General features: G+C 66.1%; 35 protein-coding genes and 1 pseudogene (1 of these 36 running past the window's edge). 17 read left to right on the plus strand and 19 right to left on the minus strand.

What is annotated here, in order from left to right; all coding sequences use genetic code 11:
* Window positions 1–235: 235 nt before the first annotated feature.
* Window positions 236–4,633, minus strand: a complete 4,398-nt coding sequence (locus AC3WUM_RS23140; RefSeq protein ID WP_492413412.1) for a DEAD/DEAH box helicase — start codon at window positions 4,631–4,633, stop codon at window positions 236–238.
* Window positions 4,634–4,854: 221 nt separating this feature from the next.
* Here AC3WUM_RS23140 and AC3WUM_RS23145 point away from each other — a divergent pair, with 221 nt between their 5' ends.
* Window positions 4,855–7,218, plus strand: coding sequence for a TonB-dependent receptor (locus AC3WUM_RS23145; RefSeq protein WP_492413414.1), 2,364 nt, complete (start codon window positions 4,855–4,857; stop codon window positions 7,216–7,218).
* Between the two features lie 89 nt (window positions 7,219–7,307).
* The gene (locus tag AC3WUM_RS23150; RefSeq protein WP_492413415.1) at window positions 7,308–7,799 is read left to right on the plus strand and encodes a methylated-DNA--[protein]-cysteine S-methyltransferase; all 492 of its coding nucleotides are present in this window, start codon (window positions 7,308–7,310) and stop codon (window positions 7,797–7,799) included.
* Window positions 7,800–7,817: 18 nt separating this feature from the next.
* On the opposite strand, the gene prpR is transcribed toward AC3WUM_RS23150, so the two are convergent.
* Window positions 7,818–9,437 (minus strand): propionate catabolism operon regulatory protein PrpR, encoded by a 1,620-nt coding sequence (prpR, locus tag AC3WUM_RS23155; RefSeq protein WP_492413416.1) that lies wholly within the window; start codon window positions 9,435–9,437, stop codon window positions 7,818–7,820.
* 243 nt (window positions 9,438–9,680) lie between these two features.
* On the opposite strand from prpR, the gene prpB reads away from it, so the two are divergent.
* The 4 genes from prpB to prpF all read left to right on the plus strand — a co-directional run bounded on the left by prpB (window position 9,681) and on the right by prpF (window position 15,857).
* Complete coding sequence (gene prpB / locus AC3WUM_RS23160) at window positions 9,681–10,565, plus strand: methylisocitrate lyase (protein WP_492413417.1); 885 nt, start codon at window positions 9,681–9,683, stop codon at window positions 10,563–10,565.
* A 60-nt stretch (window positions 10,566–10,625) separates the two neighbouring features.
* Window positions 10,626–11,792, plus strand: coding sequence for a bifunctional 2-methylcitrate synthase/citrate synthase (gene prpC / locus AC3WUM_RS23165; RefSeq protein WP_492413419.1), 1,167 nt, complete (start codon window positions 10,626–10,628; stop codon window positions 11,790–11,792).
* 149 nt (window positions 11,793–11,941) lie between these two features.
* A complete protein-coding gene (gene acnD / locus AC3WUM_RS23170) occupies window positions 11,942–14,554 on the plus strand; it encodes a Fe/S-dependent 2-methylisocitrate dehydratase AcnD (protein ID WP_492413420.1) in 2,613 nt (870 codons plus the stop codon).
* A 115-nt stretch (window positions 14,555–14,669) separates the two neighbouring features.
* The gene (gene prpF, locus AC3WUM_RS23175; protein WP_492413421.1) at window positions 14,670–15,857 is read left to right on the plus strand and encodes a 2-methylaconitate cis-trans isomerase PrpF; all 1,188 of its coding nucleotides are present in this window, start codon (window positions 14,670–14,672) and stop codon (window positions 15,855–15,857) included.
* Window positions 15,858–15,942: 85 nt separating this feature from the next.
* On the opposite strand, the gene AC3WUM_RS23180 is transcribed toward prpF, so the two are convergent.
* Window positions 15,943–19,245: a M36 family metallopeptidase gene (locus AC3WUM_RS23180; RefSeq protein ID WP_492413422.1), complete on the minus strand. Its 3,303-nt coding sequence runs from the start codon at window positions 19,243–19,245 to the stop codon at window positions 15,943–15,945.
* A gap of 298 nt (window positions 19,246–19,543) precedes the next feature.
* Between AC3WUM_RS23180 and AC3WUM_RS23185 the strand changes: the two genes are divergently transcribed.
* From AC3WUM_RS23185 to AC3WUM_RS23195, 3 genes are all read left to right on the plus strand, one after another.
* Window positions 19,544–19,705 carry a hypothetical protein gene (locus AC3WUM_RS23185; RefSeq protein ID WP_492413424.1) on the plus strand — a complete coding sequence of 54 codons (162 nt, stop codon included), beginning with the start codon at window positions 19,544–19,546 and terminating at the stop codon, window positions 19,703–19,705.
* 147 nt (window positions 19,706–19,852) lie between these two features.
* Window positions 19,853–20,623: a DUF6683 family protein gene (locus AC3WUM_RS23190; protein ID WP_492413426.1), complete on the plus strand. Its 771-nt coding sequence runs from the start codon at window positions 19,853–19,855 to the stop codon at window positions 20,621–20,623.
* A 165-nt stretch (window positions 20,624–20,788) separates the two neighbouring features.
* Entirely contained in the window at window positions 20,789–21,181 is a 393-nt protein-coding gene (locus tag AC3WUM_RS23195) for a YMGG-like glycine zipper-containing protein (RefSeq protein ID WP_492413428.1), read from the plus strand.
* Window positions 21,182–21,254: 73 nt separating this feature from the next.
* Here the strand turns inward: AC3WUM_RS23195 and AC3WUM_RS23200 are convergent, their stop codons facing one another.
* From AC3WUM_RS23200 to putA, 16 genes are all read right to left on the minus strand, one after another.
* Window positions 21,255–22,262 carry a pyridoxamine 5'-phosphate oxidase family protein gene (locus tag AC3WUM_RS23200; protein ID WP_492413429.1) on the minus strand — a complete coding sequence of 336 codons (1,008 nt, stop codon included), beginning with the start codon at window positions 22,260–22,262 and terminating at the stop codon, window positions 21,255–21,257.
* Window positions 22,259–22,450, minus strand: coding sequence for a hypothetical protein (locus tag AC3WUM_RS23205; protein ID WP_492413430.1), 192 nt, complete (start codon window positions 22,448–22,450; stop codon window positions 22,259–22,261). The genes AC3WUM_RS23200 and AC3WUM_RS23205 overlap by 4 nt, the downstream gene beginning before the upstream one ends.
* A complete protein-coding gene (locus AC3WUM_RS23210) occupies window positions 22,447–23,604 on the minus strand; it encodes a PepSY-associated TM helix domain-containing protein (RefSeq protein ID WP_492413431.1) in 1,158 nt (385 codons plus the stop codon). Before AC3WUM_RS23210 ends, AC3WUM_RS23205 begins: the two co-directional genes overlap by 4 nt.
* A gap of 13 nt (window positions 23,605–23,617) precedes the next feature.
* Complete coding sequence (locus AC3WUM_RS23215) at window positions 23,618–25,831, minus strand: TonB-dependent receptor (protein WP_492413525.1); 2,214 nt, start codon at window positions 25,829–25,831, stop codon at window positions 23,618–23,620.
* 155 nt (window positions 25,832–25,986) lie between these two features.
* Entirely contained in the window at window positions 25,987–26,724 is a 738-nt protein-coding gene (locus AC3WUM_RS23220) for a DUF2238 domain-containing protein (RefSeq protein WP_492413432.1), read from the minus strand.
* Between the two features lie 64 nt (window positions 26,725–26,788).
* A complete protein-coding gene (locus AC3WUM_RS23225) occupies window positions 26,789–27,616 on the minus strand; it encodes an alpha/beta fold hydrolase (RefSeq protein WP_492413433.1) in 828 nt (275 codons plus the stop codon).
* Between the two features lie 11 nt (window positions 27,617–27,627).
* Window positions 27,628–27,909: an acyl carrier protein gene (locus tag AC3WUM_RS23230; RefSeq protein WP_492413435.1), complete on the minus strand. Its 282-nt coding sequence runs from the start codon at window positions 27,907–27,909 to the stop codon at window positions 27,628–27,630.
* A gap of 6 nt (window positions 27,910–27,915) precedes the next feature.
* Window positions 27,916–28,656, minus strand: coding sequence for a CatB-related O-acetyltransferase (locus tag AC3WUM_RS23235; protein WP_492413436.1), 741 nt, complete (start codon window positions 28,654–28,656; stop codon window positions 27,916–27,918).
* Between the two features lie 77 nt (window positions 28,657–28,733).
* Entirely contained in the window at window positions 28,734–30,347 is a 1,614-nt protein-coding gene (locus AC3WUM_RS23240) for an alkaline phosphatase family protein (protein ID WP_492413437.1), read from the minus strand.
* 80 nt (window positions 30,348–30,427) lie between these two features.
* Window positions 30,428–35,347, minus strand: a complete 4,920-nt coding sequence (locus AC3WUM_RS23245; RefSeq protein WP_492413439.1) for a beta-ketoacyl synthase N-terminal-like domain-containing protein — start codon at window positions 35,345–35,347, stop codon at window positions 30,428–30,430.
* Entirely contained in the window at window positions 35,347–44,343 is an 8,997-nt protein-coding gene (locus tag AC3WUM_RS23250) for an SDR family NAD(P)-dependent oxidoreductase (RefSeq protein ID WP_492413440.1), read from the minus strand. The genes AC3WUM_RS23245 and AC3WUM_RS23250 overlap by 1 nt, the downstream gene beginning before the upstream one ends.
* 138 nt (window positions 44,344–44,481) lie before the next feature.
* Entirely contained in the window at window positions 44,482–45,300 is an 819-nt protein-coding gene (locus AC3WUM_RS23255; RefSeq protein ID WP_492413442.1) for a sulfatase-like hydrolase/transferase, read from the minus strand.
* 189 nt (window positions 45,301–45,489) lie between these two features.
* Complete coding sequence (locus tag AC3WUM_RS23260) at window positions 45,490–45,714, minus strand: DUF2970 domain-containing protein (protein WP_492413444.1); 225 nt, start codon at window positions 45,712–45,714, stop codon at window positions 45,490–45,492.
* A gap of 147 nt (window positions 45,715–45,861) precedes the next feature.
* Window positions 45,862–46,497: a peroxiredoxin gene (locus AC3WUM_RS23265; protein ID WP_007183172.1), complete on the minus strand. Its 636-nt coding sequence runs from the start codon at window positions 46,495–46,497 to the stop codon at window positions 45,862–45,864.
* A 96-nt stretch (window positions 46,498–46,593) separates the two neighbouring features.
* Complete coding sequence (locus AC3WUM_RS23270) at window positions 46,594–47,973, minus strand: MATE family efflux transporter (RefSeq protein ID WP_492413446.1); 1,380 nt, start codon at window positions 47,971–47,973, stop codon at window positions 46,594–46,596.
* A gap of 511 nt (window positions 47,974–48,484) precedes the next feature.
* Complete coding sequence (gene putA / locus AC3WUM_RS23275) at window positions 48,485–51,694, minus strand: bifunctional proline dehydrogenase/L-glutamate gamma-semialdehyde dehydrogenase PutA (RefSeq protein WP_492413448.1); 3,210 nt, start codon at window positions 51,692–51,694, stop codon at window positions 48,485–48,487.
* Window positions 51,695–51,983: 289 nt separating this feature from the next.
* On the opposite strand from putA, the gene AC3WUM_RS23280 reads away from it, so the two are divergent.
* The 8 genes and pseudogenes from AC3WUM_RS23280 to prmA form a co-directional block, all read left to right on the plus strand.
* Window positions 51,984–53,057: a hypothetical protein gene (locus AC3WUM_RS23280; RefSeq protein WP_492413450.1), complete on the plus strand. Its 1,074-nt coding sequence runs from the start codon at window positions 51,984–51,986 to the stop codon at window positions 53,055–53,057.
* An 89-nt stretch (window positions 53,058–53,146) separates the two neighbouring features.
* Window positions 53,147–53,476, plus strand: a complete 330-nt coding sequence (gene cutA, locus AC3WUM_RS23285; protein ID WP_492413452.1) for a divalent-cation tolerance protein CutA — start codon at window positions 53,147–53,149, stop codon at window positions 53,474–53,476.
* The gene (locus tag AC3WUM_RS23290; protein ID WP_492413454.1) at window positions 53,452–53,907 is read left to right on the plus strand and encodes a protein-disulfide reductase DsbD N-terminal domain-containing protein; all 456 of its coding nucleotides are present in this window, start codon (window positions 53,452–53,454) and stop codon (window positions 53,905–53,907) included. Before cutA ends, AC3WUM_RS23290 begins: the two co-directional genes overlap by 25 nt.
* On the plus strand, window positions 53,907–54,449 hold the full coding sequence (locus AC3WUM_RS23295; RefSeq protein WP_492413455.1) for a TlpA family protein disulfide reductase: 543 nt from the start codon (window positions 53,907–53,909) through the stop codon (window positions 54,447–54,449). Before AC3WUM_RS23290 ends, AC3WUM_RS23295 begins: the two co-directional genes overlap by 1 nt.
* Before the next feature lie 141 nt (window positions 54,450–54,590).
* The gene (gene aroQ / locus AC3WUM_RS23300) at window positions 54,591–55,040 is read left to right on the plus strand and encodes a type II 3-dehydroquinate dehydratase (RefSeq protein ID WP_492413457.1); all 450 of its coding nucleotides are present in this window, start codon (window positions 54,591–54,593) and stop codon (window positions 55,038–55,040) included.
* Between the two features lie 35 nt (window positions 55,041–55,075).
* A complete protein-coding gene (gene accB, locus AC3WUM_RS23305) occupies window positions 55,076–55,534 on the plus strand; it encodes an acetyl-CoA carboxylase biotin carboxyl carrier protein (RefSeq protein WP_492413459.1) in 459 nt (152 codons plus the stop codon).
* A 53-nt stretch (window positions 55,535–55,587) separates the two neighbouring features.
* Window positions 55,588–56,946, plus strand: coding sequence for an acetyl-CoA carboxylase biotin carboxylase subunit (gene accC, locus AC3WUM_RS23310; RefSeq protein ID WP_492413460.1), 1,359 nt, complete (start codon window positions 55,588–55,590; stop codon window positions 56,944–56,946).
* Window positions 56,947–57,009: 63 nt separating this feature from the next.
* Window positions 57,010–57,671, plus strand: a pseudogene (gene prmA, locus AC3WUM_RS23315) (50S ribosomal protein L11 methyltransferase); its annotated part runs 205 nt beyond the window's last position; the annotation flags it as partial.

The following is a 57,671-nucleotide window of genomic DNA, read 5'->3' on the forward strand; positions in this document are numbered from 1 at the left end:
TTGCTTATTCTGTTAAAGATCAGGGCTTTAGCTTCGCTTCAAACCGCGTCGCCGTCACCAGGGAGGCGCATTCTACGGAAGTGACGGAACCCGTCAACAGAAGATTTCGCCGAATATTGCAATTACATGAATATGAAGGTTTTTTAGTTTCGAGCTGACACGGGGAAAGCCATTCGGGAAGCTATCGAGGGCTGTTATCCGACTAGCTTGGTCATTTTCCGCTCATCTTCGTCGTTTACTGCGGCAAGCGGGGCTGAGCCAGATAGCTGATCGGTTTACGCTGCCGGATCATCAGGTTGCGGATCTCCCACTGATCATGGAGATCGACCGACTTCAGATACTGCGTGTCGCCGCCCGACTGGACCGCGACAGGCACTCCGTCCTCGAACAGGATGCGGTTGCCGGCCACTCTCGGCACTCGCTCACCGGGGACGATGACGCCAACCAGATTCAGGGGATCGCTCGCTCCGACGCAGACGCGCTCGATCGCCCCCTGCCCGGCTTGAGCCTGTTGTCCATAACGGCGCAGGGCCCCGGCCGCTTCGCTCAAGGCGAACTGCTCGCCCGCGAACCCGCTGACGAAACGACCACCAAGCACCTCACCGCGTGCTTCGAGTCGCCGATAGACGTAATGCAGCTCCCGCCATGGCGGCAAGCCGGTTTCCCGCTCGAGCAAGGCGCGAAACACCACGCCGTAGCGGCGCAGCAGCACGCGCGCGACATGCTCGACACGCGGATCGGCCAGCGCATTGAGCTGCGCGGCGGGCTTGCGCCGATGGCGCGTCAACGCCCAACGACCCGCATCGTCGAATGCGACGTCTCCGCGACCGAAATGCCGGCGCAGGCGATCGCGCTTGTCGCTGCTCATCGTCAGCGCCCGCAAGCCAGCGAAGCTGTCACAGCTCACGAGGCCCTGGCTGACGAGTTCGCCGAGCGCTTCTTCGAGCTCCGCGCCCAGCAAGCCACTATCCGCGAGCAAGTCGGCAAAGAAGCTCGCGCCGCTTTGCTGCAAGGTTTCGAGCAGGCGCTCGGCTTTCGACGAAAGCCTGCGCTCACCCGATGGAGTTTCTTCCGCGAGCTGCCACATGGGCAGGAACTCGCGCTCACAGAACAGGATCGGCGTGCTGCGAACCGGGCCGCTGCGTTTCTTGCCCGTGTCGAGTTCGTTCGCCGGCCGCTGCCAGATGATGCGGCCGCTCGCGCAGAGCCGATCGAGCATCATCGGGTTGTACTCTTCGATTCGTGCGGGCAACAGATCGTCTTCCCAGGAAGAAGTCGCGCCGGCGTAGCCTTCGAGTTGCTGTAGCGAGGCAAGCAAGCCGTTGTCGCCTTGATACCGGAGCTCGGCCGCACTGCCCGCGAGCCGGTGCCAGGCGAACAAGAAACGCATGAAGCCCGCCGGTGGCACCGGTGCAATCTCGGCGCGGCGCTTGTCGCGTGTCTGGCGATGGATGCGTGCCATCAAGCGCCGATCGCACCACTCCTCGATTCCCGCTCCGGTGAAGTATCCACGCACGATTGCGCCCTCGGCCTCGAGCGCATACAGACTGGCTTCGACCATTGACGCATCGATGCCAAGCGGACGTGCGAGCTGCTGCAGGCCGATCACGCCGACGAGTTCGAGCCGGCTGCGCAGGAGCTCCTGCAAAGCCGATGCTGCATCGGGCTCCGCCATCGTGACGGCGCGAATCGGCACTGAAGGTTTAACGTGCGGCCAGACCACACGCGCTTCATGCCAGCGCTCGGCTGCAATCCAGAGTGGCTCACCGCCTGCGGGGTGCAGTCGCGTCACCCGCTTCTGAGTGATGAGCGTGTCGAGCCACGCGCGTCCGACCCAGTTCGTTTCGTCGAGCCGGCCGACTCCACCGGCGCGGCCGCGGATCATTTCGCCTTCGAGCAACACGCCGTGCACGACGAGCGCATCGTGCAACTCGTCCGCATTGCGAATGAGCGGCCAGACTTCGCCATGCACGCGCTCGATCGCTTCGACATCGAGCTTGGCCAAGCGCTCGGCGGTCGGCAGATCCATCAGCGGCTGCATCGCGAGTGCGCGCGTGCGGCGCTCTTCTGCCGCGCCATCATCGAGGAAGGCCGAGGGCTTGGCGTTCAGGATCGCCTGCGACAACGGCGACGGCGCTGCGAGGTCGCAACAGATCACGCGAATCTCGCCGGACTCCATGCGCGCGAGCACGCGCTCGAAACCTTCGACGTCCATGGTTTCGTGCAGGCAATCGTCGATGGTCTGCTGCACGAGCGGATGGTTCGGAATCTGCCGCTCACCGACCAGATTTTCCGCACAGGCAACCTGATCCGGAAACACCAGCGTGAGCAGGTCCTCCGAATCCGAGCGCTGGAATTGCGGGGGCACGCGCTTGCCGCCATTCATGCGCCGGATGCCGAGCGCGACGGTGGCGTTCCAGCGCCAGCGCGTGCCGAACATCGGCGCGTCGAGCAGCGCTTGAATGAGCACTTCGCGTGCGGTGGCGGACTTCAGGTAGTGCTGGATGGTGTCGAGCGGAAAACTGTGCGTGGGCCCCAGCGACAGCACGATGCTGTCTTCGAGCGCGCTCGCCTGCAATTCGAAGTTGAAGGTGCGGCAGAAGCGCTTGCGCAGCGCCAGGCCCCAGGCGCGATTCACGCGCGAACCGAACGGCGAATGGATCACCAGATGCGTGTCGCCAACTTCATCGAAGAAGCGCTCGAAGATCACGCAGTTTTTCGATGGCAGAGCACCGAGCATGGCGTATGACGTCGCCCAGTATTCGGCGAGCTGTTGCGCCGCGGCTTCGGCCAGGCCAAATTCCTGCACGAGCCAGCGCGCACAGGCGTCGACGCCTTGCGCGAGCATGACCTCCGCCTGCGTGCTGAGCTTCGAAACCGCAAGGCTCAGCTCGTCGGTCCTGCCCGGCGCCTCGCCGAACCAGAACGGAATGCTCGGCGGCAGGCCTTGCGCATCTTCGACGAGCACGCGCGTGGTTTCGATCTTGAGGATGCGATACGAGGTATTGCCGAGCTGGAAGATATCGCCGGCCATGCTCTCGAACGCGAAGTCTTCGTTGAGCGAGCCGACACGATGGCCCTCGGGCTGCAGCACGACGTCGTAGTCGAATTGATCGGGAATCGTGCCGGCGTTCATGACGGCCGCGAGCTTGGCGCCGGGACGTGCGCGCAAGCGGCGATTCACCGCGTCGAGATGCAGGTACGCGCCACGCCGGCCACGCCGCGTCACGTAGCCCTCGGCGAGCATTTGAATCACCTGCTCGAAGTCCTCCTTGAGCAGGCCGCGATACGGATCGGCGCGGCGCATGAGTGCATAAAGCTCGTCGATGCCCCATTCGCCGCATCCAATCTCGGCGACGATCTGCTGCGCGAGCACGTCGAGCGGACGCTGCGGCAGGCGGATGCGATCGAGTTCGCCCGCGCCGACGGCGGCCAGCAAGGCCGTGCATTCGAGCAGATCATCCTGCGTGAGCGGAAACAGGCGGCCTTTCGGAATCGCGCCGATGGCGTGACCGGCGCGGCCGACGCGCTGCAGGAAAGCGTTGATCGCACGCGGCGATCCGAGCTGGCAGACCAGATCGACGTCGCCGATGTCGATGCCGAGTTCGAGCGAACTCGTCGCCACGAGCGCCTTGAGCTCGCCGGCCTTGAGCTGCTGTTCGGCGCGCAGCCGATGCTCGCGCGACAGGCTGCCGTGATGCGAGGTGACGAACTCGGCACCGATGCGCTCGGCCAGGTGACGCGCCGTGCGTTCGGCGATGCGGCGCTGATTGACGAAGATCAGCGTGGTCTTGTGCGCGGCGACGAGTTCGGCGAGGCGATCGTAGGTTTCGCCCCAGACTTCGCCCGACATGACCGGCGTCAGCGGCGACTTCGGAAGCTCCATCGCGATGTCGCGCTGGCGCACGTGGCCGGTGTCGACGATCGTCACCGCCTCGTCGCGTTCGCCGATCAGGTAACGCGCCATCGCTTCGAGCGGCTTGACCGTCGCCGACAGGCCGATGCGCGTGAACGGGCGATCGCACAGCGCCGCGAGCCGTTCGAGCGTGAGCATCAGGTGCGCCCCGCGTTTGCCACCGGCGACCGCGTGCAGTTCGTCGATGATCACCGAGCGCACGCAGCGCAGCATCTCGCGGCCGGCCTGAGAGGTCAGCAGGATGAACAGCGACTCCGGCGTGGTCACCAGAATGTGCGGCGGCGTCTTGCGCATGCGCTCGCGCTCGAACATCGGCGTATCGCCGGTACGCACCGCGTCGCGAATACCGACGTCCGGCAGGCCCATGGCCGCGAGTTCGGCGCGGATGCCGCTCAGCGGCTCCTGCAGGTTCTTCTGGATGTCGTTCGACAGCGCCTTGAGCGGGGACACATATAAGACGTAGACGCGATCCCGCAGCGGTTGCTCGAGCCCCTCTTCGACGAGTTCATTGATCGCGGCGAGGAACGCGGCGAGCGTCTTGCCCGAGCCGGTCGGAGCCGCGATCAGCGCGTGCCGCTGCTGCGAGGTGACCGCCCAGGCGCGCTGCTGCACCTCGGTAGGCTGGCCGAAGCGGGAATGGAGCCATCGGGTGACGGCGGGATGGAACGGGCCATCCCGGCCTTGCCGCTGGGCGGCGAGATCGAGCCGGTATTGCATGGTTCCGATTATGCGCCCGCCATCCTCGCAGCCAAGACGTGCGGCCCTTCGCTTTTCGCCAGTGGCTCTTTAGATAGCTCGATAAGTTATTTCTCGAAAAGTTCTTAGATACCTAGAGTGCGCGCCCAGTAGGAAGATCATTTTTATTGGGGAATGGCACTTTGAAATACCAAAAAGTTATTACTAAAGAATTCGCGAACCGGGCTCCGTCGCTCGTCTCGATGGCCTCGGTCGCCGTGCTGTCCCTCTGGGCTACGCCGGGTTTCGCCCAGGAAAGCGCTGCGGGCGATCTCGAAGTCGCCGTCGCCCCGCAGGCGGCGCAGGCTTCTTCGCAGGTCGAAGAGATCCTGGTGACGGCACGCCGTCGCGAGGAAAGCGTGCAGGAAGTGCCGATTCCGATCTCGGTCGTCGACGACGCCCTGCTGACGCAGACCGGCGCCTTCAACGTGAACCGACTGAAGGAGCTGATTCCGACGGTGCAGTTCTACTCCACCAACCCACGCAATTCGGCGATCAACATTCGCGGCCTCGGTGCGCCATACGGCCTGACCAACGACGGCCTGGAACCGGGCGTCGGCCTCTACGTCGACGGCGTGTTCAACGCGCGACCGGCGGCCGCGACGCTGGACTTCATCGACGTGCAGCAGATCGAAGTGCTGCGGGGCCCGCAGGGCACGCTGTACGGCAAGAACACCACGGCCGGCGCGATCAATGTCACGACCAAGAAACCGAGCTTCACGCCCGAAACCCAGATCGAGCAGTCGTTCGGCAACTACGGCTTCATCCAGTCCAAGGCCTCGATCACCGGCCCGCTGAGCGACAAGCTCGCGGCGCGCCTGTCGGTCGCGGGCACCCAGCGCGACGGCTTTCTGCACAACGTCGCCACCGATGACGATCTCAACGATCTGAACAACCTCGGCTTCCGCGGCCAGTTGCTCTACAACGCGAGCGACGACCTGCAGTTCATCCTGGCCGGCGACCTCACGCGCCAGCGTCCCGAAGGCTATGCCCAGGTCTACGCCGGCGTCGCGCCGACACTGCGCGCGCCCAACCGCCAGTACGCCGCGATCACCGCCGACCTCGGCTACACGGTGCCGAGCACCAACCCGTTCGATCGCCTGACCGACACCGACACCGCCTGGCGCTCGCGCCAGGACATGGGCGGCATCTCGCTGACGGCCGACTACAAAACCGCCATCGGCCAGCTGACCTCGATCACCGCCTGGCGCTTCTGGAACTGGGATCCGTCGAACGACCGCGACTACCTGGGCCTGCCGATCACCACGATCTCGGCCGCTCCGTCGACCCAGAAGCAGTGGACCCAGGAAATTCGCCTGGCCGGCGACATCACGCCGAGCCTGAACTACGTCGTCGGCGTGTTCGGCTTCTATCAGAACATCAAGTCCGACCCGGTCCACGTGCAGGAACAGGGCGCCGCCGCTGCGCGCTTCCTGTTGAACCCGAGCGCCGCGGGCTATCGCCCCGACCTGCTCGACGGCTACGGCCAGAACACCAGTATCGACTTCGATACCGAGAGCGCGGCGCTGTTCGGCCAGCTCGACTGGACCATCACCGAGAAGCTGCACCTGCTGCCGGGCCTGCGCCTCAATTACGACAAGAAGAAGATGGATTTCGCGGCCACCACCTACGGCGGCCCGGCGAACCCGACGCCCGCGGAAATCGCGCTGCTGCGCAGCGTGCTGTCGCCGCAGGCCTACCAGGCCGACGTCGATGACACCAACGTCTCCGGCCAGCTGACGCTCGCCTACTCGATCACCGACACCATCAATACCTACGCGACCTACGCCAAGAGCTACAAGTCGGTGGGCATGAACAGCGCGGCGCTACCGACCGACGCCGCCGGCAATCCGGCACTCGACGCGGCGACCGTGAAGCCCGAAGACGTCAACCACTACGAGGCCGGCATCAAGACGCAGCCGTTGCCTGGCGTGACCGCGAATCTGTCGATCTTCAATACCGACATCGAAGACTTCCAGGCGCAGGTTCAGAACAATGCGGTCGGCGCCCTGCGCGGCTATCTCGCCAATGCCAAGAAGGTGCGCGTGCGCGGCGTCGAGTTCGACAGCAGCGCGCGCGTCGGTGCCTTCAACCTGTTCGCGAATGCGGCCTACACCGACGGCGAATACCGCTCGTTCAAGGATGCGCCGGCTCCGCTCGAGCGCAGCGGCGGCAGCGATCCGCTGACCCAGGTCGTCGACGCTTCCGGCACGCGTCTGCCCGGCATCTCGAAGTGGGCCGGCTCGCTCGGCGGCGAATACGTCATCGCCGGCCACCTGCTCGGCCGTGGGGGTGATTTCTTCGTCGGCGGTGACGCCAGCTCGCGCTCGGACTTCTCGTCGGCCGCGACCGAATCGGCCTACCTGAACGTCGGCGGTTACACGCTGTACAACGCCCGCGCCGGCTTCCGCGCCAACGACGGCTGGGAAATCACCTTGTGGGGCCGCAACCTGACCGACAAGGACTACTTCGAACTGCTGGCCGCCGCCTCGGGCAGCACCGGTCTCTACGTCGGCCAGCCGGGCGATCCGCAGACCTACGGCGTGACCCTTCGCGCCAAGTTCTAAGCCGGTTTCGAGGTTTCCAGAGCTTTACCCGCCGGGGCCGGGATGCCGCTATGGCATCCTGCGCCCCGGTTTTTTCGTTGGACCCGGAAATGAGCAGCGCCCTGTTCGCATCGACACTCGACAGCCCGGTCGGCGAGCTGCTGCTGCTCGCCGACGAGGTAGGGCTGCGCGCGCTGTACATGGAATATCGGCGCTATCCGCCCGAGGAGGCCGACTGGCGACGCGACGAGGCCCGCTTTGCCCGAGCCAAGCAGCAGTTGCGCGCCTACTTCGCCGGCGAGCTGCGCGACTTCGATCTGCCACTGTCGATCATTGGCAGCGCGTTCCAGAAACGCGTCTGGGAGGAGCTGCTCAGGATCCCGTACGGCCAGACCGTGAGCTACGGCTCGCTCGCGAAAATACTCGGCGACGCCAAGGCCTCACGCGCGGTGGGGCTGGCGAACGGGCGCAATCCGATCAGCATCATCGTGCCTTGCCATCGCGTGGTCGGCAGCACCGGCTCGCTGACCGGCTACGGCGGCGGAATCGAGCGCAAGCGCTGGCTGCTCGCGCACGAAAGCGGTGAAGCCCAGCTGTTCTGATCGCGCCTTGCAATCGGCTCATCCGAGCGAGCGCTCGCGCAGCCAGCGCCAGAGTGTGGTGCGTGAAACGCCCAGTTGGTCGGCGAGCTTCTCCCGACTGCCGCCGACGGCGGCGAGCGCGCGCTGCAAGCTGGCGCTGTCGGGCTTCACGACGCGTGATGACAGCGCCTGGGCTTGCAGGCGCGCCGTATCACTGGGCGTCGAAGCCGCCGGCTCCGCAGTCGTCGGCGTGCCCGCGAACAGCTCCGGGGCGCAGCGCAGCAGCAGCGGGCGCGTGATCGCGGACAGCGGCGATTCGGCATGCGCGAGCACGGCGAGGCGCTCGGCGAGATTGCGCAGCTCGCGCAGGTTTCCTGGCCAGCTGTGACGCTGCAGCAGCGCGTGTGCGGGACCGTCGAGCACCATCGCCCCCGCCCCGGCCGCGCGCAAAAAGTTCATCAGCAGCAGCGGAATGTCGTCGACGCGTTCGCGCAGCGGCGCGAGCGCGATACGCAGCACGTTGAGCCGGTAATAGAGATCGCGACGAAAGCGTCCATCGGCGACGCGCGCATCGAGCTCGACATGCGTGGCCGCGATCACGCGCACGTCGACCGCCGTGGGCCGAACGCTGCCGACGCGCAGCACTTCGCGCTCTTCGAGCACGCGCAGCAGGCGAGTCTGCAGAGGCAGCGGCATTTCGCCGATTTCGTCTAGAAACAGGCTGCCGCCGTTGGCCGCTTCGATCAGGCCGACGCGCCCGCCGCGACGAGAACCCGTGAACGCGCCCTCTTCATAACCGAACAGCTCGGATTCGAGCAGCGATTCGGCGATCGCGCCGCAATTCACCGCCACGAACGGCGAGGAACGACGCGCGCTCGCACCGTGTAAAGCCTGCGCGACGAGTTCCTTGCCGGTGCCGGTTTCGCCCGTCACGAGCACGGTGCGATCGCTCGCTCCGTACAGGCGGATCTGGTCGCGCAGCACCGTGGTCGATTCGCTGTTGCCGATCAGACGGCGCAGGCTGAATTTCGCATCGGCGGGCGGCGCCGCTGCGCGGCGCGGCCCGCTGCGCGCGGCCGAGAGCATGCGCGCGAGATCGATCGCCTGTTGAAAGCTCTTGCGGATCGAATCGGCCGAATACATCAGGATGCCGACCACGCCGAGCCGTTCGGCGAGCTCGGATATGAAGCCGGTGCCGACGATCGCGCCGCAGCCCAGTGCGATCAGTTCGGGAACGAGATCGCGCGCCTCTTCGGTGTTCGTGTACGAGCGCAACTCGATCTGCAGGCCGAACTGCTGCTTGAACGCGGTGAACGCCGGCAGATCGGTGCCGTAGACGACCACGCCGATGCGATTCGAATGGCGTCGCGCACGCGCGAGCGCTTGCATCAGGTCGAAGCCGTCGGGCTGCACGAGCACCAGCGGCTTGTCGATGCGATTGCGCAGGTACTCGCCGTTGGCACCGGCGGACAACAGCACGTCGCAGTCCTCGGTGCGCAGGCGCTCGCGAATCAGCGTGACGGCCTCCTCGAAGCCCAGGTTGATCGTGTCGATCTGAGCGCGCCCATCGAACTCCGGCGTCACGTCGCGCATGAGGCTCGAGAGGCGCGTCACGCTGACGGTCCAGATGATCGGGAGGTTGCTGTCAGTGGTTTGCATGTCGCAGATTATGTCGCAATTGACGTTTCATTGTTTCATTGAACCAATATTGAAACATCAGCTGAAAGTCCGATGGATCCGTCCGACGGCAAAGTCATTTCAGATTCAGCCAGTTAGACCGAAGGGACCGGGGGCGACCGCAGTGGCACGAGGCTTGAAACCCGACGGCACCCGGCGAACCTGCGATCAGCCATCCGCACGGTCCGGCCGGCCGCCTTGCTTTCCCAACCATCGGAGCCGCTCATGACGACTTCCGCCGGCGCAGCCTTCCGCGCCGCCCTCGCCGCCGAAAAGCCCTTGCAGGTCATCGGTGCGATCAACGCCAATCACGCCCTGCTCGCCAAGCGCGCCGGCTTCAAGGCCATCTATCTGTCGGGCGGCGGCGTCGCCGCGGGCTCGCTGGGCCTGCCGGACCTCGGCATCAACAACCTCGACGACGTGCTGACCGACGTGCGCCGCATCACCGACGTCTGCGACCTGCCGCTGCTCGTCGACATCGACACCGGCTTCGGCGCGAGCGCGTTCAACATCGAGCGCACGATCAAGACGCTGATCAAGGCCGGCGCGGCCGCCTGCCACATCGAAGACCAGGTCGGCGCCAAGCGCTGCGGCCATCGTCCGGGCAAGGAAATCGTGTCGAAGGACGAAATGGTCGATCGCGTGAAGGCCGCCGCCGACGCCAAGACCGATCCGGACTTCTTCATCATCGCGCGCACCGACGCGATCCAGGCCGAAGGCGTGGATGCCGCGATCGAGCGCAGCATCGCCTGCGTCGAAGCCGGCGCCGACGCGATCTTCGCCGAGGCCGCCTACGATCTGCCGACGTACAAGAAGTTCGTCGACGCGGTGAAGGTCCCGGTGCTCGCGAACATCACCGAATTCGGCGCCACGCCGCTGTTCACGCGCGACGAACTCGCCAGCGTCGGCGTCGCGATCCAGCTGTATCCGCTGAGCGCCTTCCGCGCCGCGAACAAGGCGGCCGAGGCGGTCTACACCTCGATCCGCACCAACGGCCACCAGAAGGACGTGCTCGACCTCATGCAGACGCGCGCCGAACTCTACGACCGCATCGGCTATCACGCCTTCGAGAACAAGCTCGACGCCCTGTTCGCTGCAAAGAAGAAGTAAGGACTCTGCAGCACCGCTTTGCGCTTTCACCGTAAAGACCAACATCCAACGGAGATCAAGATGAGCGAAACCACCGCACCCGCCGCTGGCGGCTTCAAGCCCAAGAAGTCCGTCGCCCTGAGCGGCACCGCCGCCGGCAATACCGCGCTGTGCACCGTCGGCCGCAGCGGCAACGACCTGCACTATCGCGGCTACGACATCCTCGACGTCGCCGCCCAGTGCGAATTCGAAGAAATCGCCCACCTGCTCGTGCACGGGAAGCTGCCGACCGTCGCCGAACTGGCCGCCTACAAGACCAAGCTCAAGTCGCTGCGCGGCCTGCCCGCCGCGGTCAAGACCGCGCTCGAACAGCTGCCGCCGTCCTCGCATCCGATGGACGTGATGCGCACGGGCGTGTCGGTGCTCGGCTGCGTCAAGCCCGAGAAGGACGACCACAATCACGCCGGCGCCCGCGACATCGCCGACAAGCTCATGGCCTGCCTCGGCTCGATGCTGCTGTACTGGTATCACTACGCCTACAACGGCAAGGTCATCGAAGTCGACGAATCCGACGAAGATTCGATCGGCGGCCACTTCCTGCACCTGCTGCACGGCGAGAAGCCGAAGGCCTCGTGGGTCAAGGCCATGCACACCTCGCTCGTGCTGTACGCCGAGCACGAGTTCAACGCCTCCACGTTCACGAGCCGCGTGATCGCGGGCACCGGCAGCGACATGTATTCGTGCATCGCCGGTGCCATCGGCGCCCTGCGCGGTCCTAAGCATGGCGGCGCCAACGAAGTCGCCTTCGAAATCCAGAAGCGCTACGACAATCCCGATGAAGCCGAAGCCGACATCAAGGCTCGCGTCGAGAAGAAGGAAGTCGTCATCGGCTTCGGCCACCCGGTCTACACGATCAGCGATCCGCGCAACAAGGTCATCAAGCAGGTCGCGCTCGATCTGTCGAAGGAAGCCGGCAGCACCAAGATGTTCGACATCGCCGAGCGCCTCGAAACGGTGATGTGGGACATCAAGAAGATGTTCCCGAATCTCGACTGGTTCTCGGCCGTCAGCTACCACGTCATGGGCGTGCCGACCGACATGTTCACCCCGCTGTTCGTGATCGCGCGCACCTCCGGCTGGAGCGCGCACATCATCGAGCAGCGCATCGACGGCAAGATCATCCGTCCGTCCGCGAACTACGTGGGCCCGGAAGATCTGAAGTTCGTGCCGATCAAGGATCGTAAGTAGCGCAGCGAGCAGCGTGGAGGGCCCCAGCGTGCAAATGCTGGGATCCTAGCGTCGCGAGTCTGCGCCGCTGGTGCCTCGCGCAGTGAGGCACCAGCGCTGCGACTCCCCCATGCGTCATTCATTGTTGTTGCCAGCTCATAGTGCAAGCCATGACCAACACCGCCTTCCGCAAGAACCTCCCCGGCACCACGCTCGATTACTTCGATGCGCGCGCCGCCGTCGACACCATCAAGCCCGGCGCTTACGACAAGCTCCCCTACACCTCGCGCGTCAAAGCCGAAAACCTCGTCCGCAAGGCCGATCCGGCGCAGCTAAATGCCTATCTGGGCCAGCTGATCGAGCGCAAGCGCGATCTCGATTTCCCGTGGTTCCCGGTGCGCGTGGTCTGCCACGACATCCTCGGCCAGACCGCGCTCGTCGATCTCGCCGGCCTGCGCGACGCGATCGCCGACATGGGCGGCGATCCTGCGAAGGTGAATCCGGTGGTGCCCGTGCAGCTGATCGTCGATCACTCGCTCGCGGTGGAGCACGGCGGTTTCGAGAAGGATGCGTTCGCCAAGAATCGCGCGGTGGAAGACCGTCGCAACGACGATCGCTTCCACTTCATCAACTGGACCAAGGGCGCGTTCAAGAACGTCGACGTGATCCCTCCCGGCAACGGCATCATGCATCAGATCAATCTGGAGCGGATGTCGCCGGTCATCTACACCAAGGACGGCCTCGCCTTCCCGGATACCTGCGTCGGCACCGACAGCCACACACCGCACGTCGATGCGCTCGGTGTCATCGCGATCGGCGTCGGCGGACTCGAAGCCGAGAACGTCATGCTCGGCCGCGCCTCGTGGATGCGCCTGCCCGACATCACCGGCGTCGAACTGACCGGCAAGCCGCAGCCCGGCATCACCGCCACCGACGTGGTGCTCGCGCTGACCGAGTTCCTGCGCAAGGAAAAAGTCGTCGGCCACTACCTGGAGTTCTACGGCCCCGGCGCTGCGGCGCTCACGCTCGGCGACCGCGCCACCATCTCCAACATGGCGCCCGAATACGGCGCCACCGCGGCGATGTTCTTCATCGACCAGAACACGCTCGACTACCTCACGCTCACCGGCCGCGACGCCGAGCAGGTGAAGCTCGTGAAGACCTACGCGCAGCACACCGGCCTGTGGGCCGATGCGCTGAAGACGGCCGAATACGAGCGCGTGCTCAAGTTCGATCTGTCGACCGTCGTGCGCAACATGGCCGGCCCGTCCAACCCGCACAAGCGCCTGCCGACGTCGGCGCTCGCCGAACGCGGCATCGCAGCTCCGTGGGAACTGCCGGCCGACGGCAAGATGCCCGACGGCGCGGTGATCATCGCGGCGATCACGAGCTGCACCAACACGAGCAACCCGCGCAACGTCGTCGCCGCCGGAATCCTCGCGCGCAACGCCGTGGCCAAGGGCCTCGCGCGCAAGCCCTGGGTCAAGACCTCGCTGGCGCCCGGCTCCAAGGCCGTGCAGCTGTATCTGGAAGAAGCCGGTCTGATGCCGGATCTGCAGAAGCTAGGCTTCGACATCGTCGCCTTCGCCTGCACGACGTGTAACGGCATGAGCGGCGCGCTCGATCCGAAAATCCAGCAGGAAATCATCGACCGCGATCTGTACGCGACGGCCGTGCTGTCCGGCAACCGCAACTTCGACGGCCGCATCCATCCGTACGCGAAGCAGGCCTTCCTCGCCTCGCCACCGCTGGTCGTCGCGTATGCGATCGCCGGCACCGTGCGCTTCGACATCGAGAAGGACGTGCTGGGCCTCGACCAGAACGGTGAGCCGGTCACGCTCAAGGACATCTGGCCGACCGACGAGGAGATCGACGCGACCATCGCCAAGAGCGTGAAGCCCGAGTTCTTCCGTCAGGTCTACGACCCGATGTTCACGTTCAAGGTGATCGAAGACAAGGTCAGCCCACTGTACGACTGGCGCCCGATGAGCACCTACATCCGCCGTCCGCCGTATTGGGACAAGGAAGGCCAGGGCGCCCTCGCCGCGCGTCCGCGCACGCTCAAGGGCATGCGCCCGCTGGCCGTGCTGCCCGACAACATCACCACCGACCATCTGTCGCCGTCGAACGCGATCATGATGGACAGCGCCGCCGGTGCTTACCTGCACAAGATGGGCGTGCCGGAAGAGGACTTCAACAGCTACGCCACGCATCGCGGCGATCACCTAACCGCGCAGCGCGCGACCTTCGCCAACCCGCAGCTGATCAACGAAATGGCCGTCGTCGACGGCAAGGTGAAGAAGGGCTCGCTCGCCCGCGTGGAGCCGGAAGGCACCGTCATGCGCATGTGGGAAGCGATCGAAACCTACATGGATCGCGGCCAGCCGCTGATCATCATCGCCGGCGCCGACTACGGCCAGGGCAGCTCGCGTGACTGGGCGGCCAAGGGCGTGCGCCTCGCGGGCGTGGAAGCGATCGTCGCCGAAGGCTTCGAGCGCATTCACCGCACCAACCTGATCGGCATGGGCGTGCTGCCGCTGGAGTTCAAGCCGGGCCAGAACCGCCATACCTTCGGCATCGACGGCACCGAAACCTACGACGTGATCGGCAAGCTCACGCCGCGCGCGACGCTGACGGTGGTGTTCACGCGCAAGAACGGCGAGAAGGTCGAGATTCCGGTGACCTGCCGTTTGGATTCGGACGAAGAAGTGTCGGTCTACGAGGCCGGTGGGGTCCTGCAGCGGTTTGCAGTGGACTTCCTGGCGTCGAACAAGGCGGCGTAAGTCGCGACAGAAATCGAGAGCCGGAACGGAGCATCGTAGTAGCCCAGCGACTTCGTTCCCGCTCTCGTGCCTGTAGCGATTCCCGCCTCCCCATTCTCAATTCCCGGACATTCCCATGCCCCACGTCCCCCAGATCAAAATCCCCGCCACCTACATGCGCGGCGGCACCAGCAAGGGCGTTTTCTTCAAGCTCACCGACTTGCCCGAAGCGGCCCAAGTCCCCGGCGAAGCGCGCGACAAGCTGCTGCTGCGCGTGATCGGTTCGCCCGATCCGTATGGCGCGCAGATCGATGGTATGGGCGGCGCGACGTCTTCGACCTCCAAGACCGTGATCCTGTCCAAGAGCGAAAAGGCCGATCACGACGTCGACTATCGCTTCGGCCAGGTGTCGATCGACAAGGCCTTCGTCGACTGGTCCGGCAACTGCGGCAATCTCACGGCGGCGGTCGGATCGTTCGCGATCAGCAATGGTCTGGTCGATGCGGCGCGCATTCCGCAGAACGGCGTCTGCATCGTTCGCATCTGGCAAACGCAGATCAACAAGACCATCATCGCGCACGTGCCGATCACCAACGGCCAGGTGCAGGAAACCGGTGATTTCGAACTCGACGGCGTGACCTTTCCGGCCGCCGAAGTGCAGATCGAATTCCTCGATCCGGCCGAAGAAGGCGACGAGGGCGGCTCGATGTTCCCGACCGGCAACCTCGTCGACGATCTCGAAGTGCCCGGCGTCGGCACGCTCAAGGCGACGATGATCAACGCGGGCATTCCGACCGTGTTCATCAACGCGGACGAGATCGGCTACACCGGCACCGAGCTGCGCGACGGCATCAACAACGATCCGAAGGCGCTCTCCAGGTTCGAGACGATCCGGGCTTACGGCGCGCTGCGCATGGGCCTGATCAAGGACGTGTCCGAAGCCGCCAAGCGCCAGCACACGCCGAAGGTCGCGTTCGTCGCCAAGCCGACCGACTACGTGTCGTCGAGCGGCAAGAAAGTGCTGGCGAGCGATGTCGATCTCAACGTGCGCGCGCTGTCGATGGGCAAGCTGCATCACGCGATGATGGGCACGGCCGCAGTCGCCATCGGCACCGCCGCCGCCATTCCGGGCACGCTCGTGAATCTCGCGGCCGGTGGCGGCGAGCGCGAAGCGGTGCGCTTCGGCCATCCGTCGGGCTCGCTGCGCGTCGGCGCCGCGGCGGTCAAGGAGAACGGCCAGTGGGTCGTCAAGAAGGCCATCATGAGCCGCTCCGCGCGCGTGCTGATGGAAGGCTGGGTGCGCGTGCCGGGCGATTCGTTCTAAACCCGCACGCCGCACCGCGACACCCAAAAAGAAACCCTGCTCATCGCAGGGTTTCTTTTTTCACGCCCGCATCAGACGACAAGCCTCACGCCGGGCGAACCCGGCGGCGCCAGAAGGCCAGCAGCACGAACGGCAGCAGCAGTTCCAGATCGAGCGAGCCGCCGCGCTTGGAATTGCCGTCGACCGAAGGGCCGCCCGGATTCGTCGGATTGCCCGGTTCACTCGGCTCACCCGGCTCGCTCGTCTCGCAAACGAACGGCGTGTAGTCCTCGGTGACGCCGGTCAGGTCGGTGCTGTCGCGCGCCGGGGCGATCGCGTTGAGGCCGCTGCCGCGCTTGGCGAAGCCGGCCGAGCAGACCTTGTAGTCCTCGTAGTCGGTCGCGTAGACCACCGACAGCACCGCGTCGCGCGCTTCGGTGAAGGTGGCATCGGCCGGCGTCATCTTGAGGCCGCCGATGATGTAGTCCTTCATGCGATTGCGCGCATCGGCGTACTTCACGCCCGGGCGATTCAGAATGCCCGCGTAGCACTCCCACATCTGGTTGGCCCACAGCTCTCCAGCGTTGTGCACCTCGGAGTTGCTGGTGCCCGGACCGCCGTCCGGCGTCGGCTCGCCATCGGAGATGTGCTTGAGCGTGAACGCGTTCTTCGCGAAGTCGGTCGAGTACGGAGCGCGGCGGATACCGTTGTAGAAGTTGAAGATCACGTAGCCCGCGAGGCCATAAGCGCCCTGGTACTTGTCGTTGCCGCGAATGCGCTTGTCGCTCTCGCGCACCGACAGCATCAACGCATCGATGTCTCCCCAGCCTTCGCTCATCGCGCCGGACTGCTGGTTGCTCGAATCGGTCAGGCGGTGATGCACGTAGTGGAAGAACTCGTGCGAGACGATCTGGTTGTCGACGGTGCCGTCAGCATCGATCGAGGCTTCGCGCTTCACGCGCATCGTCACCGCCGAGCCGGCCGCGAGCTGCGCCTTGATCGCGTCGCCAGCGTCCTTGCGGATCATCACCGACGGAATCTGGTAGATCGCATCGGTGGGGCTCGCGCCGACGCTGATCGGAATGTCGGCGTTGCCCATCGTGATCGGATCGGTGTCCGCGTTGTTGATCACCACGAGCGCCGAAGCACCCGAAGCCAGCGCGAACTGCGCCTTGGTCGAGAAGTTGCAGTTGCCGCGATCGACCAGCGCGATCCTGCCGGCCAGCGAAGCCTGCGGAAGCGCCGGCGGAGACGGAATCAAACCGGTGCCGGTCGGATCGGGAATCGCCACGCCGCAGCCGTCGGTCGGCGAATCGCCGAAGCCATCGGCCGCGAGCACCGCGGCGGCCTCGACGTTGAAGGTGCCTGGGCCGAAGCTCGCGCCCGTGAACTTGAGCGAGCCGCTGTCGATCGGCGTGAGCTGGCGCACGTCGCCGGTCACCGGGCCATCGAACAGATACTGCTGCATGGTCGGCGACGAGCCGTCGGCCGGCGTCGACATGTTGGCGTTGTTGCGGCCCGAACCATCCTGGCCCTGTGCCTTGATCGGATCGCCTTCTTCACCGCCGCGATCGTAGTTGCTGGTCTGCGCGTTGCCAGAGGCTTCGTCGAAGCCGTGGTCGTACCACCAGTCGTGCAGCCAGTTGTTGATGAAGAACAGGTTGACGATCGCGCCAGACTGGTTCGACGCCGTGCTCGGATCGGTGTCGGCGACGACCGCGTAGTCGAAGCTATGGTCCGAACTCGTCGTCGCGCGCATGTCGCCGAGTTCCGGCGTGCAGGTGTTCAGCGGGTTCGAAATGATGCCGGACAGCGGCGTATCGAAGCTGTCGAGGCAGGCGTCGACGTTGTTGCCGAGCGTTTCGGTGGCGTCGTCGGCCAGCCACGGATCGGCCGTGCTGATCGGACCGGCGACGAGCGTGACCACGTTGTCGGAAGCCGGCGTGCGCACGATCGCCGCGTTCGGCGACTGCTCGGGGAACGGCGTGTAGCCGTTGCCGAGCGGAGAATCGAAGGGCTCGAACGGGGCGGCCGCATCGGCGTGCGCACGATAGGTGAAGGCGGTCGCGTCGGACTGCAGGTTCTCGCGATGCAGCACCACGCCGTCGGTGGCCGAGACGATCAGCGCGTAGGCCGACAGGGCCCCGTTGGCGCGGGCGCGCGAGAACAGTTCGACGTAATAGGCCGGAACCAGCTTGCCGGACGATTCGTAATACATGCGACGGATGCGCGGTTCGCGCTCGAACACGTGGCTGCCGGTCAGCGGGCTCAGCAGCGAGAACAGCTGGTATTCGCCCTTGGTCTTCGCCAGTTTCAGCGACAGCGGATTGAGCGTGCCGCCGAGATTGGCCCAGGCCTTGGCGATCGCCTGCGCGCCGCTCTGCGCGAAGCTCGTCGACGGCGTCTCGTAATCGCTCGCGAAGTAGCCCGAAACCGCGACCGGGCGTCCCTGCTGGTCGATCAGCACGTTGAGATAGCGGTGAAACACTTCCAGTCCGTTGACGGTCTGGCGGAAGCGCACCACGGCCGGACCGCCGCCGTTGTACTGGGCGTTGACGACCTTGGCCTGCGAGATCATCGCCTCGGTCAGGCCGAGCTTCTTGGCTTCGACGCGCAGCTGGGCGCGCGCACGGGCGATCAGGATGTCGCGCTCGCTCGACAGCGCGCCGACCGCGATCGCCTTGGCGCCCTGCTGGGCCCACAGGAAGGTGGAGGTTCCGAGCGGACGATCGAAGATGGTCGACTGGATGCGGCTTTCGGCCACCGTCGGCGTCGCCTTCCGGGTCCGGTTCCAGGTCTGGTTCTGCAGCGAATCGAAATTGCGCAGGCCCTTGAGCTCGGCGAGCAGCGTGCCGTTCGGGGCGGCCAGCGACATCGCGTTGGACTTGGCGGTCGACGGGCCGCTGACGCAGGAGGCCGTTGCCTTCACCTCGAAGGTGGCCTTGGCCGTGTAGGCCGTCGGGCCGCTCGCGAAGAACGGGCAGACCGCGGCCGTCAGCGTGCCGGCGACCGGATTGGTCAGGCGGACGTTCTCTTCGGCCGCCGCGCCGTCGCTCGAGGTCACGCTGCCTTCGGCGTCGGTGACGCTGAGGACCAGGTCCGGATCGGTGGTCAGCACCACCGGCGTGCCAGGCGCCCATTCGATGTGAAAGTCGGCGATTACGGTCGCCGAGTCGTAGAGCCCGCTCGGCACGGTCAGCGCGATGGCGTGCGTATCGTCGGCCGGCAGCACACAGCTGCCGCCTGCTCCGCTGACCCCAGGCAGCGCCGTGCCGGTCCATTCGACGGTGACCGATTCGCCGGCCTTGGTCGGTAGCGTGACCTCGTGCGAGGCCGGGTCCGACGCCATCGCGGCGAACGGCACAACAGCGGAGAGCGCAAGCAGCAGGCAGGCAAATCGATTCTTCACGGCGGATTCCCTGAGTCAGATGTACCGCCGCGGTCGGCCGAGGCGGCGCAGCCTCAAAACCTGAACGATGAGTCTGCTTTTCTGAGCCTATCCGTAGGAAAATGCCTACAAAAGAGGGATTACCCTCAGGATCGCCGCAAGAGTTACCTCTGGGGCTTGCGCTGGTTTCACCCTGATCGGCCCAGGCTTCAGAGATGCTCAGCTTGAATTCACAGCGGGAGCGCTACAGCATCTGTACAGCATCATCCGACGCCGCCCCGCGCGGCCGGGATTTCGAAGCCGAAGGGAGCGAACGGCCATGATCGGTCTGACCACCGTCCAAATCGTCAGCGGCATGCAGGGCACCGTCCCCGTAACGGTTCCGGTGCGACGCAAGGCCTTGAACCAGCGCCGATTCCCCCGGACCGTCGTCTTCGCCGCGCTGATCTGCGGCCTGATGTCGAGCTTCGCCGCGGCCTGATCGGCAGCCCGGCGGCTCCCGCGCTTAAAATCCGCGCTCCCGGATCACCCTCGAGCACCGAGCCGTCACGAGCCGGCAAACGGCTTGCATTAGAACTTCGAGGATCGTCAATGGCGATGGTCCGAAAAGCGCTGCCGCTGAAGAACCATGAAAATTTCCTATGTGCTGGCCCTTGCCGCGGCCCTGGCCGTCGGCTCCGCGAGGCCCGCATCGTCACCGCTGAATCCCTCCGAGCTGACCGATCAGGCGGCGCTCTATCTGTCGGCCTCCTGCCAGAAGGGCCTGATGGAAAAGGTCGGACGGCAGATGCTCACCGCCGGACAGCGCGGCGTGCTCGGCACCAGCGCCCCGCCCTCGGCCTCGACGATTCAGGCCGTGGGAATGGCGCCGGTGGCTTCGGCGCAGCTGTTCTACATGGCCAACGACAGCATCAGCCGCACGCTGCACCAGCAGATCGCCGGCCACATGATGCGCTACGACCCCAAGCAGGCGCCGCGCATCCAGTCGCTGATGCTCAGCGGCGTGATCTGGCGTGATTACGATGCATTGTTGAATCGGCTCGGCTACTCGGGCCGAAACGTCGCCGACGTGCTGACCTCGTACTACATCGGCTCGTGGGAGATCGTGAATCAATCGGTGGTCACGCCCGATCGCTGGCGTGCCGTGCGCAACCAGATTGCGCGCTCGCTCTCGCGCAGCCCCGAGATCATGCTGATGTCCGACATCGAAAAGCAGCGATCGTCGGAAACGCTCGGCATCGTCACCGCGGTGACCAACGCGAATCGCCAGGCGCTGACGATACAGGGCGACCAGATCGGCCTGCTGGCCTTGCAGAGCTCGGTCTACGAATCGCTGATGGCCCAGGGCATCGATCTCAAGCGTCTGTTCGTCACCGCGCGGGGATTCGCGCTGCGCTGAGTGAAGCGTTCGCATTCGAAGGTCGAGACGCGATCGCTTTCAAGCTGAATTGCAGCTGTCCGCACGCTGCAGTTCGATTCCACATTCGCTGCACATTGTCTGCGCAGTCCGGGCCTAGTCTGTACTCAACCTCAAGAGAGGTTCATTGCAGAAAGGAGCAAGACCATGAACAAGATCTTCAAGCCCGCGATTGTCCTGACCGCCGTTCTGATGGCCGGCGTGTCGGCCCCCAGCTTCGCCAGCGACAAGGCCACCGGTGGCGTGATCGGCGCGGTCTTGGGTGGTGTCGTCGGCCACAGCGTCGGCGGCAACCAGGGTGCGGCGATCGGTGCGGTGGCCGGTGCCGGCCTCGGCGTGGCGGTGGGCGACCACTACGACGACAAGAAGAAGGATCGTCGCAACGAGGCCCGCTACTACGATCAGCGCCACCGCGACTATCGCTACTCGCGTTACGACGGCCATCGTCATGACCATCGTCACGATCACCGTCATGATCATCGCGACCACAAGCATGATCACAAGCGTGACCGCTACGAGTACGTGGGCTATCACCGCTAAAGCTTGACCGGCAGATACAGACGCCGCCCGCAAGGGCGGCGTTTTTGTTGGCGCCGCCGGTCGGTGTTGCGCCTCAGTACAGATTGCGCTTGTAGTCGATCTCCAGGCCCTTCTCCATGAAGCCCGGGACCGACAGCGCAGCGCGCACGAGACTGGCCTGCAGGCCTTTGCCCTTGCTGTGCTTGACGTGCGCGACCATCAGCGCAGCCGGGTCGATGCCTTGCGCGATCTCTCCGAGCGGCCACAGGCGCGCACGCGCCAGAGCCTTGCTTTCACGCAGTTCGATGCGCGGATGTTCGACGCGCGTCACCACGATGGGCGTCTTGCCTTCGACGGCGAACAGCTCGCGCATGCGCGTATCCGTGCTGATGCGCGCGGTGCCGCTCACGAGCACGACCTGCGTCGAGCCCGGGATCAGCGCCATTGCCGCGATGCGCGGCTGCGTGAGGATGTTGCGAAAGCCATCCGCACGACGATTGCCTGGCCGGTCCGCATACCAGACCGCGCCTTCGTGCAGACGCAGCATGGCGCCTTGCGGATCGCCCTTCGGACTCACGTCGGCGCGGCCTTGCGCATCCATCGTCGCGAGCGCCATGAAACGGCTCGCGAACAGAAACGCCTCGTCGTCGTTCGGCGCTGCGGGCTGCGCCGACCAGAAGCCCGAACGGATCAGCGCCTTGGCGCAATGGACGAAGCATTCGTCGATCGCGATCTCGATGCGCTCGCCCTCGATGCCGGCGACGCGGCCGTTGACGCGCAAGGTTTCACCGATGCCGGGCGTCAGGAACAAGGCGCCGAAGCCTTGCCCCAGCTGCGCGACGCTCGCATCGTCCATCGCGGCCCGCGACAAGGCCAGCGTCGAGCGATCGATCGCATGCGCAAATCCAGGCTCGCCACCGCATGCGGTGATGCGTAGATCGCTCCCGCTGCGTTCACCGAAGGCGGCGAAGCAGAACGTCGAGTTCGCCGCCCAACGCTGCGCGCCCGCGTCGAGATGATCGATGACCTTGAGATGCATCGGTCCTGGTGTCTTGCCGATGCAGGCTTCGAGGCCGGCGACATCGGTGATGTCCGTGCTCACGAGGTCGAATCCTTGGCCCGTGCCCTGCGCTGCGTCCAGGCGCGTTCCGCGCCGATGATCAAGGGTGCAGCCGCGAGTAGCAGAAGCACGGTGTCCCAGGCGCCGTCGACGAGCAGCATGCCGACGATGGCGCCCGCGCTCAGCAGGCCGAGCGCGAGCAGCGGCAACAAGCGAGTCCGTACGCTCATGCCGACCCTCCTGCCGCCTTCGGTGAGCGCCGCCGACGCCGATCCCACCAGAGCCAGGCGCCGTTCGCGGTGATGAACAGGCTCAGCCAGGTGCACAGCGTCCACAGCAGCTTGAGCGGCAAGCCGCCGTAGTCGCCGAAGTGCAGCGGCTGCGACAGCACGATGGCTTTCAGATACGCGGGCGGCTGCACGGCGGCGGCGACTTCGCCGGTTGCCGCATCGATCGCCGCGACGCGGAACAAGCGCTGCTGAATGCCTTCGTCGCCGACGAGCAGTGCGGTGTAGTGGCGCGGCGTCGAGAACGTGGTGCCCGGAAAGATCACCGTCTCGACGTGCCAGCCCGCTTCGGCGGTGGAGCGCGCCGCCGCGAACACACGATCGAGGTCGACCGGCGGATTCAGCACGTCGACCGGCTCGGCCGCATCGGCCATGCGCTGCAACTCGTGCAGCTCGGTCGCCTGCCAGACACCGATCGCGATCGTCGAGAAACCGAGCAGAAAACCGGTGATCGTCACCACGAGCGCCCAGCCGAGCACCACCATGCCGATGAAGTTGTGCAGGTCCAGCTGCAACAGCCGCGCATCCTTGCCACGACGCAGGACGCCGAAGGCGATGCGCTTGACGTAAGGCGCGTAGACGACGAGCCCGGACAGCAGGGACAGCAGCACGAACAGCGCGATCAGCGCGCCGAGCAGCTCGCCCGCGGGCCCGAGAAACCACTGCGCGTGCAGCTCGAGCAGAAAGCCCGTCAGCGTCTTCTGCGGATCGGCTTCACCGATCAGCTGCGCGGTCGCCAGATCGACGAAGCGCAGCTGCGCGCCAGTGAAATCCTTATTCGCCTTCGGCCCGGTGACGACGAGCTGCACGCCCGGATGATCGTCCGGGTCGATACCCGTGCTAAGCACGCGCTCGTCCGGATACGCGGCCTGCACGCTGGCGATCGCGCGCGCCATCGATTGCGCGTCGCCGCCCGTGCTCTGCGCGGTCGGCACCACGCCGAGCGCATGGTCGATCTCCTCGTGGAAGATCAGCACGGTGCCGCTGATGCACAGCACGAGGAACGGCAGCGTGGCGACGAGACTGGCCCAGCGATGCAGCCAGAGGTTGGCGCGAAACCAGCGCGAGGCGCCGCTTTTTTGCGTGGGCTTGCTCATGCTCGGGACGCGCTCAGAACTGGAACTCGAAGCCGCCGACCATGCGCCGGCGCTCGCCGAGGCTCACGACGTCGATCTGCGAGGTGTTGTAGCGGTTGGCGTCCCGGCGATAGGTCTCGTCGGTCAGGTTGGTGCCCGAGAAGAACAGCCCGACCGGGCCGATCTGCCAGCGCACCGCCAGGTTGACCAGATGGAAGGCGGGCAGCTCGTGCGCCGGCTCGTTGTCGGCATTGGCCGCAGCGCTTCCCACGAAGGTGACATCGGGGCGGATCAGCAGGCTGCGCCAGGGGTTGATCTCGAGCGCGACGGTGCCGGTGTATTCGGGCGCTTTCGGCAGGCGATTGCCCGAGTAGTCGGCGCCGTTGGCCACCGGCTCCATGTCGCTCGCGAAGCGGGCCCAGGTGACGCCGTAACCGCCGATGAGTTGCAGCATGCGATGCGCCCGCCACTGGAACTCGAACTCGCCACCGCGCACGTAGGCCGGCCCGGTGTTGCCCATGTAGTTGTCGACGCCTTCGCCGAGCTGGATCTGCATGTCGCTCCAGCGCGTGTAGAACAGGTTCAGCGCGCTCTGCATGCGCCACGGCCGGTAGCTGCCCTTGAGCGACAGCTCGGTGTTCTGCGTGCGTTCGGAGTCGAAGCTGAACTGGCGTCCGGACACCGCGTTGTAGCCGTCGCCGCCCGGACGATAGCCCTCGGAATAGGTGGCACCGAGGAACCAGCCGTCGAACAGCTCGTAGCGCAGGCCGAGCTTGGGCATCACTTCGGAGAACTCGCGCGACACCGGCACCGAGCCATCCGCCGGCAGCACCGAGCCTTGCAGCGAGGCGACCAGCAGCCTGGAGGCCAGCGAATCGCCGTCGTAGCTCGAGGTGGTGACGCGGCTGTTCTTCTCGCGATCGACGCGCAGCCCGCCGGTCAGCGTGAGCCGCTCGGTGAGCAGCCAGTCGAGCTCGCCGAACAGCGCCATGTCCTTCACCTTGGACGGCGAGCCCGAGTCGTACACCACGTTGCCGATCTGCGGCGCCGGCAGGCCGATCAGGAAGTTGATGTTGATGAAGCCGCTCGAATCGTCGCGGTTCTTCTCGTAGTAGTAGTACGCGCCGACAGTGCCGTGCAGGCGCTCGCCGAGATAGCTCAGCCGCAGCTCCTGCGAAAAGCCGTCGGAATCTTCCCACTGCGTGGCCGCGCCACCGGACTCGGCGCTGTAGTCGATATCGAAATGACTCAGGGTCTCGGATCGGAACCAGGCGCTGACGGCGCGCAGCTCCCAAGCATCGCCGAAGCGCAGCGACTGGTTCAGCGCGTACAGCTGCGCCTGGTTGTCGTAATCCTGCGGCGCGTCGCTCAGCGAGACGCGGCTGCGCTCGTTGGCGAGCGGAACATAGGTGCTGCCCTGGAAGCGCCGCAGGTCCATCACGCTCAGCAACGCCTTGTAGGCGCCGTCCGCACCGCCTGGCGTAAACGCCAGCCTCGCGCGCAGGCTGCGGCTGTCGCGCCGCGCCGCGTGCTCGTCGCCGCGTGTGGCGTTGGTGATGTCGCCGTCGTCGCGGCGATCGTCGTAGACCAGGCGCATCGCCAGCGCGTCCGGCCACAGCGTGGCTTCGGCGGCACCGGCGTACTGGCGTGCTCCGTATTCGCCGGCGGCGAAGCGCCCGCGCAGCTGCGGCGAGAAGCTCGACAGCGCTTGCGGTGCGACGCTGTTGAGAATCACCGCACCGGCCATCGCATTGCGGCCCTGGCTGGTCGACTGCGGGCCGCGGAAGATTTCCACCGTATCGAGATCGAAGGCGGACAGGTCGGCATACGCGAGCGCCGAGCGCGGCAGGCCGACGCCGTCGAGCACGACGACGGAGGTGGTGCCGTAGGACGCATACGCGCCGGAGCCGCTGGCCCCGTAGCTGCCGATGCCGCGCAAGCTCATGCCGCCGACGCCGTAGTCGCTGTCTTCGAGGCTCGCGTTGGGCGTGGCACGAATGACGTCGTAGACATCGCGCGCGGTGCTGCGCTCGATCTCGGCCCCGCTTTTGACCGCGACGCTACTGGTGGTCTGGGCGATCTCGCGACGCAGCAGCTCACCCGTCACGATCACCGTCTCGACCGAGTCGCCCGCCTTGTCGTCCGAGCGCGCGAGCGGCTCGGAGGCGGCGGATTCGAGCGCGATGGCGGGTACCGGTGCGGACTCATCCGCGTTCTGCGCCTGCGCGGCCGCGCAGGCGATGCACATCAGCACGGGCCAGGTCCGGGCCCTCCTCCACGTCGTACCCATCTCCCCAGACGCCCCGACAATTGAGAATTCTTCTCAACTATACCAAGCGCGGTGAAGCCGCGGTCGGCTAGGTGGGCATTTACCATTGCCCGGCCCAAGCGACGCCGGAGCCTTCAGTCGATGCGGGTCCGCCTGTCCTCGAGCAGGCGCGCGATCTCGTTCTCGCCGAGCGGCCGGTCGCTCTTGATGCGCAGGCTCTCGCTCCATTCGCGCGCGAAATCCCGCTGCAGCCAGAAGTTGAGCGCAGCGGTGATCAGCATGGCGATCAGCGCACCGGTTCCCGCGCAGCCCATGTCCTTCTGCGCGTCCCAGACGTCGCCCTGGGTGCCGAGATAGGCCACGCCGAGGTCGCCGCCGAAGAACTCGGCCGCGGCCCACTCGATGAGCTCGTAGAGCGCGGAGGTCGACAGCGTGAAATCGAGCGGCAGGAAGTAGCCCCAGAAGCCGCGCGCATCGGCCACGCGCAGAAAGATTTCACGCAGCGGATAGGCCAGCAGCAGGCCGTACGAAAAGTGCACGAGCCGATCGAAGTTGTTGCGCTCCCAGCCGAGCATGGCGTTGAAGCTGTGCCCCGTGAGCGCCCGCCAGGCCTGCTCGTACGGCACCTCGGCGTAGGTGTAATGGCTGCCGACCGCGTGCAGGCACATGAAGACGAAGATCAGCGTGTATGAAACGCGCGAGAACACGAACTGCTTGTGCAGGGCGAACATGCCGACGCCGAACAGCAGCACGAGCACGTTCTCGATCAGCCAGTCGGCGCGATCGAACGGGGCGATCGCGAGCGCGGCCCAGAGCACGGCGTAGAGGCCGATCAGCACCGGGACGTAAGCGCGGTAGTTCGGAACGTTCATGTCTTCTGCGATCAGGCGGATGCAAGGCCCACAGCATAAGCGAGCCCGCAAACGCTCCGCGCGCTCAGATCGCGAGGAAGCGCTCGAGGCGTTCCCGCACGCTCGCCGCATGCGAAAGCGGAAAGAAATGCCCGCCGCCCGGCACGATCTCGACCTCGGCCTTCGGCAGCAAGCCTTGCAGGCTCCGGCACGAGGGCAGACAGCGCGACAGCTCGCCGTAGATCAGCAGCAGCGGCATCCCGGCGAGCCGCGCTGCGATCGTCTGCGCATCGGCGCCGGGCACCAGCAGTTCCTCGCGCACGCCGGGCTTGTCGATCAGCTCGATCCAGGCCTTGGCCGTGCGCAGGGCACCGCGGCCCTCGCCGAACGGCGTCACCGAATCGCGCGTCGGAATCTCCTCGCCCGAGGTCTTGAGCCGTGCGACGGCCTCGAGGAAGCGCAGGCCGATCTGCTCCTCGGCCTCCCAGTCGATGCCCGAGCGCCGGGCGACTTCGATTTCGAAGGCCGACAGATGCGGCATGTCGGCGAGCATCTGCCGGGGCTGCAGGGCGTTGACCTTGGTATCCATGATGCAGAGCGAGCTCACGCGCTGCGGATGGCGCACCGCGAATTCGAGCGCCACGCCGCCGCCATAGCTGTGCCCGACGAGCCGGCAGCGCTCGATGCCGGCCTCGTCGAGCACCGCGGCCAGGTCATCGGCCTGAGCGCTCGCCGAATAGCCCGAATCCGCCGCCTCGCTGTAGCCGTGACCGCGCAGGTCGTAGAGCGTGCAGCGATAGCGCTGCGCCAGCGGCAGCGCGTACTGCGCGAACCAGAACGCGCGGCTCGCGGCGAGCCCATGCACGAAGACCAGATCGGGCCCTTCGCCGATCTGCTGCCAGGCGAGCTTCAAGTGGCCGCGACTCAGAGCTTGGTGGCGAGGAAGCTGGCGATCTGGCCGATCGACAGGTCGTCGACGTAGCGACCGTCCTTCATGAGCAGCTCGTTGAACGGCAGCTTGCGCTTGCCGACCATCTCCTCGATGGCGACGACGAGCTGGATGATGTCGATCGACTCGAAGCCCAGGTCGGCGAGCAGCCGCGTCTGCGGCGTCATCTCGCCTTCGAATTCGTTGTCCCAGTCCTGAGTGAAATCCTGCAGCAGTTCGGCCAGCTTGCCGACCAGTTCCTCGCTCGTGGCGCTCATAGAGTTCTAATCGTTGTAGTAAAGAGGTGTCGCCAGTTTATCGATCCGCATGCCCTCTGCGCTCCTGCTGATGCAGTAGCTCGGCGGCCGCAGCGCTTCGAGTTCGCCGTCCGCGAGCTTCTGCTCGAAGAAGGCCAGTGTCGCTTCCATCTTCGAAAAATCCACCTGCTTCTTGAACGGAGCCAGGTCGTAACGCCACCACTCCAGCTTGAGCAGGCGTTCGACGATGGATTCGGCGAAGCGCAGCCTGATCACACGCGCCGGAGAGCCGACCGCGATCGCATAAGCCGGAATGTCGCGCGTGACCACCGAGCGGGCGCCGATCGTCGCGCCCGGACCGATCGTCACTCCGCGCTTCACGAAGCAGCCGGCCCCGATATAGGCCTCGTGGCCGATGTAGGTCTCGGACGGCACGGTATCGACGTACGAAGGCCCGCCCTCGGCCTCCGGCGCGAGCCGCGTGAACTCCTCGAACTCGTACATGCCCGGCGTGAACCGCGGCCGCGTGAACGCGAACGGGTGCGAGCTGAACCAGTCCTGCGGGTGCTCGGGCGGACCGAGGATCGACGATTCGCCGATCTGCGCGTAGCGCCCGAAATGCACGCGAAACGCGCTCGTCATGCCCGCCGCGTTGAAGAACGTGAAGGCCCCCATCGTGCAGTGCTTGAGCCTGTGCCCCTGCGGCCAGCACGGCCGCTCGAAGCGCAAGGTTCCATGCAGGCCCGCACCGATCCCAACCCCGCCCAACCCGGCCTCGAACAGAGGCCGTCCCTCGCCCACACTATGTTCTTCCATGACCCGCCAAAGCTGGCTCCCCTATAGATTCATTCCATGTAACCGAGCATCTGCAGCTGCTCGATGATCTGCTGCTTCTCCGACGCATCCATGTCTTCGCCGGCCTGGCGCTGGGACTTCTTGGTCGGCGCGCCCTTCTTCTGCGGATGGGCGGCCTTGTAGGCGTCGGTAAAGAAAGTATCCGCGACCTTGCCTTCCATGTCTTTGGGAATCGCCAGACCGAGGCTGTAGAGCAATGTCGGACAGACATCGCGAATATCGCGGCGCTCGACCATGTCGGCCGCGACGATGCCCGCGCCCGCCGCCATGAAGATGCCATCCGGATGGTGCGTACCGGCCGGCGTCGGCCGCTTGACCACGGCCGGCTGGATGTTGCGGATCGAGACGAAGCCGTTGTCGCGCAGCACCAGCGTCAGATCGCAGGCCTTGTCCATGTGCGCGCCCGGGAACCACTCCTCGCGCTTGAGCACGTCGACGACCACGGGCTCGCCGTCCTCGTTGCGCAGCGATTTGAGATCGGCGATGAGCTGCTCGCGGAAGGCCTCGTACTCCTCCGGCTTGATGCCCGGCTCACCGGGCTTGTTCGCCACGCGAATGTGGATGCCGTTGCTCGACGGCGTGCGGCAATACGCGGTGGTCTTGCTCCAGTCCAGATTGGCGAAATCCGAGGCCTCGCGACGCAGCGCCTGTTCGCTGCCGTCGTTGACGGCCCACTTCAGATAGCCCTTTTCCTCGAGGAAAACGTTGATGCGCAGCACTTCGACCGAAGCCGTGAAGCCATGGTCGGACGCGAAGAACACCTGCACGTCCGGGCCGCAGAGCTTGACGAGCTGCTCGATGTAGTCGTCGACGTTGCGGAAGTATTCGAGGCAGACCTCGCGCATGCGCAGATCGTGCGCGGACGGATCGCTCTTGAGCAGCGCCGGATCGAGGTACGGCCAGGCCTGATGCTGGATCTTGTCGGTGCCATCGAACATCACCGCCATGAGCTCGGGCTGCTCGTTCTTGAGCACGTACTCGGCGACCTGGAACCACTGATGCTCGCGCGGCAGGTGATAGCTCACCCACTTGTAGGTCTCTTCGTCCGAGAGCACTTCGGTGGCTTGCTTCTCGTTGTCGAAATCCCAGGCCAGCTCCTTGGGATCGAAGCCCGCAATCTCGCTCTTGAGCGTCTCGAACAGCCCGCTCGGATGGCTGTTGCGGCGCAGATGCTTGGCCGGAATGAAGCCCGGAACGACGACGCCGTTGGTTTCGGGCGGCGGCGGCGCGGTGAGCGGAAAGTTGAGCGCCGCGATCTTCTTGCCGTTGCGATTGGCGATCGACCAGATCATCTCGGAGTCGACATCGCGGCTGTCGTAGAGCGTCCAGTAGACCTCGCCGCCCTTGTCCTCGGCGCGGATGAAATCGAACACGCCGTGCGCGCCCGGATTCTTGCCGGTCATGATGCTGGTCCAGGCCGGCGGGGTCAGCGGGTTCGGCGTCGACCGCAGCTTCGCGCGCACGCCGCCCTTGAGCAGCTTGGCGAGAAACGGCATGGTCACGCCCACGTCCGGAAGCTCGCGCGTCATCTCGTCGAGCACCGTGTAGGTGCAGCCGTCGAGGCCGATGAAGAGTGTCTTGGTCTTGCTGTTCTGCGCGCTCATGGGCAGGTTCCTTGGTGGTCCGTTATCCATCTCGTTATGGGTTCCTCGCACATCGTGTATCGCTCGATGATGACCGGCGATCAGTTGATGCGCTGCACCGCGACATCGTTCAGCTCACGCGGCTGCGCCGCCATCTTCACCATCGCCGCGCCGGCCTTTCGGCACAGCGCGATCAAGGCATCGCCGCCGAAATAAAGCTCGACGTCGTAATCGATTCCACCTCTGCGTACGCTCACGAGCGGTTGATTGGAGGCTCGACGCTCCAGATTCGCACTCGCGATCGTCCACTCCTGCGGTTTTCCTTCAAGACCCGTGCCGGATGCCTTGGCCGCCGCTTCCTTCGAACACCAGAGCGCCGTCGCCGCACGGCGCTGATCGCTCTTGGGCCAGCCGTGGATGAAGAACTCCGCCTCGGCCGGCGTGAACGCGCCCGCGATCAGGTCGTCCACGCTGACGCGCTCGATCGCCTGATGCGGCAGGAAATCGATGCCGAGCATCGCGCTGGCGCCGCAGGCCGCGACCGCCGAGCGACGGCTATGGCTGATCGAAATCTCCGGCAGCGCCACGCCCTCGGGCCAGCCGAGCACCGAAACGACGCAAGGCGCACCGCTGTCGCGACGGCCGATCTCGATGTCCGCCCCGGCGAGATTCAACTGCCATTCGCGGGCCGCCCATTCGCGCACGGCCTCTTTCGCGCAGACGCGGCCGAGCAGCCATTCCTCGCGACGCGGCCCGCTGCGCGGCAGCACGCGGTAGAACTCGTGACGCTCGCGCTCGGTCAGCGTCAGATGCGCGAGCAGGCGCATCCATACCGCGCCGCCCTGTTCGAGATAACCCTCGTCGAAGGCATCGATGCGCCGTACGACGAGCCCCGACGATGCGAGTTCGCGCTGCAGCGCGGGCACCGACAGCGAGCGCTGCAAGGGTGCAAGACGAAGCTGGAACAGGTTCTGCGGCACCGCGTACTTGCGATCCTCCCAGCCCGTCGCGCGTGAAAGCAGCGCGCCGTGGGCATCGAGCAGATCGAACTGGCAATCGAGCTTGAGCCCTTCGAGACGGAATTCGCCGCGGCCGAGCATCGCGCGCTGCGCCGGCTGCGGATCGGCGTACTGCTCATAGCGCCCGATCTGGAACGGAAAGCAGTTGTACTCCCAGCTCAGTTTCTCGGTGAGCCAGAAACCTGCGAGCTGGCCGGCCGCATCGAGCAGCGCCGGATCGGTGCGCAAGCGCGGCGCCTGCGTGAAGCCGAAATAATCGTGCGTCGAAATCGTCGCCATGTCGGCTTCGATGCCCTGCTCGTTCCAGCCGCGCAGCCGCTTGACGCCCTGCAGGCGCGGACCGTGGAACATGCCGTGACGATAGAGCTCACCGGCCGGATTGTTGCGCGCCGCGTTGAGCGGCTGCGCGAGCGCCGGCATCGGCACCGGCGCGACGGGATAGCGATCCGCGAGCAATACATGGCCTTCGAACACGAGCAGCGGCTTGGGCTCGTTCGCATCGAGCTGGAACAGTTTCACCGCGACGCGCGGCGTCGCATCCGGCGAAGGCTGGCGCTCAGCGACGATGCGCAGCGACAGCTTGCCGAGTTCGTCGAGCGCCAGCCAGCGATGGCCGCGCGCGTTCTCGACCGCCGTGACCTTGAGCGCATCGCCGCAGAGCCGGCAGGCGGCTTCGGCGATGATCTCGACGCTGAAGGTGAACGGCACCACGATCAGCGGCAGCAGCTTCGCGTTGCGCGCGGATGGCTTCTCGCCCATCGCGTGGTCGAGCAGAAACGGATCGGTCGCGATGCCGTAAACGCGTTCGCTGAGCAGATGCGCGGCGTCGTGCTCGAGGATGCGGCCGAGCAGCGGATATTGAGGATCGAAACCGTCGCTCGTCGCCGCGATCGGTGCGACCGTCGGCGCAGCAGCGGCCGGGGCCGCGACGCCGATGCCGAGTACGCGCGCCTGCGATTGCATGAAGTCCTGCATGAGCGCGAAATGCGATTTCAGCGCAGCCATGCGCGGATCGACTGGTGCCGCGGGCGTGACGATCGCGGCCTGTGGCGGCGCCACGTCGACCGGCCTGGACTCGGCCGCAAGCGCGGGCTTCGGCGCTTCACTCGCCGACACCGGCAACACGCGCTTCGCCGGAGCCCAGTCCTGCGGCATGCGCAGCGTCGGCATCTGCAGCTTGAGCGTGATCGTGCGGCGCGTGGATTTGACGGGCCCGGCGAGCAGATCGATCTCGCCGTCGATGCGCCGGTGCGCATACAGCGCGGCCGGATCGAAGCTCACGCCGCTGGCGAACAGCTGCGCGAGCATCGCGTGCAGCTGCGCCATGTCGGCCTTGCGGCGGCTGTTGCTCGATACCGCGATCACGTCGTCAGCTCCGCGCAGGGTGTCGGAGACGAACGAGGTCAGATTGCCGCTCGGGCCCACTTCGACGAACACGCGATAGCCGTCGTCGTAGAGCCTGCGCAGCGTTTCGGTGAAGCGGACCGGGTTTTCCCATTGCTGGGCCGCAAGCTCGCGAATCGCATCGGGCTCGGTCGGAAACGGCGCCACCGAACGCGCCGAATACAGCGTCGTGCGTCCGGGACCGAAATCGGCTTCGCGGAAATACTCGCGGTACGCGTCGGCGAGCGGCTTGAACAGCGGCGTGTGATAGGCACGGCCGAACGGCAGCTCCTGGCAGATCGCGCCCTCTTCCGCGAGTCTCTTGCTCAAGGCCTGCGCTTCCTCGGGCGGGCCGAACATCACGAGCTGGTTCGGGCAGTTGTCCATCGCCACCTGCATCGAACCCGGATTGGCGAGCAGCGCTTCGCGCATCTCGGGGCGCAGGGCGCCGATCGTCAGCAGCGTGCCTTCGGCGATGCGGCCTTCGGCTTCGAGCTTGCGGAAGATCAGGTTCAGATCGCGCACCGATTCGGCGATCTCCTCACGCGTCTTGAAACGGCGCACGCCGCAGGCGGTCACGGCGGTGTTCTCGCCGGTGCTGTGACCGAGCATCGCGTCGGGCGCGAGCTTGAGGTCGTCGAGCAGGCTCTGGATCGCCATGCTCGCGGCGAACACGCTTTCGGCCGCCACGTCCATTTCGAACAGCCGCGCTTCGAGCGCCTTGCGCTGCGCATCGTCGTAGCCGGTCGGCGCGGCGAACACCGCCGAGGCGCGCGATTCGCGGCCCGTCGCGAGCGCGGTGGTTTCGATGAAATCGAACCAGTCGCGCACCTGCGGAAACTGCAGGCACAGATCGGCGAGCATGTTCGGATACTGCGCGCCTTCGCCCGGGTAGACGAAGCAGATTTTCCCGGGCGCCGGGCCGGTTCCGTAATGCAGACCCGAGCGCGTCTTGAACGGCTTGGAATCCGCTCGCTGCAGCTTGTCGATCGCCTGCGCGAGTTTCTTGCCGAGATCGGCGATGTCATCGGCCACGATCGCGAGACGATGCGAGCCGGCCGCCTGCGCGACGCTGGCCTTGGCGAGCACCGCGAGTTCGGCACCGGCTTCGACATGCTTGAGCATCGCGACCGCCTTGCTCGCGAGCTCCGCACTCGAATTCGCCGCGAGCAGCACGAGCTCGGTCGGCGCGGGACGATGCAGCACCTGCACCTGCGTTCTCGACGGCCCGCGATATTCCTCCATGATCACGTGCGCGTTGATGCCGCCGAATCCGAAGGCGTTCACACCCGCGCGACGCGCATGCGACTTGCCGTGCACCCAGGGACGCGTTTCGGTGTTCAGATAGAGCGGCGACTGATCGAGCCGCAATTCCGGATCGGGCTCGTCGCACAGCGTCGGCGGCAGCACCTTGTGGTGCAGCGCGAGCGCGGTCTTGATCAGCGAGGCCGAACCCGAAGCCGGCAGGCAGTGACCGATCATCGACTTGACCGTGCCGACCGCGATCTGCGGGCCAATACCGCGCCCACCATAGATCGCCTTGAGCGTGTCGATCTCGGTGCGATCGCCGACATCGGTGCCGGTACCGTGCGCTTCGACGAGATCGATGCTGTTCGGATCGATGCCGCTCGACTCGTAGGCGCGGCGCATCGCGAGCACTTCGCCTTCGGGCCGCGGCGTCAGCAGGCCTTTCGCACGACCGTCCGACGCCACGCCGATGCCCTTGATGACGCTGTAGATGCGATCGCCATCGCGTTCCGCATCGGCGAGGCGCTTGAGCACGAGCATGCCGACGCCTTCACCGAGCAAGGTACCCGAGTGGCCTTTCTGGAACGGCCGCAGCTGGCCGTGCGACAGCGCCTTGATCTGCGTGAACTGCACGTAGAGCTGCGGCGGCGTCTGCGCCTGCACGCCGCCCGTGATCATGAGGTCGCAACGCCCCGTGACGAGCTCGCGCACGGCCTGGTCGAGCGCCATCATCGTCGAGGCGCAGGCCGCGTCGACGATGTAATTCGGCCCCATCAGGTCGAGGCGATTGCAGATCAGGCCGGTGATGACGTTCGGCGTGAGCTGGCCGACGAGTTCGCCGCTGTAGGGCGGCAGCTGCTTCTTGAGCTTGGCGTGCAGCTCGAGCATTTCGGCATCGGAAAAATCGGGGCGCAGGCCGCGCACCGCATCCATCAGCTCGTCGACGAACAGCGCATGCGCGAGCACGTTGGCCTGGCCGCGATTGGTGTAGGTGCCGCGTCCGAGGATCACGCCGGTACGCTGGCGATCGAAATCCTTCTTGCGATAGCCCGCGTCGCCGAGCGCATCGCCCGCATGCTTCAAGGCGAGCAGATGATCCGGGTCGCCGCCGTCGGCCTGGTTCGGCATCACGCCGTATTCGGTCGGATCGATCACCGCGAGATCGCGCAAAAAGCCGCCGCGATTCGTGTAGATGCGATCGTTGCGCTGCTGCCAGTGATCGTGATCGAGGAAGTGGCGTGTCCACTCCTCGTCCGCGGGCGCCACCGCATCGACCTTGTCGAGAATGTTCTGCCAATAGCGTTGCGCATTGCCCGCGCCCGCGTAGCAGCCCGACAGGCCGATGATCGCGATGTCGACCGGAGCGGCCATCAAAGGCTCTCGTTGCCGATTCGATTGAGCGCCGCGCTCAAGGTGCTCTCGGCATCGAGCATCGCGAGTCGCACGCGGCCTTCCTCGTCGACGAACACCGCGTCGTAGCGGAGCGACTGATCGTGATCGGCCGGCTTGACGCGGAAGCGCAGCGACAGCGGCCCCTGCGGCTTCGGCAGCCCCGGCACACGCAGCACGCGACCGAAGCGGCTCGGCAGCGCCGATTGCTGCTTGTGCGTGCGGCCCCAGATCCAGGCCAGCTGCGCGGCCACGTCGATGAGGCCCGGATCGAACAGCCACTCGCCTTCGGCGTCGATCCAGTCCGGCAGCGAACTCGGCGACACCATCGCATCGACGCCGGCCGGAGCCACCGCCGCAATCTCGGTCAGCAGGCGGAAGCGGCCGGTATGGAACAGCATGCGCTCATAGGTCTGATGCGGGTCCATGCGCAGGCCTTCGATCGGCTGCGGCACATCGACGACGGGCGCTTCGAGATGTTCGACGAGCCGCACGGACGCGCGATACAGCGGCGCCTTGCGGGTCGGATCGGCGATGTCGACCGTCACCGTCTGCTCGCCGGGCCCCGAATGACTCGTGGCCTTGGCGCGAATTTCGATCTCGCGCGTCGCGCCGGCCTCGAGCACCACGCCGGCCAGCGTGCGCAGCTCCTGCACTTCGGCGACCTGCCAGCCCGGCCAGCCCTGGCCGACGACCTGCGCGACCCATTCGGTCGCGGCCGCCGCTGGCAATACCGGCTTGCCGTCGATCATGTGATCGCCGAGGTAGGGATCGCTGTCGAGTCCGAAGCGATGCGTGAGCACGAGCGCCCCGCCCGCGCCCATGCGCAAGGGGCTGCGCACGAGCGGATACTGCGAAGCGGCCGCCTTGATCGAAACGCTCGCCACTTCGGACTGCTGCCATGGCCCCTTGCCGATCACGAGTTCGACTTCGTGCTTGGGCCCGCAGGCGAGTTCGCGCAGGAAGTAGCGACGGCCACCGTCGACCGGAATCGGCTCGATGCCGCGCTCGCGGAACTGCCGCTTCACGCCTTCGCTCGCCATACCGGCATCCCACGGTCCCCAGTTCGCCGCGATCACGCGTGTCTCGGGCCAGCGGCGCGACAGCGTCCAGGCCAGGCGATTGCAGGCCTCGTTGGCGGCGGCGTAGTCGATCTGTCCGCGATTGCCGTAGCGACCCGCGACCGAGGTGAAGAACACCAGCAGCTTGAGCGTTTCGGGCCTGAGCTTCTGCGTCAGGATGAAGCTCGAATCGAGCTTGGTGTTGAACACGCGCGAGAACGAATCGTCGGTCTTGTCGGCGATGCGCTTGTCCTCGATCACGCCGGCGCCGTGCAGCACCGCATCGATGCGACCGTAGTTCGCGTAGATGCCGTCGATCACGCTGCCGAACGCCGTTTCGTTGCGCACGTCGCAGGCGAAGTAGCCGACGGTCGCACCCTTGGCGCGCAGGCGTTGCAGGTTCGCGCGCACTTCGCGCTCGGTCAGAATCTTCTGCACGGCGCGATCGATCTCGACCGGCTTCGGCATTTCGCCGCGCTCGCGCATCTGCTCGATCAGCACGCGCTTGAGCGAGGCCACATCGGTCGCACTCGTGATCGCGCCCACTTCCGGCGTCGGCTCCGGCGTGCGGCCGAGCAGCACGAGCGTGATGCCCGGCACCACCATTTCCTCGAGCAGCTCGGCGGTGATGCCGCGCGCCCCACCCGTCGCAACGACGACCCAATCCGCAGCGGGCTGCAGATTCGGTGCGAACGGCGTATCGGCCAGCGCTTCCTCGACCGTGGTCACGCTGTAGCGCGCATCGCCGGTGTGGCCGGCTTCGACGCAGCGATCATCGGCGAGCAGTTCGTCGGCGAGATGCGAGGCGATGGTGTCGTCGCTCTGGCCGTTGAAATCCACCGCGCGCAAGGTCGCCTGCGGATACTCGTCGCGCACGCAGTTGAGCAGGCCGTTGAGGCCGCCCGCGAGCGGGGTGCCGGGGCCGACCGCATCGCGGCCGAAAGTACCGCCGAGGCGACTCGCGGCGATCACGCGAATGTTCGCGAGCCCTTCACCGATCGGCTGCAGCAGACGGAACAGCGAGATCACGCTGCGTTCGCCGAGTTGCTGCCATTCGCCGAGCGTCTGCGGCTGATCTTCGGACAAGCCGTGCAAATGGATCACGCCGGCGATGTTGCCGTGCTCCGCGCGAATGCGAGCGACCGAAGCCGCGAGCGTCTCCGCATCGATCGCGTCGACGCGAAGCGGATGCAGGCCCGCGCTCTCGAGATGCTTGAGCAGCGGCAACACGATGGCATCGCGTCCGCCGGCGACGACGACCGCGCCGGCCAGCTTCACGCGGGTGCCCGACAGCGGGGCCGGACACGGGCGGATCACGTAGCGAGGCACTTCGGCGAGCTGCGCGACGACCGGCTCGCTCGCTGCCGTGTGGGTCGGCGCGCTCCGCGAGTTCGCCGCGGCGGGCTCGGAACCCAGAGCGCCGATGCGTTCGAGAATGACCGCGAGCGACTTGGCGCGCGTGAAGCTCTCCATCGCGGCCTGCATCGCAGCGCCGATCTCGGCCGGCAACTGCTTCTGCAGCGCGCCGACGATCTCGACGCGCTTGATCGAGTCGATGCCGAGGTCGGCTTCGAGATCCGCGTCGAGCGCGAGCATGTCCGCCGGGTAGCCGGTGCGATCGGCAACGATGCCCAGCAGCAGTTCGCGCGCGTCGAAGCTCGTCGCGACGCTCGCCCGCGCGACGACCGGAGTCGCAGCGACGCTTGCCGATGCGGGCGACGAAGCACCGAGCGCGGACAGGCGTTCGAGGATCGTCGCGAGCGACTTGGCGCGCGTGAAGCTTTCCATCGCGGACTGCATCGCAGCGCCGATCTCGGCCGGCAGCTGCTTCTGCAGCGCGCCGACGATTTCGACGCGCTTGATCGAGTCGATGCCGAGGTCGGCTTCGAGATCCGCATCGAGCGCGAGCATGTCCGCCGGGTAGCCGGTGCGATCGGCGACGATCGTCAGCAGCAGCTCGCGGGCATCGAACGACACGGCCGGCGCAACCGAGACCTGCGCCGCCGTAGCCGTCACGGTGACCGCGGCCGAGACCGGCGCTGAAGACGACAGCAGCGGCTGCACGGTATCGACGAGGCTGCGCAGGTTCTTCGCCCGCGTGAGCTTTTCCATCTGCGACTGCAGCGCCTCGGAAACCGCAGCCGGCAGCGATTTCTGGAACGCGCCGACGATCTCGACGCGCTTGATCGAATCGATGCCGAGGTCGGCTTCGAGATCGGCGTCGAGCGAGAGCATGTCTTCCGGGTAGCCCGTGCGATCGGCGACGAGCTTGAGCAGCACGGCTTGCACGTCGACCGAGGCGAGCGCGGCAGCCGGGGCGGCCATCACCAGCGCGGTGGTGGATTGCGTCACCACCACCGCTGGCGCGACCGCCGACGGGGCCAGCGTCGAGGCCACGCTCGCGAGCGGCTCGACGATCGCACGCAAGGTCTTGGCGCGCGTGTAGCGCTCCATCTGCGATTGCATCGCTTCGCCGAGCGCGGCCGGCAATGCCTTCTGCAAGCTGCCCGCGATTTCGACGCGCTTGATCGAGTCGATGCCGAGTTCGGCTTCGAGATCGGCATCGAGCGAGAGCATGTCTTCCGGGTAACCCGTGCGATCGGCGACGAGGCGCAGCAGCATCGCGGCGAGCGCTGCGGAGTCGAACGTCGGCATTGCAGGCGCGGCCGGGACAGGCGCGGCGGCCGCAACCACGATCGGAGCCGCGGCAGGCACGGCCGCGGTCACGGCCGCAGGCGCTTGAATCGGGACGGCAGCGGAGACCTGAACCTGGGGCGCCAGGCTCACCGGCATCGGCACGGGCGCCGCCATCGGCATCGCCGCAGGCGCAGACGCGCCGCCGAGGAACTGCGCCATCACGCGTTCCTGCAGGCTCAGGAACTGACGCATGGTTTCGTGATACGCCGCAATCGCGTCACCACTGTGCACTGCGGTTGCAAGCGGCATCGCCTGCGAAGGCGCGACAGCCGCAAGCGGCATCGACGGAGCCTGAGCGGGCGCCGGCGCCTGCACGACGACCGGCTCGGGCTTCGGCAGCGAATCGGCGATCTTCTGCACGATCGCCTGCCTGGCTTCGGCCGCCTTTTCAAGCGTCATCGGCGGCTCGACGCCGGTGCGCTTGATCGGGTCCGCATGCGGGCGCGCATAGCCGCCCGACAGATACCAGGCCGTCGGCTTGATCGCTTCGGGCTTGGCGAGCTCGGCGACGCGGGCGAGCGGCAAAGCTTCGAGCGGACGTCCCGCGAACAGGCGCGACAGCTCGAAATCGACGCCCGTCGCGAGCAGATCGGCGAGTCCCGACAGCAGGCCGCGCAAACCGCCGCCCTGCCCGTCGAGCGACACGCATCGCGCGTCGCGACCGGCCAGCGTCGCGCCGATCATGTTGCTCAGAATGCTCTTGGGACCGAGTTCGAGGAACACGCGCACGCCGTCGGCGTACATGGCCTCGACCTCGCGCACGAACTCGACGCTCGACAGCAGGTGCGCATCGAGCTGAGCACGCATCGCGGCGATCGTTTCCGGATAGCGCGCACCGCTGCCGTTCGAATACACCGCGATCGTCGGCGCGCTGAAGCTCGCATCGGCGATCGCGGCCGACAGCGGCGCTTTCGCGGGCTCCATGAGCTCGGTATGGAAAGCGCCCGAGACCGGCAAGCGGGTGACCCGCAAGCCCGACGCCGACAAGGCCGCGACGGCCGCGTCGATCTGCGTCGCCGGGCCCGAAATGACGGTCTGCTCGGGCGCGTTGTGATTGGCGACCTTCACGCCCGCGAATGCCGCGATCGCAGCCGCGACCTTGTCGCGCGACGCCGAAACCGCCGCCATGCCGCCGGGCGTTCCGCTGCTCGCGGCGGCGGCCATCACGCTGCCTCGCGTGGCCGAAAGCTTGAGGAAATCCGCTTCGCCGATCACGCCGGCCGCATGCAGCGCGGCGAATTCACCGTAGCTATGCCCGGCCGTGGCGATCGCCTGCAAGCCGAGCCTGCGGGCGAGATTCAGATAGCCGAGCGAGAGCGCGCCGATCGCCGGCTGCGCGTAGCGGGTGTCGGTCAGTTGCTGTTGCTGTGCAAGCTCGGTGGCCGCATTGAACGCGGATTCCGGCCAGACGCGGCGCGACAGGCGCTCAGGCAACAGCGGCGCAAGCGTGCGATCGGCACGTTCGAGTGCGGAGCGCAGCTCTTCGACGAACAGCGCGGACTCCTGGCCCATGCCGACGTACTGCGCGCCCTGCCCCGGAAACACGAAGGCGAGCGCCGGCGCCGTGACCGGACGTTCGAGCGCGAGCTTGATGTGCGGCGGCAGCGGCTTCGCATCGCCCGCGAGCCGGGCGAGCGCGAGCTCGAGATCGGCGATCAGCGTGCCGCGATTGCGCGTCGCAAACGCGAGCAGCGCACGCGATCCGCGCTTGCGGTCGGCTTCGCGAGCCAGGCTCGCCGCGAGCAGCGCGAGCTTGAGTCGCGGACCGGCCTTGGCGAGTTCGAGCACTCGCTCGGCTTCGGCCTTGATGCCGGCCGCGTCAGCGGCCCGGAACACGATGAGCTCCTGCGTCCAGCTGCGAGCGCCCGGCACTTCGGCGTGCGCCATGCCGTCGCGATACTCCTCGAGCACGGCGTGGAAGTTGGTGCCGCCGAAACCGAAGGCCGAAACACCGCCACGACGCGGCGTTCCATCGACGTTCGCGAGCCAGGGCTTGGGCTCCTTGAGCAGGAACGCCGGCGAAGATGCTTCGGCGATCGCATCGAGCGGATCGTCGACGTTGGCGTGCGCGGGCAGCACGCGGTGATGCAGCGACAGCGCGAGCTTCACCAGACCCGCGATGCCCGCGCTGGCCTTGGTATGGCCGAGGATGGTCTTCACCGAACCGAGTGCGACCGTCTTCGCAGGAGCGCCGTGGGCCTTGAGCGCACGCGTGATGGTTTCGGCTTCGGCCTTGTCGCCGACCGCGGTTCCGGTGCCATGCGCTTCGAGCATGCCGAGTGTCGCGGGCGAAAAGCCGGCCTTGCCGTAAGCCCGGTTGAGCGCGCGAATCTGGCCATCCGGCCGCGGTGCGGTCATGCCGAGCGCCTTGCCGTCGCTCGAACCCGCGACCGACTTGATCACCGCGTAGATGCGATCGCCCGCGGCCTCGGCGTCGGCCAGGCGCTTGAGCACGACCATGGTCACGCCTTCGGAGATCACGATGCCATCGGCCTTCTTGTCGAAGGCCTTGGCCTTGCCTTCGGGCGACAGCGCGCCGGTCTTGGCGAAGCACATGAAACCGTAGGGACTCTGCACGGTGTCGACGCCGCCGGTGACGGCGACGTTGCTGCGGCCCGATTCGAGCTCGTTGCAGGCCATCGACAGCGCCGCGAGCGACGAGGCGCAGGCCGCATCGATCGTGAAGTTGAGCCCGCCGAAATCCATGCGATTGCTCACGCGTCCCGCGGCCACGTTGAGCAGCACGCCGGCGAAGGATTCGTTGCTCCATTCGGGCAGGCGCTTGTAGGCATCGGCATCGAGATCGGCGACGAAGCGCGGCAGCTCGGAGCGCACGCCGTACTGCAGCCCGAGGTCGCCCGCGCCACCGCTCGCACCGAGAATCACGCTCGTGTGCTCGCGATCGAAATCGGCGTGGCTCTGGTCGAGCCCGGCGTCTTCGAGCGCGCGGTTGACCGCTTCGAGCGTGAGCAACTGCAGCGGATCGATGGACTTCATCGAATTCGGCGGAATGCCGTAACGCGTCGGGTCGAACAGCACCTCGTCGATGAAGCCGCCCCACTTGCTGTAGATCTTGTCCTTGGCGTTGCGATCGGCATCGAAGTACAGGCGCCAGTCCCAGCGATCGCGCGGCACTTCGGTGATCGCGCTGACCTTGCCGAGCACGTTGTCCCAGTACGCCTCGGCATCCTGTGCCTTCGGCAGCATCAGGCCGATGCCGACGATCGCGATGTCGCTCGGCTGCGCCTTCTCGACACGCAGCGACACCGCATCGTCGAACTGCTGCAGCAGCTCATGGCCGCCGTTGCTGACGCGCTCGTGCAGCTCGGCGACCGACAGCGGCGCATCGGTGAGCGTCGCGACCTGTCCGATCATGTACATGCCGTCGGTCAGCTGCTGTGCCGGGTCGATGTCGACGACCTTGCCCGATTCGTCGCGGTTCTTGCCCTTCGAAGCGATGCGCAGGCGGCCCAGATTCAGGTCTTCGAGCGTGTCGCGGATCTCGTCCGCATTGCGGTTCTCGCGCATGAGCGCGCGGCGCGCTTCGAAGAAATCATGCGCGAATTTCGTGTCCGCGCAACGCGTCGCATGGCCCGGGCCGGTTTCGAGATTGACCGTGCGCGCGCAGGCCACGGCCTGCTCCTGAAAGCCCTGCACGATCGCGCCGGTGGCGACGATTTCGTGCGTGAACAGATACGCGGTGCCCATCAGCGCGCCGACCTTCATGCCGCGCGCCGCGAGCGGAGCCGTCAGCGCAGCGAGCATCGCGCCCGAACGCGCATCGCTGATGCCGCCCGCGAACAGCAGGTGAACGTCCGCCTCGCTGCCGGGCTTCACGTTCTCGAGCAGCACTTCGATCATCTGCTCCCACAGCGGGAAGCTCGCGATCGGGCCGATGTGTCCGCCGCATTCGCGGCCTTCGAACACGAAGCGCCTGGCGCCCTGTTCGAGATACATCTTGAGCAGCGCCGGCGCTGGCGCGTGGATGTAGGTCTTGATGCCGCGCGATTCAAAGGCCGCGGCCTGGTCCGGACGTCCGCCCGCGATCAGCGCATACGGCGGTTTGCACTTCCAGATCGCCTCGCATTGCTCGTCGCGCAGGGCCTGCGGAATGAAGCCGAGCATGCCGACGCCCCAGGCGCGATCGCCCGCGAGCGTTGCGGTCTGCTGCAGCATCTCGAGCACCTGGTCGCCGCGCATGAGCGCGAGCGCGAGGAACGGTAGCGCTCCGTTTTCGGTCACCGCGGCTGCGAAGGCCGGGCTGTCGGAGACGCGTGTCATCGGCCCTTGTGCGAGCGGATAGCGCGTGCCGTGCGACTGCGCGAGCGCCGAGCCTTCGGCGAGATGACCGAGCTCGGCCGCCTGGCGCAGCGCGTCGAAACTGCTCTTGCGCAAGGCCTGAATCAGGCGTCCGATTCGCTTGAAGCGGGCGCGATAAATCGCCGCAGCGCCGATGCCCTGGCCGACCGGAAGCAGCGAGGCTTCGTCCCAGCCGATGCGCGCATCGAGCGCCTGCCGCCACGACTCGGTCGACAGCGTTCCGGCCTCGACGAGCCGAGCCTCCGCGTCGGCCTGCTTGAGCTGCACCGCGGCGGGCTTGGCATACACGCGGCAGGGCGCGTCGATGAGTTCGCCGAACAGCCGCGTCTCGGCGCCGACCAGGCGCGAGAGCTCGTTCTTGAGCGTGTCGGGCAGCGCCGAATCGTCGAGCAGCAGAACCTGGTCGTCGAGCACCACGCCCGCCGCGCCGGCGGCGCGGCAACCGGCCGCCGTGTGCAGGCCGACGCCGCCGCGCACGTACACCGGCAGTGCGGTCTTGCGCAGCAATTTCTGGATCAGGATGTAGCTCGAATCCTCCCCGACCCAACCGGGAGCCTCGTGTCCCTTGGCGACGAGGGCGGCGATATTCGGCAGCGCTGCGAGCTGCGCTTCGAGATCGTCGGCCCGCGTGACCTGCAGCCACACGCGGTGATTCGCGAACACGGCGAAGTCGAGCGACTTCAAACGATTGAACGAGCCCGACAGCAGCACGGTCAGTGCGCGCTCGCCCGCAAGCGCGAGCAAGTCGCGAGCGAGTTCGAATTGCGCGGCCGGAACATGCAGGCCGACGGAGCCCGAAGTGGCGCTCAGCAGTCGCGCGAAGTTCGCATGCGCGAGCCCCGCGTCGGCGCAGAACTCGAGGTCCAGCAGACCGACGCCGCCCGCGCGCGCCGTCGACACGGCGACTCCGGGATGCGCCCAGGCTGCGGGGGCCAATGCAAGAACATCAAAGCTTGGTTCGCTCATGACACCACCCTACGAATCAGACGCAACAGCCGACGCCGAAAGCGGCCATCGCGGCCGCGAACGCCCCTTGCGCTATCGCTTGCGGCCTTCCAGGAACGGCACTTCGAGCACCTTGTCGTGCACGATAGGGCCGTGGCCGAAATAGCCCCCTTCGCCGAAGCACTCGCCGTGATCGGCGGTGATGATGAAATGGGTATCGACCGGCGCTTTGGAGATCAGCGCGTCGAGCACCTGATCGACGTACTCGACGGTCTTGACCTGCTGCGTGTGCAGATCCTTCATCTGGTCGTCGTCGAAGAAGCGATCTTCGCTCGCCTGCCCGAGCTCGTCGTCCATGCGCTTGAACACGCCATGCACGCCGGAAATGTGCGGCAGCGACTTGGGATCGAGCATGTACGGGTAATGCGTCTCGCCGAGGTTCAGGAAATGGAAGCTGGGCTCGTCGTCGTAGAACTCGATCTCTTCGACCATGCCGGCGAAATCGCTGTGGTTCGCCATGAGCTTGTAGTCGTCGAAATGCTTGTTCAGGTGCGAGAACGGATTGAGCACCGGCATCGAAACGCGCGCGACGTTGCGGTAGCCATTGTCCTTGAGCACCTTGGCCAGGGAGAGCTGCGGCACGAAACTCTTGAACGACAGGTCGGCGATGCCGAGCCGGTCGACCCACTGGCTGAATTCCTTCTTGTAGACCTCGGAGGCGAAGACACCCTGCGGGCTCTCATGCGGAATCATTCCCATGAGATAGGTGTAGTGCGAAGGGGAAGTCCAGGAAGCGTAGGAATAGCGCCGGCTGCCCGCGCCGATGCGATCCATGTTCGGACGCTTGGCACGCTGATAGCTGTCGAAGCGGCAGCTGTCCATGACGATGAAAACGAGATTGTGTCCAGCCATGAAGGAAGGCGGCCTCGACGGTTAGCGCTGTTGGATATGCAAATTCGGAACGTCGGCTTTGCGAATTCACCGACCGTTCAGAGGCTACACGCCGCACTTGTTTTTCGATATATCAATATTCCTACAGAAGCTGACCCGAACTCGTTCTTTTATATCGGGTATCCAGGTTACGCACGGGATCGGCAGGCATCAGCCGGCCGAAACCACGAGCTTGACGATCAAGACCAGGATTCCGACCAGCAGCACTGTCAGCGAAATGCCGACGAGGACAAATGAGATTGCTTTGCCGTGGGTGAAATCACGCGCCCGGTTGCGACTGCTCTGCACTCCGAAAAACGCCGCGAGGACGCTGATCACCACTTGCAGCAACGTGGGCTTGCGATCGGGTTTGATCATTGGCTTTGGTGCCGGCATGGACTTCTCCAGGGCGAGTGACGGCCCGGTGTTCTACTGTTGGGGATAAAAAAAGGGGATAAAAAAACGGCGCCGATGGCGCCGTTTTTTCTCGACCGCGCGGTCACTGGATGACCCGCCCGGCCTTCGAGCCGTGCTTCGTGCAGCTCAGCGCTTCGGCGACGGCACCACGCGCAGGTAGGGCTTGATCTCGTTCCATCCGCCTGGGAACAGTTTCTTTGCGTCCTCGTTATTGACCGACGGCACGATGATGACGTCGTCGCCGGGCTTCCAGTTCACCGGCGTCGCCACCTTGTACTGGTCGGTGAGTTGCAGCGAATCGATCACGCGCAGGATCTCGTCGAAGTTGCGGCCCGTGCTGGCCGGATAGGTCAGCGTCAGGCGCACCTTCTTGTTCGGGTCGATCACGAACACCGAGCGCACGGTGAAACGGTCCGAGGCGTTCGGGTGGATCATCCCGTACAGATTGGCCACCTTGAAGTCCGGATCGGCGATCAGCGGGAAGTTCAGCGGCGTTCCCTGCGTCTCGGCGATGTCCTTGCTCCAGCCCTCGTGATCCTTGAGCTCGTCGACCGACAGGCCGATGGCCTTGACGTTGCGCTTGTCGAACTCGGGCTTGAGCTTGGCGGTGTAGCCGAGCTCGGTGGTGCAGACCGGCGTGTAGTTCTTGGGGTGCGAGAACAGCACGCCCCAGGAATTGCCGAGCCATTGGTGGAAGGACACGCGGCCTTCGGTGGTGTCCGCTTCAAAATCGGGGGCGATATCGCCGAGTTGCAGGGTCATGCTCATCTCCTTGTCAGTCGAACCGGTATCAGGCTGTTCAGCCAGATTCCTGAGACCGCCGAGCCTCGGCTCTTATTCCTTCCTTGACAAGGAAGATCAAGTCATAAGAACAGAACCACTGCGATCGAACGCCAGTCGGCGCGTCCGGCGACGGAAGCGCAACACCAGTCCGACCGCCGCAACCGACAGCCCGGCGATGAAGCCACACCATACGCCTGCGGGGCCGATCGGCGTATGGAACGACACCAGCGTGGCGACCGGCAGGCCGACGAACCAGTACGCGACCAGGGTCACCGCCATCGGCACGCGCGTGTCCTTGAACCCTCGCAGCGCCCCGTTGGCCGTGGCCTGCACGCAGTCGAAGATCTGGAACAGCGCCGCGAAGCCGAGAAAGCGCACCGCGAGCTCGGAGACCTCGGGCACCTTCGTGTAGAACCCGACGATGGCGCCCGGCAGCAGCACCATGATCCCCGCCGACAGCAGCGCGAACGCCGCGCCGAGCCAGATGCCCGCATAGCCACTCAAGGTCGCCGCCCCGGTATCGCGCGCGCCGACTTTCTGGCCGACGCGGATCGTCGTCGCCAGCCCGATCGACAGCGGCACCATGAAGGCCAGCGAGGCGAAATTCAGCGCCACCTGATGCGCCGCTACGACGGTGTCGCCGAAGCGCGCCATCAGCAGCCCGCCGAGATTGAACAGCCAGGCCTCGGCGATCACGGTCGCGGCGATCGGCGCGCCGAGGCGGAAAATCTCCCGGAGTTCGGGGCTCCAGCGCGGCGCATGTGCATACAGGCGCAGCCCGGCCAGCGTCGGCTCGATGCGGTAGCAGACCAGGTAGACGCCGAGCATCGCGCTGATCGCGACGACCGTTCCCCAGGCGGTTCCGACCGCCCCGAGTCCCGGCAGTCCGAAAGCCCCGTACATGAGCGGGAAGTTCGCCGCGATGTTGGTGCCGAGCCCGACCAGCCCGGCGATCAGCGGAACCCGCGTCACGCCCAGGCCCTCGCAGCCGTTGCGCAGGGCGAAGCACAGGCAGAACGGAATCGCGCCGTAGGAAATCGTGCGCAGGTAAGCCTCGGCGATCCGCGCCGTTTCCGCGCTCAGGCCCAGCCGGCTCATGACCGGATGCGCGATCAGGTGGACGACGCTCGTCCACAGCGCTCCGAGCCCCACCGCGAGCAACAGCGTGTTGCGCAGGAAATCGCCGGTCTCGGCCGCGAATCGCCCGGCCCCGACGCGCTGGGCCACGATCGGGGAAACCGACATGAACAGGCCCATGAACACGATGAAGCTCAGGAACCAGACATTGGCCCCGACCGCCACGGCCGCCAGCGCGGTCTCGCCGAGACGCCCGGCCATGATCGTGTCGACCGTGTGCATGCCGACGAAGGAAAGCTGGGCCGCGATCAGGGGCGCAGCGAGAAACAGGTTATCCCGGCCCTCGCGAACGAGGCTCCGAACGGTGACGACTTTCATGGCGACTCTCGAGCAAGCCGTGACGTCTGATGCGTCACTGGGGACTGCCCTGACAGCTAAGGGGCGCGAATGGTAGAGGGGGAAGGCTGCATTGCCAAGACAGAACAGCCAACGGCGACGAGGCGAAGCGAGTCGCGTTGCCGTGGCTGTAGATGTTCAACCCCTGGCAGCGCCGGCTGTAGCGGCGCGCGCAGCGGGTCAGCCGGACAGGACGTCCGGCTGAGCTTCGTCGCGACAGGATGTCGCGTCGAAGCGACCCCGAGCACGTCGCTTCAGCCGGGGACCCGTTTGTCGGGAACCGACAAACGGGCGCGGACTTCGGGGCGTGCTTTCTCTTGCTTACTTCTCTTTGCACGAGCAAAGAGAAGTAAGGCCCGACCGGCGAGGTCAAAAACCCTCAGGGTTCAGCCAAACCCCGAGCGGAGCGTCAAACAAAGAAAGCCCCTCTCTCCCCTCGCTATCGCGAGGGACTCTCTCCCGCAAGCGGGCGAGAGGAACAGCTCGACAGCGCCTAACCACCCGCCAGCAACCGCGCATTCCCGCCCACCGCCGCCGTATTCACCGTCAAGGTCCGCTCGGTCACGAAGCGCAGCAGGTAATGCGGCCCACCCGCCTTCGGCCCGGTGCCCGACAGTCCCTCGCCACCGAAGGGCTGCACGCCGACGACCGCGCCGGTCATGCCGCGATTGATGTAGCAGTTGCCGACGCGCGCCCGCGCCTGCACGCGCCGCCAGGTCGTCTCGATGCGCGAATGCACGCCGAGCGTGAGCCCGTAGCCGGTCGCGTTGATCGCATCGATCACCTCGTCGAGCTCCTTCGCGCGATAGCGCGCCAGATGCAGCATCGGGCCGAAGTACTCGCCGTCGAGCTGTTCGATGTCCTCGATCCTCGCCACCGTCGGCGCGAAGTAGGTGCCGTGCGCGCAAGCCTCCGGCAACGCCACTTCGGCGACGATGCGCCCCTGCGCGCGCAGCTCGTTCGCATGACGCTCGAGCCGCGCAAGCGCCGCATCGTCGATGACCGGACCGACATCGGTTTCGAGCAGGGCCGGATCGCCCACGACGAGCTCGCGCATCGCCCCGCGCAGCATCTGTTCGACTTTGTCGGCGATCTCCTCCTGCACGTAGAGCACGCGCAAGGCCGAGCAGCGCTGGCCGGCCGAGTGGAAGGCCGAGGCGATCGCATCCTTGACGACCTGCTCGGGCAAGGCCGACGAGTCGACGATCATCGCGTTCTGGCCGCCGGTTTCGGCGATCAGCGTGGCGATGGCGCCGGGCCTTGCGGCGAGCTGGCGATTGATGGCCTGCGCCACTTCGACCGAGCCCGTGAACACCACGCCGGCGATGCCCGCGCCGGCGCACAGCGCGGCGCCGACCTCGCCTTCGCCGAGCACGCATTGCAGCACCGCGGCCGGCACGCCGGCGTCAATCAGCAGGCGCACCATCTGCACCGCGATCAGGTTGGTCTGCTCGGCCGGCTTGGCGACCACCGCGTTGCCGCAGACCAGCGCGGCCGCGATCTGGCCGGTGAAGATCGCGAGCGGGAAATTCCACGGCGAGATGCAGACGAACACGCCCTTGCCGTGCAGCTGCAGCTCGTTGTGTTCGCCGGTCGGTCCGGTCATGACTTCGGGCACCGACAGCAAACGGCGCGCATGCGTCGCGTAATAGCGCAGGAAATCGGCCGCCTCGCGCACTTCGGCCATCGCGTCGGGCAAGGTCTTGCCAGCCTCGCGCACGAGCAGGTGCAGGAATTCGGCGCGACGCGCTTCGAGCCGGTCGGCCGCGCGATCGAGCGCGTCGGCGCGCAAGGCGACCGAGGTCGCAGCCCAGGCCGGCTGCGCCCTTGCCGCGGCCGACAGCACGGCCGGGACCGTGGCGACGTCGAGCGCCATCCATTCGCCGAGGCGGCGACGGCGATCGGACGGATCGGTGATCGCATGGCGCGGCCCCAAAGCCGATAGGCCCTCTGCGAGCAGCGACTCGGCCTGAGTCGGCACCGCAGCCGAACGCAGTGCCTGCGCGAGCGCCGCGACGCCCGCTTCGTCGGCGAAGTTGAAGCCTTCCGAATTGCGTCGCGCGGCGCCGTAGAGATCGCGCGGCAGCGGCAGCGTCGGATGGCTCTTGACCGCTAGCCCGGCAACCAGTGCGACCGGATCGGCGACGAGCGATTCGGGCGGCGCCTGCTCGTCGAAGATGCGATTGACGAACGAGGTGTTGGCTCCGTTCTCGAGCAGTCGGCGCACGAGATACGGCAGCAGGTCTTCGTGCGAGCCGACCGGCGAATAGACGCGACAAGGCACCGGCCATTGCTCGCGCACGACTTCGTAGAGTGCCTCGCCCATGCCGTGCAGACGCTGGAACTCATAGCCCGACGCCGCCGTCGAGACGGCGGCTGCATAACCCGCTGCGGCTCGCGCCGCATGCTCATCGCCCGCGAAGCTGCGAACCGCCGCGATCGTGTGCGCGTTGTGCGTCGCGAACATCGGATAGAACACGTCGCGCGCCGCGAGCAGCTTGCGCGCGCAGGCCAGGTACGCGACATCGGTGTTGGGCTTGCGCGTGAACACCGGATACCCCGGCAACCCCTGCTCCTGGCTGCGCTTGACCTCGGTGTCCCAGTACGCGCCCTTGACGAGCCGGACCGCGAGCTTGCGGCCGGCCTTGCGTGCGACCGATTCGAGCCAGTCGATCACGGCCGGCGCGCGTTTCTGGAAAGCCTGCACGGCCAGGCCGTAGCCGCTCCAGCCGGCCAGCGAGGCATCGAGAAACACCGGCACGATCACATCGAGCGACAGCTCGAGCCGATCGGCTTCTTCGGCGTCGACGGTCAGGCCGATGTTCTGCTCGCGCGCCATTTGCGCGAGCGCGAGCAGGCGCGGCGTGAGTTCGGCGAGCACACGATCACGTTTCGCGAATTCGTAGCGCGGATGCAGTGCCGAGAGCTTGATCGAAATGCCCGGCCGCTCGGCGACGTCGCCATCATGATTCGGATCGGGCCGGCTGCCGATCGCTTCGATCGCATCGCGATAGGCCTGGTAATAGCGGTCCGCATCGGCCTGCGTGAGCGCCGCCTCGCCGAGCATGTCGAAGGAATGCAGGTAGCGGATCTGATCGCGATCGCGCGTGTTCTTGAGCGCCTCGGCGATCGTGCGGCCCATGACGAACTGATGGCCCATGAGCTTCATCGCCTGGCGTACCGCAAGCCGGATCACGGGTTCGCTCGATCGCCCGATCAGCCGGTTCAGCGCCGACTTGAAGTTGCTTTCGGTCTGCGGCGACACGCGCACGATCTTGCCGGTGAGCATGAGCCCCCAGGTCGAGGCGTTGACGAACATCGAGTCGCTGCGCCCGAGATGCTTTTCCCAGTCCGCGCCCGCGAGCTTGTCGGCGATCAGCGCTTCGGCGGTGTCGTCGTCCGGAATGCGCAGCAGCGCCTCGGCCAGGCACATCAGCAGCACGCCCTCTTCGGACGACAGATCGTACTGGCGCATGAAGGCGTCGAGCGGGCTCTGGTCATCACGCCTCGCGCGCACGCGCCGCACCCAGTCGACCGCCTGCGCCTGCACGGCCGCGGCGCGCTCCGCGGGCAATTCGGCCACGGTGCAGAGCCGGTTCAACAGGCCGGTTTCGTCGGCCAGCCAGGCCGAGGTGATGGCGCTGAACAAGGCGTCGCGCACGGGTGCGGGGCGGCGAATCACGAATTCGCTGGAATCGGTCACGACGGCGCTCCTCGACGGTGTCGTGCGATTCTAGGCGCGCACCGGCGATCGAACCTCCCGGGAAAACGCCCAGCCGACCCCTCGCAGGCCCGGCAACCGCCGTTGATCCGATCTTCAGCCCGGATCAAGCCGACCGCTTCAGACTCGCGCGGTCGGGCAGGTCGAGATTGACCTTCGCCAGCGGCAACCTGATCACGAAGAGGAGGACACTGGGGGAATGAGGGGCCAGCCATCACGCAGCGTGCGCGCGTCGTACCGTACTGGACGGCTCGTATGTCAACGTCTGCTGGTGAGCATCAGCTGCGTCGTGCTGTTGAATGCCTGCTCCGTGTTCCGCCACAAGCCCGATCCCGGTTCGCCCGAAGCGATCGCGGCCGAGCAGGCCAAGGCCGAGAAAGAGGAACACAAGCGCCGCATCAAGGAAGAGCGCAAGCGCAACAACCCGTGCAACTTCCAGAGCGAAGACGAAGTGCCGGTGATCGATGACACCCGCGTGATGCTGCAAAAGCGCACCTGCACGGCCGCGCTCTGGCTCGACGGCCTGTTCGGCGACGAAGGCGGCGACGTCGAAGCCGCCAAGCGCACGCACGGTTTCGTGCAGCTCAACAACACCTGGTCCGAGTTCGACGGCTACAACTCGCGGCTGCGCATGCGCGTCGAGTTCGACCTGCCGACGATGGAGGACCGGCTCTCGGCCTTCATCGGGCGCGACAGCGACGAAGACTTCGTGCGCGGCCGTACCGAGACCTCGGAACTGCGCGACACCTTCCCGACGCTCGACGGCCAGAACCAGTGGCTCGCGGGCCTAGGCTACGCCCTGCCCTCGAGCACCAATCTGCAAACGCAATTCCGCGTCGGCGTCCGCGGCGCGACGTCGCCGCGCGCTTTCGTGCAATCGCGCGTTCGCTACATGCTCTATTCCGATGACAACGACGTCGCCTACCTGCGCACGACGCCGTTCTGGAACACGCGCGACGGCTTCGGCGTCACCCAGAATTTCGACTTCAGCCATGTGCTGACGCCCAAGCATCTGCTGCGCTGGTACACCATCGGCACGATCTCCGAGCGCAGCGAAGGACTCAACTGGCGCAATTCGCTGGTGCTCTACCAGAACCTCAACTATAGGCGCGGCCTGGCCTACGAGGCATTTATTCGCGGCGAAACCGACGAGCCCGAGCCGCTATACGAATACGGGGCGCGCGTACTGTTCCGCCACCCGTTCCTCAAGCGCCGGCTGTATCTCGAATGGGCGGCCGGCTACAGCTGGCCGCGCATCGATCCCAATAAACCCCGCGATGGCTCGACCAACGTCGGCCTGTCGCTGGAACTGCCGTTCGGTACCGACTTCGTCGAGAAGAACTGAGCGCGCTCACGCAACCACAGCGCTGTGACGCCGCCCGCCGGTGGCTTCTACAATGCGCGCTGTCCCGGTTCGCGCACACACCACGATCGATGAGCGCCGAAGTCTCCGATGCCGTGCTCATGGTCACCGTGAGCTGCCCGCCCGAGCGCGCCGAAGTCCTGGCCGGCCAGCTCGTCGAAGCCCGCCTCGCCGCTTGCGTGAACATCGTGCCGACGGTGCGCTCGATCTATCGCTGGCAGGATGCGGTGCAGCGCGATGACGAATCGCTGATGCTGATCAAGACCGCCGAATCGCGCTTCGAAGCGCTCAAGGCCTTCGTGCTCGATCATCATCCGTACGAACTTCCCGAAATCGTCGCGGTCAAGCTCACGCCCGCACACACGCCCTATCTCGCATGGGTTCTCCAAAACACGCTCTGAGCCTGGTCGCCGGCCTGCTGATCGGCTCGCTGTCGATGCCGGCGGCTGCCATCGACTGGCTCAAGCCCAAAGCCGAAGGCGATCTGCTGTCCGCCGACGAGGCGATCCAGGTGCAGGCCGCGGTCTGGCAGAACGGCGAGCTCAGCGTCGGCCTCGACGCGGCCCCGGGCGTCTACCTGTATCGCGACAAGATCAGCATCGAAGCGCTGCCGCCCACCGGCGCCCGGCTCGGCCAGCTCAAGCTTCCCGACGGCGAGCCGCACCACGACGACCACTTCGGCGACGTGCGCGTGCTGCGCGGCAGCGTGCTCGCACGCGCCGCGGTCGCCGAGGCGCCGCAGCAGATACGCGTTCGTTACCAGGGCTGTGCCGAAAACCGCGTCTGCTATCCGCCGCAGACCCGCATCCTGACCGTGGAGAAGCTCAACTGATGTCCCGCAAGTTTTCGCAGCTGGCCCTCGTGCTCGGTCTCGGCGTGATCGCCGCGGCCGGCGGCTACGGCGCCTATCGCTACCTCGCAAGTCCGACGGTCATCGACGAGCCGGGCGGCCAGGCGCCGGCGATTTCGCTGCCCGACTTGACCGGCCAGCCGCGCACGCTCGCCGAGTTTCGCGGCAAGCTCGTCCTGGTGAATTTCTGGGCGACCTGGTGCGGGCCCTGCCTCAAGGAAATTCCAATGCTGATCGACATGCAGAGCCGGTTCGGGGCGCAAGGCCTGCAGATCGTCGGTCCGGCGATGGATTCCCCGGAGGCCGTGCGCAACGGCGCGCCACAGCTCGGCATTCCATATCCAGTGCTGGTCGGCGATGCCGAAATCGTCGACGCGATGCAGGCCCTCGGCGACACGCTCGGGGCACTTCCATACTCTGTTCTCATTGATGCGAATGGAGAAATCGTCTTCCGCAAGCATGGCGAATTCGAACGTGACGAACTCGAAAAGCTCATCGAGGCCCATCTGCCGAAAGCCGGTTGAACGGTCGGTCGAGTGGCGCCACGGTCAACCTGCGCTTAAATTCCCGATATCGGCGCCTATCGTGTAGGCAAAATCCTGCAATTTGGCTTTTACGCATAGCTGAGGCAGAATCCGGCTCTCTCGACCACGGACCATCGCCACGTGAGCCATCTGCTGCTGCTGAATGGCCCCAATCTGAATCTGCTCGGCACGCGTGAGCCCGAGGTCTACGGCTCGGCCACGCTCGCCGACATCGAAACCCAGCTGAGCCGCGAGGCCCAGGCTCTCGGCCACCAGCTGTCGGTCTTCCAGAGCAACCACGAAGGCGCACTCGTCGATCGCATCCATCAGGCGCGCGACGAAAAAATCGGCTTCATCCTGATCAACCCGGGCGCGTTCACGCATACCAGCATCGCCCTGCGCGATGCCCTGCTCGGGGTCAGCATTCCGTTCATCGAAATTCATCTCTCGAACGTGCATGCACGCGAGAGTTTCCGTCATCACTCGTATCTGTCCGACGTCGCGGCGGGCGTGATCCTGGGCCTCGGCGCCCAGGGCTACAGCCTGGCGCTACAGGCCGCGCACGCGCGCCTGTCCAACAACAACACCTGATCTGCACAGTCAAATTAAGGGGAAGAGACATCACAATGGATCTCAGAAAAATCAAGACGCTGATCGAGCTCGTCGAGCAGTCCGGAATCTCCGAGCTCGAAGTGCGCGAAGGCGAGGAATCGGTGCGCATCAGCCGCCAGACCGCGCCGGTGCAGTACGTCGCTTCGGCCGCTCCGGCCGCCCTGCCGGCTGCGGCTCCGGCTGCCCCCGCCGCTCCGGCTGCACCGGCCGCCGCACCGGCCGAAGCGCCGAAGCCGAGCGGACACGTGGTCCGCGCACCGATGGTCGGCACCTTCTATCGCTCGCCGTCGCCGAACGCCAAGGCCTTCGTCGAAGTGGGCCAGACCGTCAAGGTCGGCCAGACGCTCTGCATCATCGAAGCGATGAAGATGCTCAACCAGATCGAGTCCGATCGCGCCGGCGTGGTCGTCGACATCCTGGTCGACAACGAGCGCCCGGTGGAATTCGACCAGCCGCTCTTCGTCATCGAGTAAGGCGCCCATGACGAAGCCGGGCCGCACCGCGGCGACGATCGGGTGATCGCGCCATGAAAGACATCAAGAAAATCCTGATCGCCAACCGCGGCGAAATCGCGCTGCGCATCCTGCGCGCCTGCCGCGAAATGGGCATCAAGACGGTGGCCGTGTATTCGCAGGCCGACCGCGATCTCAAGCACGTACTGCTGGCCGACGAGGCCGTCTGCATCGGCCCGCCGGCCGCGCAGAAGAGCTACCTCAACATGGCGGCCATCATCAGCGCCGCCGAGGTCACTCAGGCCGACGCGATCCATCCGGGCTACGGCTTTCTGTCCGAGAACGCCGACTTCGCCGAAAGCGTCGAGCGCTCGGGCTTCCGCTTCATCGGACCGCGCGCGGAGACCATCCGCCTGATGGGTTCCAAGACCAACGCCAAGGCCGAGATGATCGCGGCTGGCGTGCCATGCGTACCGGGCTCCGATGGCGCCCTGCCCGAGAACGACGAGGAATGCCTCGCGATCGCGGCCAAGGTCGGCTATCCGGTGCTGATCAAGGCGGCGTCGGGTGGCGGCGGCCGCGGCATGCAGGTGGTCAAGACCGAGGCCGAGCTGATCGACAAGATCGGCATCGCGCGCACCGAAGCGCTCAATGCGTTCAAGGACGCGACCGTGTTTCTCGAGAAGTATCTCGAGACGCCGCGCCACGTCGAGGTGCAGGTGCTCGCCGACGGCCAGGGCAATGCGATCCATCTCGGCGAGCGCGACTGCTCGATGCAGCGCCGCAACCAGAAGGTCGTCGAGGAATGCACCGCGCCGGGCGTCACCGACGAGCAGCGCGACCAGATCGGCCAGCTCTGCGTCGAGGCCTGCAAGCGCATCGGCTATCGCGGCGCGGGAACCTTCGAGTTCCTCTACGACAACGGCCAGTTCTACTTCATCGAAATGAACACGCGTATCCAGGTCGAGCACCCGGTGACCGAAATGGTCACGGGCGTGGACCTGATCCGCGAGATGATCCGTATCGCCGACGGCAAGCCGCTGACGAAGAAGCAGGGCAACATCCGCATGCGCGGCCATGCGATCGAGTGCCGCATCAATGCCGAGAACCCGCGCACCTTCGTGCCCTCGCCCGGCACGATCACCAAGTACCACCCGCCGGGCGGACCGGGCGTGCGCATGGATACGCACATCTACGCAGGCTATCGCGTGCCGCCGCACTACGACTCGATGATCGGCAAGCTGATCTGCTGGGGCAACACGCGCCAGTCCGCGATCGCGCGCATGCAGGTGGCGCTGTCCGAGATGATCATCGAAGGCATCGAGACCAACATCAACCTGCAGCGCCGGATCATGGCCGACAAGGTGTTCCAGCGCGGCGAGCACAACATTCACTACCTCGCGGACATGCTCGCCGAGTGGCAGACCGAATAAGAGAAGACTTTGCAGACTCCGGGGCGCGATAATTCGCGCCCCTTCTTTTTTCCGAGCGCGCACATGGCTTGGCTACAGCTGCGCATCCACACCGCATACCCCGAGTTCGCCGACGAGATCCTGCAGGCCCAGGGCGCTTCGGCCGTGAGCTTCGTCGATGCCGAGGACGATCCGGTGCTCGAACCCGCGCCGGGCGAAACCCCGCTGTGGACCAACACCGTCACGCTCGGCCTGTTTCCCGAGCGGACCGACATCGCGCCGGTGCTCGCAGCGCTGCAGGACCAGCTGCCTGACGGCGATCACCTGAAGATCGAAACCGAGCTCGTCGAGGATCGCGACTGGGTGCGCGTCTGGCTCAAGGATTGTCCGCCGATCAAGTTCGGCGATCGTCTGTGGGTCTGCCCGCACGAAAAGAAGGTCGAAGAGCCCGGCGCGGTGACCCTGCTGCTCGATCCGGGCCTGGCGTTCGGCACCGGCACGCATCCGTCGACCGCGCTGTGTCTCGATTGGCTGGCGACGCACGAGATCAATCACTGGCGCGTGCTCGATTACGGCTGCGGCTCGGGCATCCTGGCCATCGCCGCGCTCAAGCTCGGCGCCGCGAGCGCCGTCGGTTACGACATCGATCCGCAGGCGATCCAGGCCTCGCAGGACAATGCGGCCGCGAACGGCGTCGCCGCCCAGCTCACCACCGTGCCGCCCGAAGAATCGGTCACGCCGTTCCC

Source organism: Hydrocarboniphaga sp. FW305-C-57, assembly GCF_058783045.1.

What these genes read in the sequence shown, in the direction of transcription:
- AC3WUM_RS23230 (WP_492413435.1), bottom strand. Translation starts at nt 27,909, where the DNA reads ATGAGCGCCACGAGCGAGGAACTGGTCGGCAAGCTGGCCGAACTGCTG.
- prpR (WP_492413416.1), bottom strand. Translation starts at nt 9,437, where the DNA reads ATGCAAACCACTGACAGCAACCTCCCGATCATCTGGACCGTCAGCGTG.
- AC3WUM_RS23185 (WP_492413424.1), top strand. Translation starts at nt 19,544, where the DNA reads ATGATCGGTCTGACCACCGTCCAAATCGTCAGCGGCATGCAGGGCACC.
- AC3WUM_RS23255 (WP_492413442.1), bottom strand. Translation starts at nt 45,300, where the DNA reads ATGGCTGGACACAATCTCGTTTTCATCGTCATGGACAGCTGCCGCTTC.
- AC3WUM_RS23140 (WP_492413412.1), bottom strand. Translation starts at nt 4,633, where the DNA reads ATGCAATACCGGCTCGATCTCGCCGCCCAGCGGCAAGGCCGGGATGGC.
- AC3WUM_RS23195 (WP_492413428.1), top strand. Translation starts at nt 20,789, where the DNA reads ATGAACAAGATCTTCAAGCCCGCGATTGTCCTGACCGCCGTTCTGATG.
- AC3WUM_RS23260 (WP_492413444.1), bottom strand. Translation starts at nt 45,714, where the DNA reads ATGCCGGCACCAAAGCCAATGATCAAACCCGATCGCAAGCCCACGTTG.
- AC3WUM_RS23150 (WP_492413415.1), top strand. Translation starts at nt 7,308, where the DNA reads ATGAGCAGCGCCCTGTTCGCATCGACACTCGACAGCCCGGTCGGCGAG.
- AC3WUM_RS23290 (WP_492413454.1), top strand. Translation starts at nt 53,452, where the DNA reads ATGGGTTCTCCAAAACACGCTCTGAGCCTGGTCGCCGGCCTGCTGATC.
- prpF (WP_492413421.1), top strand. Translation starts at nt 14,670, where the DNA reads ATGCCCCACGTCCCCCAGATCAAAATCCCCGCCACCTACATGCGCGGC.
- accC (WP_492413460.1), top strand. Translation starts at nt 55,588, where the DNA reads ATGAAAGACATCAAGAAAATCCTGATCGCCAACCGCGGCGAAATCGCG.
- AC3WUM_RS23265 (WP_007183172.1), bottom strand. Translation starts at nt 46,497, where the DNA reads ATGACCCTGCAACTCGGCGATATCGCCCCCGATTTTGAAGCGGACACC.
- AC3WUM_RS23295 (WP_492413455.1), top strand. Translation starts at nt 53,907, where the DNA reads ATGTCCCGCAAGTTTTCGCAGCTGGCCCTCGTGCTCGGTCTCGGCGTG.
- AC3WUM_RS23145 (WP_492413414.1), top strand. Translation starts at nt 4,855, where the DNA reads ATGGCCTCGGTCGCCGTGCTGTCCCTCTGGGCTACGCCGGGTTTCGCC.
- AC3WUM_RS23220 (WP_492413432.1), bottom strand. Translation starts at nt 26,724, where the DNA reads ATGAACGTTCCGAACTACCGCGCTTACGTCCCGGTGCTGATCGGCCTC.
- AC3WUM_RS23205 (WP_492413430.1), bottom strand. Translation starts at nt 22,450, where the DNA reads ATGAGCGTACGGACTCGCTTGTTGCCGCTGCTCGCGCTCGGCCTGCTG.
- acnD (WP_492413420.1), top strand. Translation starts at nt 11,942, where the DNA reads ATGACCAACACCGCCTTCCGCAAGAACCTCCCCGGCACCACGCTCGAT.
- prpC (WP_492413419.1), top strand. Translation starts at nt 10,626, where the DNA reads ATGAGCGAAACCACCGCACCCGCCGCTGGCGGCTTCAAGCCCAAGAAG.
- cutA (WP_492413452.1), top strand. Translation starts at nt 53,147, where the DNA reads ATGAGCGCCGAAGTCTCCGATGCCGTGCTCATGGTCACCGTGAGCTGC.
- prpB (WP_492413417.1), top strand. Translation starts at nt 9,681, where the DNA reads ATGACGACTTCCGCCGGCGCAGCCTTCCGCGCCGCCCTCGCCGCCGAA.
- AC3WUM_RS23240 (WP_492413437.1), bottom strand. Translation starts at nt 30,347, where the DNA reads ATGAGCGCGCAGAACAGCAAGACCAAGACACTCTTCATCGGCCTCGAC.
- AC3WUM_RS23210 (WP_492413431.1), bottom strand. Translation starts at nt 23,604, where the DNA reads ATGAGCAAGCCCACGCAAAAAAGCGGCGCCTCGCGCTGGTTTCGCGCC.
- AC3WUM_RS23270 (WP_492413446.1), bottom strand. Translation starts at nt 47,973, where the DNA reads ATGAAAGTCGTCACCGTTCGGAGCCTCGTTCGCGAGGGCCGGGATAAC.
- AC3WUM_RS23245 (WP_492413439.1), bottom strand. Translation starts at nt 35,347, where the DNA reads ATGGCCGCTCCGGTCGACATCGCGATCATCGGCCTGTCGGGCTGCTAC.
- AC3WUM_RS23190 (WP_492413426.1), top strand. Translation starts at nt 19,853, where the DNA reads ATGAAAATTTCCTATGTGCTGGCCCTTGCCGCGGCCCTGGCCGTCGGC.
- accB (WP_492413459.1), top strand. Translation starts at nt 55,076, where the DNA reads ATGGATCTCAGAAAAATCAAGACGCTGATCGAGCTCGTCGAGCAGTCC.
- AC3WUM_RS23215 (WP_492413525.1), bottom strand. Translation starts at nt 25,831, where the DNA reads ATGTGCATCGCCTGCGCGGCCGCGCAGGCGCAGAACGCGGATGAGTCC.